Raw genomic sequence first — 57,671 nt, 5'->3', positions numbered from 1 at the left:
TTTTATTCTTGGCAGCCTGTACTTTGTCAGCATCACCATTCCAAGGGAAGTGCTTTGTACCGCCACCAAACTGGTCGCCACCTTCTGCGCAGAGAGTGTGCCACCATGCCATAGCAAACTTCAACCAGTCTTTCATTTTTTTACCCATGATAACTTTCTCTGCATCGTAGTAGCGGAATGCCATCGGGTTCATACTCTCTTTACCTTCGAATTTAATTTTTCCTATTCCGGGAAAATACTCTTTTGTTGCCATAATTCTAATTGTTTTAAAGGGTTAATATTACTATTTGATTATTTGTTATTTCATGTTTATATCCAGACAATGTTTCCAACGTGCGTATGCGTCGGCATATGCTTGGCGGTCAGCTTGTTTCGGTTCTATGATTTCCAGTTTTTCAAGTGTGGCGAAGGCTTCATTATTATCTTTGTAGATACCTGCACCTATACCTGCACCTTTGGCTGCACCTACCGAACCGTCAGTGTCGTAAAGTTCGATTACGGCTCCTGTCACACCTGCCAGCGTTTCGCGGAACAGCGGGCTGAGGAACATATTGGCTTTACCTGCGTGGATTTTTTGTACCGGAATACCCATTTGCTCCATAATGTCGATGCCATATTTAAAGGAAAATACAATACCTTCCTGTGCGGCACGAATAATGTGCTGTTTGCCATGTTGGTTGAAGTTCACGCCCTGGATGGAGCAACCTATTTCTTTATTCTCCAACATACGCTCCGCACCGTTGCCGAAGGGCAGAATGCTGATACCGGCACTTCCGATAGGAGCCTGAGCGGCAAGCACATTCATATCGCTGTAAGAAATGCCTTCGGGGGCAACGGTACGTTTTACCCATGAGTTAAGGATACCTGTACCATTGATGCACAAGAGCACTCCCAAACGGGTTTGTTCTGTTGTATGGTTAACGTGTGCAAAAGTGTTGACACGTGATTTCGGATCATAATTCACTTCACCGTTCACACCGTAAACCACTCCCGATGTACCTGCAGTAGATGCTATTTCACCCGGGTTGAATACATTCAGCGACAGTGCATTATTGGGTTGGTCGCCGGCGCGATATGTAATAGGCGTACCCTCTTTCAAGCCTAATTTTTGGGCAGCGGCGGCATTAACACGTCCCTGTTCGGAGAAAGTCGGTTTAATGTCAGCTATCAATGAATGGTCGAAACCATAATATTTCATCAAGAAGTCCGCCACCTGATTATTCTTGAAATCCCAGAACATACCTTCTGACAAGCCTGATACGGTAGTGCAGATTGTGCCGCTCAACTTCATGGCAATGTAATCGCCCGGCAACATAATCTTGTATATTTTCTCGTAGACAGACGGTTCATTTTCCTTAATCCAAGCAAGTTTGGACGCTGTGAAATTACCCGGAGAATTCAGCAAATGAGAAAGACACATTTCTTCTCCTAATGTTTCAAAAGCCTTTTGTCCGTAGGGTACGGCTCTGGAATCACACCAGATGATTGCCGGACGCAGTACATTTTGTTCTTTGTCCACACACACCAATCCATGCATTTGGTAAGATATACCAATAGCTTTGATGTCTGCTGCATCTACACGGGATTCAGTCAATACGGCTTGTGTCGCCAGTTTTAAGTTTTCCCACCAGTTTTCCGGATTTTGTTCTGCCCAACCCGGTTTTACGGCAATAATTTCTGCTTCTGTTTTCGGGAAAAATGCAGAAGATACACATTTGCCGCTTTCTGCGTTTACCAAACTCGCTTTTACGGACGAGCTACCGATGTCATAACCTAATAAATACATATTGAATTAAAAATTAAAGGTATTACTATTCCTATTCACCTGCCACTTTATCACCCTATCGCTGTTTCATCGCCTCACCTTATTATATATCTTTTTATCAAAGCGATAATACCGTGCTGCGCGATGGGCAACACCCTGTTGCTTTTCTTCCAAAGGAACCACATACTCCATAAGGGCTATCTTTTTGTGGAAATTGCGTACATCAATCTGTTTGCCGTACAGCAGTTCATATAAAGTCCGGAGTTGAGACGCGGTAAACTTACGCGGTAACAAATCAAACAACGACGATGGATTAAACTCTATATATTGGCGAATATAAGTTATTGCCTCTTTTATGATAAGGTTGTGGTCAAATGCCAACGCTTTAATATCCGGTAAAGCTACCCAGCTCGCCATATAGTCATCCAAGTTACGATTCAGAGTACGGTCTATCTTTACCAATGAAAGGTATGCAATGGTCACAATACGTTCCACTTTGGACTGCATGGCACGTTCCAGCCAATGTACGTCTTTGGGATCTTTTGTGCGGTTTTTGGAACCGAAAGCCTTGAATTGCATCAAATTTACATTTTTGAGTCCGGTCAATTCATTCAACACCCGTTGGGCGGCTTCATCCAAATCTTCATCCATATAAATCAAGCTGCCGGGAAGTTTCATATCGTGAAAGATTTCGCCTTCCTCCTCTCCTGCCCGTTTTACCAGCAGGACCTTCAGTTGTTCTCCGTCAAAACCGATCACTACACAATCTACGGAAATATGATTGTTTGCCAAAGGCATATTATGTTCCATGTTTTGCATAATATTTATGTTTAACGGCTGCAAATATAATGAGGTTTTTCTAATTCGCAATAGAGAAAAAGAATATTTTTACTATGTTATAAAGCATTATTTTACAGATGAATACATATCATACATTTTACAATATCATTTTATATTGTTATCATATAAGATACAATATGTAGATTTAGGTTATCATCGCCGGGTGTAATTGTAATATGTACAATAACCGTAAAGTGCTTAATTTATAAGGATTTTACTATATCTCAATCTGCCTTTCGGGAACACTACATATTGTATTGCAGGCTGTATGTAAAAAAAGTTCATTGCACAAAAAACGCCCATTTGTGCGGTGGTTATCAGAAAAACCTATACCTTTGCACCACTTTTTTAATTAAACACTAAAAATAAGTAAATATGAAAGCATTTGTATTTCCGGGTCAAGGTGCCCAGTTCGTAGGAATGGGAAAAGACTTGTACGAAAACTCGGCTTTAGCCAAGGAACTTTTTGAGAAAGCAAATGATATCCTCGGGTATCGTATTACAGATATTATGTTCAACGGTACGGACGAAGATTTGCGTCAAACCAAAGTAACACAACCTGCCGTATTTCTTCATTCCGTTATCTCCGCACTCTGCATGGGTGATGATTTCAAACCTGAAATGACTGCCGGTCACTCTCTCGGCGAGTTCTCCGCATTGGTTGCCGCCGGTGCATTGAGCTTTGAAGACGGTTTGAAATTGGTATATGCCCGTGCCATGGCTATGCAGAAGGCCTGCGAGGCACAGCCTTCCACTATGGCTGCCATCATTGCTTTGCCGGATGAAAAAGTTGAGGAAATCTGTGCACAGGTAAGCGCGGAAGGCGAAGTTTGTGTAGCTGCCAATTATAACTGCCCGGGACAGATTGTAATCTCCGGTTCTATAGAAGGCATCAACAAGGCTTGTGAGTTGATGAAAGCCGCCGGTGCAAAGCGCGCTTTGCCTTTGAAGGTAGGCGGTGCATTCCACTCTCCGCTGATGAATCCCGCTAAAGTCGAGTTGGAGGCAGCTATCAACGCTACTGAAATCCACACTCCGAAGTGTCCTGTCTATCAGAATGTAGATGCTCTGCCCCACACAGACCCGGCTGAAATCAAGAAGAACCTTGTTGCCCAGCTGACAGCTTCCGTACGCTGGACCCAAACCGTGAAGAACATGATTGCCGATGGCGCTACAGACTTTACCGAATGTGGTCCGGGCGCAGTTCTGCAAGGGCTTATCAAGAAGATTGATGCCGGTGCAACAGCCCATGGCATAGCATAATCCATAGAAGTTTTTTTCGGTTGAACCTGATTTAGTATATGACAAGCTTGTCTTTGTCTTATACTGAATCAGGTTCAATCATTATATATAATGTATTCGCCTTCCGATGTATTTTCTTTCCCTCTGCTTTAAGAAAAAAATCCCTCCTTTTGTTTTTTATATCTTATTTTCCTTTACCTTTGCCGCTGTAAAGACAAAGGGGTGCCCCGACGGGCTGAGATTATACCCTCGAACCTGATGCAGTTAGTACTGCCGTAGGAATTGGATATTTTTTCTTCACAGAACTTACCTTAACGGTACTTCTTTGTATTTACTTCCATTGTTTTACTTAACAGAAACAAAACATGAAAGTATTAATCAACAACAAAGAAGTGGAAACCGATGCCGCTACCCTTTCGCAATTGACAAACGACCTTTCCTTGCCGGCGCAAGGTATTGCCGTTGCCGTAAACAACCGCATGATTCCACGTGTGGAGTGGACGGATTATGTCCTGTCCGAAGGTATATCCATTGTTATAATAAAAGCTGCCTGCGGTGGATGAGACTATGAAATCAGTTCAGTTCATTACACACTACACCGAGAAGTATTCCTACCTCGATTCCGCCCGCATGGCTTTGGAGGGTGGCTGCCGGTGGATACAGCTGCGCATGAAAGATGCCGGGAAAGAAGACATACTGCCCGTAGCGGCGGAAATAAGGAAGCTATGCAATGATTGCGGCGCTATCTTCATCATTGACGACCACGTGGAACTGGTCAAGGAAATCGGTGCAGACGGCGTACACCTCGGCAAGAACGATATGCCCGTTGCCGAAGCACGGCGCATACTTGGCAGCGAATATATCATAGGCGGCACAGCCAACACATACGAAGACGTAAAGAAGCATTGGCTCGACGGAGTAAACTACATCGGTTGCGGACCGTTCAGATACACTGCAACCAAACAGAAGCTCAGCCCCATACTGGGTTTGGAAGGATATAAAGAGATTATCCGCCGGATGCGGGCGGAGAATATCAGCCTTCCTGTCGTCGCTATCGGCGGAATTACTTTCGCTGACATTCCGTCTGTCATGCAGACAGGAGTTACGGGCATTGCCCTTTCGGGTACTGTGCTGCGGGCGGAGCATCCGGCAGAAGAGATGCGAAGGATTCTTGCGGAAATCAATCAAACAGACGGAAATCAATCAAACAAACCAATATTGAAATAAGTAAGTGCTGAAATTTAATTTATATCAGGAACATCTGTCATTCAGAGCGCAGCGAAGAATCTATTCTCTGTGTATACATCAAGAGAATAGATTCTTCGCTGCGCTCTGAATGACAGATAGTATAGGTTAATTAAGCAAATTCACTTAACAAATAAAATGATATGGAGAAATTAATTATTGCGGGACGTAAATTCAGCTCCCGCCTGTTTTTGGGAACGGGAAAATTCAATTCCAATGAAATCATGGAGCAATCCATTCTGGCATCCGGCACGGAGATGGTAACGGTGGCCATGAAGCGTATAGAGCTGGAGAACAAGGAAGATGATATGCTGAAACATATCCGTCATCCACACATCCAGCTTCTACCCAACACTTCCGGCGTGCGCAATGCCGAGGAAGCCGTATTTGCCGCACAAATGGCGCGCGAAGCATTCGGAACCAACTGGCTGAAACTGGAAATTCACCCCGACCCGCGTTATCTTCTTCCCGACTCCATCGAGACCCTGAAAGCTACGGAAGAGTTGGTAAAACTGGGCTTCATAGTCCTTCCTTATTGTCAGGCAGACCCTACGCTTTGCAAACGTCTGGAAGAAGCCGGAGCCGCCACCGTCATGCCGCTGGGTGCGCCCATCGGTACAAACAAAGGGTTGCAGACACGCGATTTCCTGCGGATTATCATCGAACAAGCCACCATCCCCGTAGTGGTGGATGCGGGCATCGGTGCTCCCAGCCATGCCGCCGAAGCAATGGAGATGGGCGCTTCCGCTTGTCTGGTCAATACGGCCATTGCCGTAGCGGGCAATCCCGTGGCGATGGCAGAAGCCTTCAGACAAGCTGTAGAAGCCGGACGTATGGCTTACGAAGCCGGCTTGGGATTGCAGGCGGACAACTTTGTTGCCGAAGCCAGTTCACCATTGACTTCTTTTCTGAACGAATAAGAGCCGATTATTTGACAAATAAGCCTTTTTGGTTACTTTTTATGAACAGGAGTAAAAAACGCCTTCCCGACTGTTGCTGGCGGAGAAGGACAGAATTAGTAAAACATTCCCGAAGATTTAGTAAATCTCTCCCGAAGTTTTAGTAAATCTTCTCCGGAGTTTTAGTAAAAAGGAAAAAGGCATTTCGAGACGTCACAAAACAAGAAAAGAAAAATACATACTCAAATCGTATATGACATGAAACCAAGAATAAAATTTCCCCGTTCAGAGAAAGTGTACCTGCCGGGAACCATATATCCGGAACTCCGTGTGGCTATGCGCAAAGTAGAGCAAGTGCCCAGTACAACTTTTGCAGGAGAAGAAAAAGTCATTACTCCCAATCCGGACGTTTACATTTACGACACCAGCGGTCCGTTCAGCGACCCCAACATAGAGATTGACCTTAAGAAAGGATTGCCCCGCCTGCGCGAGCCGTGGATTTTGCGGCGCGACGATGTGGAGCAATTGCCGGAGATTACTTCGGAATACGGTCGTATGCGCCGTGACGACAAGTCGCTCGACCATCTGCGCTTCGAGCATATCTCACTGCCCTACCGCGCCAAACAAGGAAAATGCTGCACGCAGATGTATTACGCCAAGCAAGGCATCATCACTCCCGAAATGGAATATGTGGCAATTCGCGAAAACATGAATTGCGCCGAATTGGGAATAGAAACGCATATCACTCCCGAATTTGTCCGTCGGGAAATAGCGGAAGGGCGTGCTTTGCTGCCCGCCAACATCAACCATCCCGAAGCCGAACCGATGATTATCGGCCGCAACTTCCTTGTAAAAATCAATACGAACATCGGTAACTCCGCCACCACTTCAAGCATCGACGAAGAAGTGGAGAAAGCCCTGTGGAGCTGCAAATGGGGCGGTGACACTTTAATGGACCTGTCTACCGGAGAAAACATCCACGAGACGCGCGAATGGATTATCCGCAACTGCCCGGTTCCCGTAGGCACAGTGCCCATCTATCAGGCGTTGGAGAAGGTGAACGGCAAAGTGGAGGAACTTACTTGGGAACTTTATCGGGACACTTTGATTGAACAATGCGAGCAAGGCGTGGATTACTTCACCATACACGCAGGCATCCGCCGCCACAACGTGCACTTGGCGGATAAACGTTTGTGCGGCATCGTGAGCCGCGGCGGAAGCATCATGAGCAAATGGTGCCTGGTGCACGACCGCGAGAGTTTCCTGTACGAACATTTCGACGACATCTGCGACATATTGGCGCAATACGATGTAGCTGTTTCCTTGGGCGACGGCCTGCGTCCCGGTTCTACGTACGACGCCAATGACGAAGCGCAATTTGCCGAACTCGATACCATGGGCGAACTTGTACTCCGTGCCTGGGCCAAGAATGTGCAGGCTTTCATCGAAGGTCCCGGACACGTGCCTATGCACAAGATTAAGGAGAATATGGAACGCCAGATAGAGAAGTGCCACAATGCGCCGTTCTACACGCTCGGCCCGTTGGTTACGGATATTGCTCCGGGGTACGACCACATCACTTCTGCCATCGGTGCGGCGCAAATCGGTTGGCTGGGTACGGCAATGTTGTGCTACGTTACACCGAAAGAGCACCTTGCACTGCCCGACAAAGAAGATGTACGCGTGGGTGTCATTACTTATAAGATAGCCGCCCATGCCGCCGACCTTGCCAAAGGGCATCCCGGTGCGCAAGTACGCGACAATGCCTTGAGCAAGGCACGCTACGAGTTCCGCTGGAAAGACCAGTTCGACCTCTCGCTCGATCCGGAACGCACACAGACCTATTTCCGGGCAGGACACCACGTCGACGGAGAATACTGCACCATGTGCGGACCGAACTTCTGCGCAATGCGGTTGTCGAGAGAATTAAAGAAAAAAGAGTGATTCTTAAAATAGGATTATATGTTTTCAGACGAATTAGAAAAAATATCATGGGAAGAGACGACCGGCCGCATCAACTCCAAAACAGATGCGGACGTACGTCGTGCCCTTTCCAAAGAACATTGTGATGTAGAGGACTTTATGGCGCTCATCTCACCGGCAGCCGTCCCCTATTTGGAGACAATGGCACGTTTAAGCAAGAAATATACGGAAGAGCGTTTCGGAAAAACGATTTCCATGTTTGTGCCGTTGTATATTACGAACTCCTGCACCAACTCGTGCGTGTACTGCGGTTTCCACATCAGCAATCCCATGCCCCGCACCATCTTGACGGAAGAGGAAATAGTGAACGAATACAAGGCTATCAAAAAGCTCGCTCCTTTTGAGAACCTGTTGCTGGTTACGGGCGAAAATCCGGCTAAGGCGGGCGTTCCGTACATAGCCCGCGCACTCGACTTGGCAAAGCCTTATTTCAGTAACCTGAAGATTGAGGTAATGCCCCTGAAAGCCGAAGAGTATGCCGAGCTGAAAGAGCATGGCATGAACGGTGTCATTTGCTTTCAGGAAACCTACCATAAGGCAAACTACAACATCTATCACCCGCGCGGCATGAAGTCCAAGTTTGAATGGCGTGTCAACGGCTTTGACCGTATGGGACAGGCGGGCGTGCATTCCATCGGCATGGGAGTGCTTATCGGCTTGGAGAAAGAGTGGAGAACCGATATCTGCATGATGGCATACCACCTGCGCTATCTCCAGAAGCACTACTGGAAAACAAAGTATAGCGTCAACTTCCCGCGTATGCGCCCCTCGGAAAACGGCGGCTTCCAACCCAACGTAATTATGAGCGACCGCGAACTGGCGCAAGTTACATTTGCCATGCGGATATTCGACCATGATGTGGATATATCCTATTCTACCCGCGAACCGGCTTTCATACGCGACCACATGGCAACTCTGGGAGTTACCACCATGAGCGCGGAAAGCAAGACTGAACCGGGTGGATATTACAGCTATCCGCAGACTTTGGAGCAATTCCACGTTAGCGATGAACGCAAGGCCGTAGAAGTAGACAAAGCCTTGAAGAATTTGGGACGCGAGCCCGTATGGAAAGACTGGGATGCCAGTTTCGACCTGAAACGGGTATAGTCTCTCTTCATATATCTTATATATCTCTCATCATGACCCGATACAGCAGACAAATCTCCCTTCCCGAAATAGGAGAAGACGGACAGGAAAAACTGCATAAGGCAAGAGTTCTGATAGTAGGCGTAGGCGGACTGGGTTCCCCTATCGCCCTCTATCTTGCAGGTGCAGGAGTTGGTACAATAGGCTTGGTGGATGCTGACACAGTCAGTATCAGCAACCTGCAACGCCAGATATTGTATGCAGAGAACGAAGTGGGACAGCCTAAGGTACATTGCGCCGCCCGAAAGCTACAGGCTTTGAACAGTGACGTAAAGGTGCACACCTATCCTTTCCGCCTCAATCAGGAGAATGTCCGCCGCCTGATTACCGAATATGACATCATTGTGGACGGATGCGATAACTTCTCTACCCGCTATCTGATTAGTGATAGTTGCAGCGCACTGAACAAGCCTTATGTATACGGCGCTATTCAGGGATTTGAAGGCCAAGTCTCCGTATTCTGTTACGGCGAGCAACCCAAGACATACAGGGATTTGTTTCCCGACGAAACCGCGACACTGCAAATGCCCGCTCCCGACAACTCGGTCGTAGGTGTTACCCCCGCCATTGTGGGCAGCGTGGAAGCAAGTGAAACGCTGAAGCTCATCTGCGGCTACGGCGAGGTCTTGGCAGGGAAATTATGGACTGTGGATTTAAGAACCATGCAATCGTTCGTTCTTCTACTGTAAAAACGAACGATTTGCCCTTCATTTAGTAAATGTGCATAAAAACAACACCCTGAAAAGTATGAAACTGATAACGATTACCCTACCTGTATTCTTTGAAGAAGAAGCCGAAGCAATCACTTCCCTGTTCGATGCAGGGCTTGAGATTCTGCATCTTCGGAAACCCGGCGCTTCGTATGAAGATATGGAAAATTTATTGAACAGGCTCCCGACGGAATATCTGGAACGTATCGTCACTCACGAGCATTTCCAACTGGCGTCTTACCGAAATCTGAAAGGCATTCATCTGAATGGACGCAACCCGATAGCACCGGCAGGCTTTACCGGACACATCAGTCGTTCCTGTCATTCATTGGAAGAAGTCTCAAAACACAAAACAACCTGCGATTACGTATTCCTCAGCCCCATATACGACAGTATTTCCAAAGAGGGATATTCCTCTGCCTATACTTCCGACACCTTGCAAAAGGCGCGGCAAGCGGGCATTATAGATGCTAAAGTAATGGCATTGGGCGGCGTCACGGCAGAACGCTTTTCTGAAATCAGTTCATCAGGTTTCGGCGGTGCGGTTCTTTTGGGAGATATATGGAATCGGACAGGAGCGGATTTTATCAATCATTTCAAAGAGTTAACTCGTTCTGCATCTCTGTTTTAATCATTAATCATTTTATCATCGTGTCAACTATTCCAGTCATTCTCACCATTGCCGGTTCCGATTGCTCCGGCGGTGCAGGCATACAGGCAGATATCAAGACTATTTCTGCGTTGAAAGGCTATGCAGCCTCTGTCATTACCGCCGTTACGGCACAAAACACAGTGGGAGTTCAAGCCGTTTACTCTATCCCGTCAGATATTGTCCGTGCACAGATAACCTCCGTAATGGAAGATTTGCAGCCGGCAGCTGTCAAGATAGGAATGGTTCACAATGACGCTATTGTGCATACCATTGCGGAGTGTTTGCAGAGGTTTCAACCCCGTTTTGTGGTTTACGACCCCGTAATGGTATCTACCAGCGGACGAAAGCTAATGACAGAAGACACCATTCGCATCATCCAAGAAGAACTGTTTCCTCTCTGTTCCCTGATAACTCCCAATTTGAGTGAAGCGTCTTTACTCCTTTCGCACCCGGTCGCTGATATAGAGGACATGAAGCAAGCGGCTTGCGAATTGGCAAACCGCTATCATTGTGCCGTATTGGTGAAAGGCGGGCACTTGTCCGGCAGTGAAATGTGCGATGTGCTGTACAACAACGGTGGCTTCAGCCTGTTCGAGCAACAAAAGATAGAGAGCTGTAATCTTCATGGTACGGGCTGCACGCTTTCTTCCGCCATAGCTGCCTTTGTTGCCTGTGGCAAGGAACTCAAAGAAGCTGTCCGCCAAGCTAAAGCCTACATAAACAAAGCAATACTTTACGGTAAAGACCTGCATATAGGGCATGGAAACGGACCTTTATGCCATTTCTTTCCCGAGGAAAAATAAGCTTTCTTTTTTACCATTATTTAATTTTATCTATTACTTTTGCAAGAGCAATCACAATAAACAGGTATATATATATATGGAAAAAGCAAAAGTATATTTTTCGGATTTACGCACTTCTCCCACCTCTAATCTTTTAGACAAAATGGAACGTCTGCTTAAACGTGCAGGCATCGGACAGCTTCCTTTAAAAGACAGCTTTACCGCTATCAAGATACATTTTGGCGAACCGGGCAATTTGGCATATATCCGCCCTAATTATGCCGCACGCATGGCAAATCTGCTCCGCAGTTTCGGAGCCAAACCTTTCCTGACAGATTGCAATACGCTGTACTCCGGACGTCGCTCCAATGCGGTAGACCATCTGCAGAGTGCCATGGAGAACGGTTTTAATCCTATATCCGCCCAATGTCAGGTTATTATAGCCGACGGGCTGAAAGGCACGGATTACAGGGAGATACCAATAGGGGGAGAGTACTGCCCCACCCCTAAGATTGGTACTGCCATTGCCGATGCGGATATCATCATCAGCATGAATCATTTTAAAGGGCATGAGCAAGCCGGATTTGGCGGCGCTCTGAAGAATCTTGGAATGGGATGTGCCAGTGTAGGCGGCAAACTGGAATTGCACGCATCATCACAGCCCAAAGTGGATGCCGAAAATTGCATCGGATGCAATATATGCGTAAAGCATTGCGCCCATGACGCCATACATCTGAATGCCGAACGTAAAGCGGAAATTGACTATGCAAAATGTGTGGGATGCGGACAATGCGTGGCTCTGTGCCAGCATGATGCCGCCGTAGTAAGCGACTGGGACACGTCCGAACGCCTGAATTACAAGATTGCGGAATATTCCGTCGCCGTGCTGAAAGACAAGCCGCACTTCCATATCAGCTTCATCATGAACGTATCACCTGAATGTGACTGCTGGAATCATAATGACGCTGCCATCATTCCCGACCTCGGCATCTTGGCATCGGCAGACCCCGTAGCGTTGGATAAGGCTTGCGCGGATTTAGTGATTCAGGCTCCCGTACTGCACAGCGATAATGTGCTTGCCAAGAAGCATGAACATGAAGACCTGTGCGGCTGCGACAAATTCCATATGATACATCCTGACACGGACTGGCTTGCCGGACTGCGGCATGCGGAAAAGATGGGCTTGGGAACGATGGATTACGAGTTGATAAAAATATAAACCGCATTACTCTGTATGGCAAAAACAATGGAAGAAGTACTGGAGCGTTTCCGTACGATTGAGTTCCACGATGATTTCGATATGATTGTAGCCATTGCCAACGGCGGAATCGTTCCGGCAGGCATCATCAACCAGCGTTTGCAAAAAGAAGTGCATCTGCTGCGCATCAACTTGAGGGACGAATACCAGCACCCTAAGTACGATGCTCCGCAACTGCTGGCTCCCGTTGATTTTGATTTCAAGGGAAAAAGTATCTTGCTGGTGGACGACCGCATAAAAACGGGGTCTACCATAAAGTTGGCGCGTGAACTGCTGAAAGAGGCACGCAGCATCAAAACCTTTGCTGTAAACGGCACGGCCGACTATGCGTTGTTTGATGAAACGTGCTTTAAATTTCCGTGGATACTATAATAAATGAACATTTTTCTGCTATTTTCCTTTCTTACTACGATAAAATAACTAATTTCGTACCGAACAAAAATAGTAGATTTCAACAACATGGAAGTAGTAACGAACAACTGGTTCTCTAATAAATACTCTATCGGTTATGCCTTGAGCGGCGGTTTCATTAAAGGTTTTGCCCATTTAGGAGCCATGCAGGCATTATTGGAGCATGATATTAAGCCCAACATAATTTCCGGTGTCAGTGCAGGTGCGCTGGCCGGCGTCTTTTATGCAGACGGCAACGAACCCCATCAAGTCCTGGATTATTTTGCCGGGCATAAATTTCAGGATTTGACAAAACTGGTTATTCCCAAAGTGGGTTTGTTTGAACTCAGTGAATTCAAAGACTTCCTGAAAAGTAACCTGAAAGCGAAAAAACTGGAAGATTTACAGCTGCCGTTGATTATCACCGCTACGGATTTGGACCACGGACGCCTTGCGCATTTTCATAAAGGGGATATCGCCGAACGTGTGGCCGCATCTTGCTGTATGCCTGTATTGTTTGCACCCGTAAAGATAGACGAGACGTATTACGTGGACGGCGGATTGCTGATGAACTTGCCTGTAACTACTATCCGGCGGGTATGTGAAAAGGTTGTGGCAATCAATGTGAGTCCTTTAATGGCGCCTAAGTACAAAATGAATATCGTAAGTGTAGCCTTGCGTTCGTACAACTTCATGTTCCGTTCCAATTCGTTCCCCGAACGAGAGAAAGCCGACTTGCTGATAGAACCTTATAATCTGGACGGCTACAGCAACAGGGAGTTGGAAAAAGCGGAAGAAATATTTATGCAAGGGTATAATGCCACCAACGACATACTGGAACGCCTGCAAATAGAAAAAGGCACTATCTGGAAAGAATAACAATAACCATTCTCTAAATAAAAAGAAATGAGCGACGAAAATAAACTGATTATCTATCAAGTGTTTACCCGACTATTCGGTAATAATAATAACCACTGTATCAATAACGGCAGTATTGCCGAAAACGGATGTGGCAAGATGGCGGACTTCACCGCCAAAGCATTAGGGGAAATCAAGAAACTGGGCGCTACCCATATCTGGTATACCGGCATCATTGAACACGCAACGCAAACGGATTACCGTCGCTATAATATCCAGCCCGATCATCCGGCTATCGTAAAGGGCAAGGCCGGTTCGCCATACGCGATAAAGGACTATTATGATGTAGATCCGGACTTGGCAAAGGATGTTCCCGAACGGATGAAAGAGTTTGAGAATCTGGTACAACGCACACATCGTAGCGGACTGAAAGTTATTATCGATTTTGTACCCAATCATGTGGCACGCCAATATCATTCGGATATGCAGCCGGACGGTACTTCTCAGTTGGGGGCAAACGATGATACAAGCTATGCGTTCAGTCCCTATAACAATTTTTACTATATTCCGCAGTCGGAACTGCATGGGCAATTTGACATGAAAGGCGCTGCCGCCGAACCTTATAGGGAGTTTCCCGCCAAGGCTACCGGCAACAACCGCTTTGACGCATATCCTAACATTAACGACTGGTACGAAACAGTCAAACTGAATTATGGCGTGGATTACCAGAATGGCGGTACTTGCCATTTCAATCCCGTTCCCGATACATGGATCAAGATGCTGGACATTCTGATGTTCTGGGCGGATAAGAATATCGACGGTTTCCGTTGCGATATGGCGGAAATGGTTCCCGTTGAGTTTTGGGAATGGGCTATTCCGCAAGTAAAGGTCAAGTACCCTGCCCTGCTCTTTATTGCCGAGGTATATAATCCGAAGGAATACGGCAACTATCTGTTTCGCGGAAAATTTGATTACCTCTATGATAAAGTGGGATTGTATGACGCGCTTCGTGCGATAGTTTGCGGCAATGAATCCGCTACCGCCATTACACGGGCATGGCAAAGTCTGGGTGGAATAGAAAAGCGGATGCTGAATTTTCTGGAAAACCATGACGAACAACGTATCGCTTCCGATTTCTTTGCAAGTAATCCGCGTAAAGCTATTCCCGCCCTTATCGTATCGGCTTGTATGAATGTAAATCCCATGATGATTTATTTCGGACAGGAATTCGGCGAATTGGGTATGGACAGCGAAGGATTCAGTGGCAGAGACGGACGTACCACCATCTTTGATTATTGGAGTGTAGATACTATTCGCCGCTGGCGCAATGGCGGAAAATTTGACGGAAAGATGCTGACGGACAACCAAAAACATTTGTATGGCATCTACCAACGCATATTGACCTTATGCAACGAAGAAAAGGCAATTTCACAAGGAGACTTCTTCGACTTGATGTATGCCAATGTAAACGGCTGGCGCTTCAACGAGCATAAGCAATATACTTTTCTGCGTAAATTCGGACGGGATTTGTTGCTGTTTGTCGTAAACTTCGACCATATATCGGCAGACCTTGCAATCAATATTCCTTCCCATGCTTTCGATTTTCTGCAAATACCGCAGATGGATCAGTACCAAGCCGTAGACTTATTGACCGGTAAGGAAGAAAAAATAAGTTTATTGCCCTATAAAGCAACGGAAGTATCCGTAGAAGGATGCAACGGTAAGATTCTTAAAATTAAACTATAAGCCGAAAAAACAATGCAGGGTGAACCAATCACTCTGCATTATCTTTGCCTTCCATCTTATCCTTTAATCGATATAAATGAGTGATAGCCGGATTATAGAACTCATCCGGATAATGAGCGGCTATGTCATTCAGATTGGCCTGTACATACCTTTTTACATCAAAAATATTTTCGGCTTCGCTCAATATTACCTGTTCAGGGAATGACGCTGTTTTAGCCCACTCTATCAAGGCATTGACGCTTTCTTCATCGTATTTATACTCTTTCATATTTCACATATTTTCTTGCAAAGATATAACAATTGCTAAAGTAATCCTCACCCTTATGAACAAAATCTGAAAGTGCAATGTTATATAGATGTGTTTTTCATAGTATTAGATATAAGATTAATTAAAGGAGACGTACCCGCTTGTGATAAGTAAGTACATCAAAAAACAGAAGCGTCTGTTTGATTGATAAATGTGTAAGGAGCATCGGTTTACCAGAGCCGATGCTTTTTTTTATGCCTGTTTGTAGTATGTTAGAAATATTATCCGTAAATTTGGCAGAAATAAGGATTTATATGATATGAACGTCCCTGTTATATTTCAATTTCTGAAAGAACTATCCGCCAACAATAATCGTGAATGGTTCAACGCTCACCGGGATGAGTATGAAAATGCCCGGAACGAGTTTGAGAACTTGCTGACAGTTATTATCTCCCGTATCTCATTATTTGATGAAAGTATTCGCGGCATTGAAGCCAAAGACTGTACGTATCGTATCTATCGGGATACACGCTTTACGGAAGATAAAACACCTTATAAAAATCATTTTGGCGGCTACATCAATGCCAAGGGAAAGAAATCCGACCATTGCGGCTATTATGTCCATTTGCAACCGGGAAACTGCCTTTTGGCAGGTGGCAGCTACTGCCCGCCCTCTCCCCTGCTGAAGGCTTTAAGACAAGCTGTTTATGATAATATGGATGAATTCCGTGGAATTGTCGAAGATGCAGCTTTCAAACAATACTTCCCCGTCATCGGAGAGAATTTCCTAAAAACAGCTCCGAAAGGTTTCCCTAAAGATTATCCGTACTTGAAATATCTGCAATGTAAGGAATATACCGTTGCCTGCTATCAGCCGGACAGTTTTTTCCTTGCTCCGGACTTTCTGGACCGTACTGATGACATTTTCAAACAGATGAAACGCTTTTCGGACTTTGTAAATTATACAATAGACGACTTTGAATAATTACCTATTTATAACTAACTTAAAACATTTGAATTATGGTAGTAGACAGACTTGAAAACATAGAGAAATATGCTTCGCTGAATCCTTTATTCGCACAAGCCATTGAGTTTTTGAAATCACACGACTTGAACGCTTTGGAAGTGGGAAAGACAGAACTTAAAGGTAAGGACTTGCTTGTAAACGTGGCGCAAACCAAACCGAAAGCAAAGGAAGATGCAAAGCTGGAAACCCACAGAGATTTTATCGACATCCAAATTCCTCTATCAGGTACTGAACTAATGGGCTATACTGCCGCTAAAGACTGTGTTCCGGCAGACGCTCCCTATAATGCGGAAAAAGATATTACTTTCTTTGCCGGTCTGGCGGAAAGCTACATTGAAGTGAAACCGGGTATGTTTGCCATTTTCTTCCCGCAAGACGGACACGCTCCGGGCATCACTCCGGACGGCGTGAAAAAAGTAATTGTAAAAGTTAAAGCATAATATCATATACCCAAAATTAATCCTCTATGGAAACATTGAATTTGATTAAGAATGACCCTTGGCTGGAACCTTTTGCAGATGCCATAAACGGACGCCATAAACATGCTGCTGAAAAAGAGGCGGAGCTGACCAACAAGGGAAAACAAACATTATCGGATTTTGCATCCGGCTATCTTTATTTTGGTCTGCATCGCACCGCTGATGGCTGGATTTTCCGCGAATGGGCTCCCAACGCCACTCAGATTTTCCTGATAGGTACATTCAACGGTTGGAAAGAAGAAAAAAAATACAGTCTGAAACGCAAAGCAAACGGTAACTGGGAAATAAAATTGCCGGCTGATGCCATGCAACACGGTGATTTATATAAATTAATGGTGCATTGGGACGGCGGTTGCGGCGAACGTATTCCGGCATGGGCCAACAGGGTTGTTCAAGATGAGCAAACCAAGATATTCAGCGCCCAAGTATGGAATCCGGAGAAACCGTACAAGATGAAGAAAAAAGCTTTTAAAGCTGCCACTGACCCGTTGCTGATTTATGAATGCCACATCGGCATGGCGCAACAGGAAGAAAAAGTGGGTAGTTATAAGGAATTCCAAGAAAAGATTCTCCCCCGCATTGCCAAAGACGGATATAACTGTATTCAGATTATGGCAATTCAGGAGCATCCTTATTATGGAAGTTTCGGCTATCATGTATCCAGTTTCTTTGCGGCTTCTTCACGTTTCGGTACTCCGGACGAACTGAAAGAATTAATTGATACGGCCCACAGTATGGGCATTGCCGTTATCATGGATATTGTCCATTCTCATGCAGTGAAGAACGAGGTTGAAGGTTTGGGTAACTTTGCCGGTGATCCGAATCAATATTTCTATCCGGGCGCTCGCCGTGAACACCCGGCGTGGGATTCACTCTGCTTTGATTACGGAAAAAATGAAGTTATTCATTTCTTGCTGTCTAACTGCAAATATTGGATGGAAGAATATCGTTTTGACGGTTTCCGCTTTGACGGTGTAACCTCTATGTTATATTACAGTCATGGTTTGGGTGAGGCGTTCTGTAATTACGGAGATTACTTCAACGGTCATCAGGATGATAATGCCATTTGTTATCTGACACTTGCCAACCGATTGATTCATCAAGTTAATCCCAAGGCAATCACCATCGCAGAAGAAGTATCGGGGATGCCGGGCTTGGCTGCAAAATTTGAGGACGGAGGCTATGGATTTGATTATCGTATGGCGATGAATGTTCCCGATTATTGGATTAAGACTATCAAGGAAAAGATAGATGAAGACTGGAAACCGTCCAGTATGTTTTGGGAAGTAACCAATCGCCGTCAAGATGAAAAAACAATATCTTATGCGGAGAGTCATGACCAGGCATTGGTAGGTGACAAAACCATTGTTTTCCGTCTGATAGACGCTGATATGTACTGGCATATGCAGAAAGGCGATGAAAACTATACGGTACATCGTGGCATTGCTTTACACAAAATGATACGTTTGCTGACTGCAACGACTATTAATGGCGGTTATCTTAATTTCATGGGTAATGAATTCGGGCATCCTGAATGGATAGACTTTCCTCGTGAGGGTAATGGCTGGTCATGTAAGTATGCCCGTCGTCAATGGGATTTGGTAGACAACAAAAATTTGGCATACCATTATCTGGGCGATTTTGATTGCGCCATGTTGGGAGTTATCAAAAGCGTAAAGAATTTCCAAGCTACACCGGTGCAAGAAATATGGCATAATGACGGAGACCAGATTTTAGCATATATGCGCAAGGATTTGATATTTGTATTTAACTTCAATCCTAAACAGTCTTTCACTGATTACGGATTCTTGGTTCCTGCAGGTTCTTATGAAGTTATATTAAACACGGACAATCCTGACTATGGCGGTAATGGTCTTGCTGATGATACAGTGAAACATTTTACACTTTCAGATCCTCTGTATAAGAAGGAGAAAAAGGAGTGGTTGAAGCTCTATATTCCGGCACGTACCGCAGTGGTATTGAGAAAAACTAAATAAATATAGAAATAATCATAAAAAGAGAGGCAGGTACCGGAAGATCCCTGCCTCTCTTTTTACAATCGTTTTTTTATGGCTTACTGCAACTGAGAATTGATGAAAGTCAACATGGTATTTGCATTGTCTTTCATTTTCTTTTGAGCCGGTTTATCGGCAGATAACAGTGGGAGCAATTTGTCCAAGCATTCCTTGGCTTGCTTAAATTCTTCTTTTGCCTTATCAGCATCTGTCTTTAACAGAGCCGCACCTTGACTATAACTCAATGTTCCCAAGCTATTGAGCGCATTTATATTGTTAGGCTGAATAGTAAGCGCTTGTTTGAAGGCCTCTTCCGCATCACTGTTCTTTTTGGCTTTCTGTGCCATAATACCCTGATTTACATAGAAAGTGGCATACAGTTTAGTCAAAGTTTTATTACCGGGAACAGCTTCCAGGCCTTCTTTCAGGGTAGCGACATATTCATCGTTCTTCTTCAAGTCCTTCAATGCACCTGCTTTACCTATATAAGCATTGGCTAAGTTATACTTCTTCTGTACAGCTATATCAAAATATTTTAAGGCATCAGCCGGTTTCTTAATTTTGTCAGCGCAAACGCCACAATTAAATGCAATTACAGAATCTTGGTTGTTTGTTTGTGTAAGATAAGTGCTGAATTTTGTGAATGCTACTTGATAATTCTTAGCCTCAAGTGCGGCTTTACCTTCGTTGACTAATTGTGCAGGATCGGCATTCTGCGCAAAGAAATTAGTAGCTGCACAACAAAGTGCAAGAGATAAGATTAATTTTTTCATATGCTTTTATGATTTTAAATATTGATATTCCAAAGTTAGCTGCCTATGGCGTAGGAGCAAAACCTTTTTACCTTTTTTGGGTTTTTTACGAGAGTAATAACAAGTGTTATTTTACGTAAACAAACGGCATACGTTCTTTGCTCAAGTATACTCTTGCACTTCTGTTGTTGCAAAATAGAGCTTATTTCCGGCTGACAATTGTACCTGTAGCCTGATTAGTAGGCATTACTAACACCTCTGCCACCTGAATATGTTCGGGTACGGCAGCTGCAAAATACACAACTTCAGCAATGTCATCGCCTGTAAGCGGGCGGATGCCTTTGTACACATTATCGGCAGCGGATTTGTCACCACGAAAACGTACCACAGAGAAATTAGTCTCCACCAAACCGGGTTTAATGTTAGTCACTCGTATGGGGGTATCCACAAGGTCGATGCGCAAACCGTCAGATAACGCTTTTACGGCAGCTTTGCTGGCACAGTATACGCTGCCGCCCGGATAGGCATAATCGCCTGCGATGGAACCCATATTGATGATATGGCCGCATCCTCGCTCCACCATTCCGGGAACAATAAGACGTGTCATGGCAAGCAAGGATTTTATATTGGTATCGAGAACAATGTCCCACTCATCCAGATTACCTTCATGCTCCTTGTCCACACCGATTACCAGTCCGGCATTGTTGATGAGAATATCTATCGCCTTCCATGCTTCGGGAAGCGAGTCAAGAGCGGCTTTCGCAGCTTGGCGGTCACGTACGTCGAAAGGTAACAGGCAAATATCCGCATGGTATTCCGCTTCCAGTTTATGCTTTACAGCAATCAGCTTTTCTACATTCCGTCCGTTGAGAATCAGGCGGTAACCATTCATAGCAAATTTGCGTGCACAGCCCTCTCCTATACCTGAAGAAGCGCCGGTGATAAGTACGATTTTCTTTTCCATTTCTTATAAGGAATTTAATATTACGGACGGCAAAGTTATGACTTATTTGCAAGCATTGGCAAATAAGTCATAACTTATAATTCATAACCCTTAAAAATTACAAGAAAATATGTACCTTTGCGCCACTTTTTTATGACTGACTATATCAGGTAGAGATTTGTTTAATTAGTTTGGATAAAGTAAGAAACGCTTATGCAAAAGTCCGACTGCATCATCAGTGTAGAGCACGTATCAAAGTTCTTCGGAGATAAAGCCGTACTGAATGATGTAAATTTGTCTGTCCGTAAGGGCGAGTTTGTAACGATATTGGGACCGTCCGGTTGCGGAAAGACGACGTTGTTGCGTCTGATTGCAGGCTTCCAGACTGCTTCGGAAGGAGTGATTACCATTGCAGGGAAAGACATCACACAGACACCTCCCCACCGCCGTCCGGTAAATACTGTATTCCAAAAGTATGCCTTGTTCCCACATCTCAATGTATTTAATAACATAGCTTTCGGTCTCAAGCTGAAGAAGCTGCCCGCCACCACTATCGAAAAGAAAGTGAAACAGGCGCTCCGTATGGTAGGCATGACCGACTATGAGGATCGCGACGTGGATTCCCTCTCCGGCGGACAGCAACAGCGTGTTGCCATAGCCCGCGCCATCGTCAACGAGCCCGAAGTGCTGCTCCTTGATGAACCCCTTGCCGCCCTCGACCTGAAAATGCGCAAGGATATGCAAATGGAACTGAAAGAGATGCACCAAAAGCTGGGCATCACTTTCGTATATGTCACCCACGACCAGGAAGAAGCCCTTACGCTGAGCGACACCATTGTCGTAATGAGTGAAGGCAAAATACAGCAAATCGGTACTCCGATAGACATCTACAACGAACCAACCAACTCTTTTGTAGCCGACTTCATCGGCGAAAGTAACATTTTGAACGGTGTAATGGTGCACGACCAGCTCGTCGCATTCTGCGGGCACGAATTTGACTGTGTGGATGCAGGCTTCGGAGAACAGGCACAGGTGGATGTAGTTATCCGTCCGGAAGACATCTACATTTTCGACCCTTCTGATGCGGCACAGCTGATGGGAACCGTAACAAGTTCCATCTTCAAAGGCGTACACTACGAGATGCTGGTGCAGACCCGTGAAGGCTACGAATTGATGGTACAGGATTATCACTGCTTTGAAGCCGGCAGGGAGGTGGGCTTACTGGTAAAGCCCTTCGACATCCACGTAATGAAGAAAGAACGCACCTGCAATACCTTCGAAGGAAAACTTTTGGATGAAACACATGTGGAATTCTTGGGTTGCAGCTTCGAGTGCAGTCCGGTACGCGACATACAACCCGAAATACCCGTAAAGGTAGAAGTGGACTTCCAAAACGTTATCCTCGAAGACAACGAAGAAGACGGACGACTGACGGGCGAAGTGAAATTTATCCTCTACAAAGGGAATCATTACCACCTGACTGTGTTTACTGATTGGGACGAAGATATCTTCGTAGACACCAACGATGTATGGGATGACGGAGACAGAGTGGGAATACGGATTGCACCCGAGAATATACGGGTGAAAAAAGGTGATAAGATAATAGAGTGACAAGGCGATAAATTAATATGTGATGTTAAGTAAGTTATCTTCTTTTTTCATGCGGCGGCGCAATTGGACAGTTCCCTATGCACTGTTTCTGCTGATATTTGTGATAGTGCCGCTCCTGTTGATTGTACTATATGCCTTTACGGATGCCGAGGGAGCTTTTACCTTTGCCAACTTCCGCAAATTCATGATGCATCCGGAGGCAATGAATACATTTGTGTACTCTATCGGCATAGCCATCATCACGACACTGACATGCCTGTTGCTGGGCTATCCTGCGGCATATATCCTCAGTCAGAAACAGTTTAACACTTCGCAGACGATGGTGGTGCTTTTCATACTGCCCATGTGGGTGAACATACTGATACGTACACTTGCCACCGTAGCGCTGTTCGACTTTCTGAACCTGCCGCTGGGTGAAGGTGCGCTCGTGTTCGGCATGGTGTACAACTTCCTGCCCTTCATGATATATCCCATCTACAATACATTACAGAAGATGGATCACAACCTCATAGAAGCCGCTCAAGACCTCGGAGCCAACCCGTTGCAAGTATTCGGTAAAGTGATACTGCCTCTTTCCATGCCGGGCATCATGAGCGGTATAGTAATGGTATTTATGCCTACGGTGAGTACCTTTGCCATTGCCGAACTGCTGACGATGAACAATATCAAACTCTTTGGAACGACCGTGCAAGAGAATATTTACAACGGAATGTGGAACTACGGTGCAGCCTTGTCGCTCATCATGCTATTGCTGATAGGCGTCACCATCCTCTTTACTAACGAGGAGGACGGCGCATCCAATGAAAGCGGAGGTGTGATATGATGACACGTATTCTTGCCAAAGGCTACCTGTGGCTGCTGCTTGCGCTGCTCTACTCGCCTATACTTATTATAATGATATTCTCGTTCACTGAAGCCAAAGTGCTGGGTAACTGGACAGGATTCTCCACGAAGCTGTACAGTTCACTCTTTACAGGTGGTATGCACCATTCTCTGATGAACGCCATTTGGAACACTTTTGCCATCGCTATATTAGCTGCTACCGCCAGTACGGCGTTGGGCAGCATCGCAGCTATCGGCATCTTCAACCTGCGTACACGTACACGCCAAGTGATGAACTTCGCTAATGCCATTCCGATGATGAATGCGGACATCATTACGGGTGTGTCACTGTTCTTGTTGTTTGTCAGTTTCGGTATTTCTCAGGGATTCACCACAGTAGTACTGGCGCACATCACGTTCTGTACCCCTTACGTGGTGTTGAGCGTAATGCCCCGTCTGAAAAAGATGAACCAAAATGTATATGAAGCTGCCCTCGACCTTGGAGCCACTCCTTTTCAGGCATTGCGCAAAGTAATTCTGCCGGAGATATTTCCGGGAATGATAAGCGGATTTATACTTGCTTTTACGCTCTCTATCGATGATTTCGCGGTAACCATATTCACTATTGGAAACGAAGGGCTGGAAACGCTTTCTACCTATATCTACGCTGATGCGCGCAAAGGAGGACTGACACCGGAACTGCGTCCCCTGTCCACCATAATTTTCATTACAGTGTTGGTGTTGCTGATTGTCATCAACAAACGTGCGGAACGTGCGCAGAAAAATTAAAATATAGCCAAGATAAACTTGCCAAACGAAAACAATGAAACGATTTACAGACATATTTCTTCTTCTCTGCTTTATCCTCACAGCCGTTTCCTGTAAGGACTCGGGCGAGGAGCGCAGCCACGTACTGAAAGTCTACAACTGGGCGGACTACATCGACGAAGATGTGCTTGCCGAATTTCCTGCTTGGTATAAACAGCAAACGGGTGAGGATATCCGTCTCGTTTACCAAGTGTTCGACATTAACGAAATAATGCTCACCAAAATAGAGCGTGGTCATGAGGATTTTGACGTGGTGTGCCCTTCGGAGTACATCATCGAACGAATGCTGAAAAAGAACCTTCTCCTTCCTATCAACCGCAATTTCGGCAAAACTCCGGATTACCTGCCCAACATCTCCCCCTACATCCGTCGGGAGCTGAACAAGACCAGTCAACCGGGACGTATCACCACCGACTATGCAGTACCTTATATGTGGGGTACAGCCGGCATCCTCTACAACCGTAGTTTCATCACTCTTGACGAAGCCGGCAGCTGGCATTGCCTGTGGAACTCCAAGAACAAGGGCAAAATCCTGATGAAAGACAGCTACCGCGATGCCTACGGAACCGCCATTATCTACGCCCATGCCCGCCAGCTTGCTGACAGTATTGTAACCGTAGAGCAACTTATGAATGACAATTCCTCACAGACCATAGTCCTTGCCGAGAAATATCTGAAAGCTATGAAACCCAACATATCCGGTTGGGAAGCAGACTTTGGCAAAGAGATGATGACCAAGAACAAGACCTGGCTCAACCTCACTTGGAGCGGTGACGCCGTATGGGCCATTGAAGAAGCCGGAGCAGTAGGCGTGGACCTTGCCTATGAAGTGCCGCGTGAGGGCAGTAATATATGGTATGACGGTTGGGTAATCCCCAAATACGCACGCAATCCAAAGGCTGCCTCCTACTTCATTAACTATCTCTGTCAACCAGATATCGCCCTGCGCAACATGGATGCTATAGGCTACGTAAGTGCTGTTGCCACTCCCGAAATTATGGAAGCCAAGCGGGACACTTCCATTGAGACGCGCTCCGACCTCAGCTACTTTTTTGGTGAAGGTGTAGGTGCAGACAGTCTGCAAATAAACCCCGTACAATATCCCGACAGAAAAGTAGTGGAACGCTGTGCCATGATACGTGACTTCGGCGACCGTACTGAACTCGTACTCGAGATGTGGAGCCGCGTGAAAGGAGACAACCTCAACACCGGTATCGTATTGCTGATATTTTCTGTATTCGGAGTATTATTCATTTGGTTGGTGTACGGCAAGATACGCAAGTACAAGCACAAACAGCGCCACCACCGGAGACGGAAATCACAACGCTGAAATCATAATTTATAAATCTTAAATCATAAATCTGAAAATGCTTACTCAAATTATTAACGGACGCATATTCACCCCGCAAGGCTGGCTGAATGAAGGTTCCGTCCTGATGCGCGACGGAAAAATTCTCGAAGTGACTAACTGCGACCTCGCCCTTATCGGCGCACGGCTCATTGATGCCAAAGGTATGTACATCGTGCCCGGTTTTGTCTGTATGCACGCACATGGCGGTGGCGGACACGACTTCAATGAATGTACAGAAGAAGCGTTCCGCAACATCATCAATGCACACCTCAATCATGGTGCTACGAGCTTCTACCCTACTATTTCCTCTTCTCCGTTCAGCAAGCTGCACCAGGCTGCCCAAGTGTGCGAACAGCTTATGTCAGAGCCTGACAGCCCCGTATTGGGACTTCACATCGAAGGTCCCTACCTCAACAAAAAAATGGCTGGTGAACAGTTTGCCGACCAAGTAAAAGAGATTGACGAACAAGAATACCGGGAACTTGTAGAAAGTACCCGTTGTATCCGTCGATGGGATGCTTCCCCCGAATTGCCCGGTGCACTGGAGTTTGCAAGTTACCTGCGCGAAAAAGGCATATTGGCAGCCGTATCGCACACCGAAGCCGAATATGATGGCATCCGTGCCGCCTACGATGCCGGATTCACCCATGCCGCACACTTTTACAATGCCATGCCGGGCTTCCACAAACGCCGCGAATACAAGTACGAGGGCACTGTGGAGAGCGTCTACCTGACCGATGGCATGACCATTGAACTCATCGCCGACGGCATCCACCTGCCATCCACCATCCTAAGATTGGCATATAAGCTGAAAGGCGTGGAACATACCTGTCTCGTAACGGATGCCCTCTCCTGCGCTGCCACCGAAGGTAAGGAAATCAACGATCCCCGCTATATCATTGAGGACGGTGTATGCAAACTTGCCGACCGGTCTTCTCTGGCAGGCAGTATTGCTACTATGGATGTGTTGGTACGTACCATGACAAAAGCCGGTATCCCGTTGGGAGACGCCTTACGTATGGCTTCTGAAACTCCGGCACGTATTATGGGAGTGTACGACCGGAAAGGTTCTCTGCAGAAAGATAAGGATGCCGACATCCTGATATTGGATAAGGAACTGAACATACGTGCTGTATGGCAAGCGGGGAAACTGGTGCAAGAGAGTTTCTTGAATTATAAGTAAACTAATTCGCAATACCGTGCTTGGAGCAAAAAATCTGACTCAAGGACCTATCAATCGCCAGCTGTTCAGTCTGGCGATGCCTATTATGGCCACTTCCTTTATCCAAATGGCATACAGCCTGACGGACATGGCTTGGGTGGGCAGATTGGGCAGTGAGGCGGTTGCAGCAGTAGGTGCGGTAGGTATTCTCACATGGATGTCAGGTTCTATTGCCTTGCTGAACAAGGTAGGATCGGAAGTCAGCGTGGCACAGTCCATCGGAGCGAAAAACCAGGAAGACGCACGTGCGTTCGCCTCGCACAACATCAGCATTGCATTACTTATTTCCGTATGCTGGGGCGGACTGTTATTTGCTTTCGCCCAGCCCATCATGCGCCTTTTCGAGTTGGAAACATATATCACCGACAATGCCGTAACTTATTTGCGCATCGTGTCGACGGCATTACCCTTTGTCTTTCTGTCCGCCGCCTTTACGGGTATCTACAACGCATCAGGGCGCAGCAAGACACCGTTCTACATTAGCGGAACAGGACTTGTGATGAACATCTTGCTCGACCCTCTCTTTATCTTCGGCTTCGGTTGGGGAACGGTGGGAGCAGCACTTGCTACATGGCTGTCCGAAGCTGCCGTATGCTTCATCTTCATCTACAAGCTCCGACAAAAAGATGATTTGCTCGGAGGATTTCCATTTTTCATCCGATTGAAAAAGAAGTACAGCAAGCGTATATTTAAGTTAGGGCTGCCTGTTGCTACACTAAACACACTGTTTGCCTTTGTCAATATGTTCCTCTCACGTACGGCAGCTGAACAAGGCGGGCATATCGGACTTATGGCTTTCACCACAGGCGGACAAATAGAAGCTATCACTTGGAATACGTCACAAGGCTTCTCTACGGGACTCAGTGCCTTCATAGCACAAAATTATGCCGCCGGACAGAAAGCACGTGTATGGCAGGCATGGAAGACGACGCTTTGGATGACGGGGGTATTCGGCACACTCTGTTCGCTACTATTCATCTTCTATGGCAGCGAGGTATTCTCGGTTTTCGTACCCGAAGAAGCCGCTTACCGCACTGGAGGTAACTTTCTGCGCATCGACGGTTACTCACAATTGTTCATGATGCTGGAAATAACCATGCAAGGTGTATTTTACGGCATAGGGCGCACTGTACCGCCGGCTATCGTTAGTATAGGATGCAACTATATGCGTATTCCGGTAGCTTTGGTACTTGTGCAAATGGGGTTTGGAGTGGATGCAATTTGGTGGGCGGTAAGCAGCACTACCATTGCCAAAGGATTGATTCTGACGGGGTGGTTTATATTTATTAAAAGGAAAATTCTCTAAAAAAAGTACAACGGTAAACTTTTTGGTGTCAACGAATGTATTATATACATAAATTTGTATCAGTAAAACTTGAACCAATTAAAAAATAGAAGTATGAAGAAAATGAAATTTACAGCATTCTTGCTGAGCAGTGCTATATTACTGGGTAGTTGCAGCACCATGAATAATACAACAAAAGGTGGAATCATCGGTGGAGGTTCGGGTGCAGCGGCAGGAGCCATTATTGGCGGATTGTTCGGTAAGGGAAAAGGTGCGGCTATCGGTGCCGCAGTGGGTGCCGCAGTGGGTACGGGTGCAGGTGTGGCAATCGGTCATAAGATGGACAAGAAAGCTGCCGAAGCCGCCAAAATTGAAGGTGCACAGGTGGAAATGGTGAAAGATGCCAACAATCTGGATGCTGTAAAGGTAACATTCGATTCCGGTATTCTGTTTGCCTTTAACTCCTCTACACTGAGTAACGATGCCAAAGCTTCCCTGCGCGACCTTGCCAAGATTTTGAAGGAAGACACCACTACGGACATCGCAATAATAGGCCATACCGATAAGGTCGGTACATACGAAGCCAATATGAAAGTTTCCAAGAACCGCGCCTATACCGTAGAGAATTATTTGCAGGATTGTGGCGTGTCTCCTTCACAATTTAAACAAGTGGAAGGTGTGGGATATAATGAATACGATGAAAGTTTGTCTGCCAGCCAAAACCGTCGGGTGGTGATATTCATGTATGCCAGTGAACAGATGATTAGGAATGCGGAAGCAGGGAAATGACAATTAAGCGGCAAAGCCGCTTAATTAGTTTTCATTAACCGAATACATATGAAATTCTCCAAACCTCTGCGGATAATCCGCAACCTGTTGTTTTTTTTCTTTATATCCACTACCGTTATGGTAGTGGTTTATCGTTTTGTACCGGTATACATCACTCCATTAATGGTTATTCGAAGCGTACAGCAGATGTTTAAGGGAGAAAGTCCCGTATGGCATCACGAGTGGGTAGCGTTCGACAAAATCTCCTCTCATCTGCCTATGGCCGTTATCGCTTCGGAGGACAATCGCTTTGCCACCCATAACGGCTTCGATTTCATTGAGATACAGAAAGCTATGAAAGAAAACGAAAAACGCAAACGGAAACGCGGGGCAAGCACCATTAGTCAGCAGACGGCAAAGAATGTATTCCTATGGCCTCAGTCTTCATGGATTCGCAAAGGTTTTGAAGTCTACTTCACGTGGATGATAGAACTTTTCTGGTCGAAAGAACGGATTATGACGGTCTATCTCAATTCCATCGAAATGGGTAAAAACATTTATGGAGCACAAGCCACTGCCAAATACAAATTCCACACCACTGCAGCCAAACTCACAGCCGGACAGTGCGCACTGATTGCCGCAACTTTACCCAACCCTATACGTTTTGACTCTGCACACCCTTCAAGTTACATACTGAAAAGGCAAGGACAGATACTGCGATTGATGAAACTCATACCGAAATTTCCGGAAGAGAAAGTCTCTGCTTTTAAGAAAAAAAGAAATAAAAAAAAGTTTTTCTTGTGAAGAAATAAGAATTTTCTTATTTTTGTAATAGGCAAATAAAAAAGAACAAATAGAAAACAATAAATTTAGTTTATAATACATCAGAAAAACAATTACTAGTATATATTATTATACACATAATGATAAACATTGGCAAACTGATAGAAACTGAGTTACATCGTCAAGAACGTACCGCAAGTTGGTTCGCAAAGAAATTATATTGCGATCGTACCAATGTGTATTCCATCTTTAAAAGACAAAGTTTAGACACAGATTTATTAATGCGCATTTGTTATATATTAAATCATGACTTCTTCCAATATTACTCCGCCGAGCTAAAAGATTCTCCCCTCCTTCCTGTCGATAATAAAAATGATTCAGAATAATATACGTTTCTTGTAGAATATTACACAACACTTCTGTGTAAATAAAAACCACAAAAAGACAAAGTTTTTCAATCTAATAGAATTTATCTTTGTGCCGTTTTAATATTAATTTCAAAAAAAAACAATATGAAAAACTTTGAACTTAAATTTTGGATGTCATGCATAATGTTGGCATTATGTGTTGGTTTTACTTCTTGTGGTGATGACGACGAAGGTGGTATTGCCGGAGATGCCAACGAACTAATCATTGGTACTTGGGAATCTACTTGGATGAAAGGTTGGGAAAAGTATCTGGATGATGATGATAAGTGGAAAACCGATAGCTATGACGGAGCCTACACCGAAGATACCTATATTTTCAAAAAAGGTGGTACAGGAACTTACAAATATAGCTATGACGGATATTCCGATGAATACGAAATCACTTGGAAGATTAAAGACAACAACAAACTTATTATCACAGAGTATGGGTATGATGAGGAATACACTATTACAACCTTAAATACCAATACAGCTGTTATTGTATGGCATGATAAAGACGAAGATGGTGAGGAAGAATATACAGAAATTACTTTTAAAAAGAAATAATCATTTAAGAGTAACTGTTTCTCTTACTTCTCATACGCAAGGAGTATAAAACAAGAAGCCTCGCATTTGGAATCCAAATGCGAGGCTTTATCATTCAATATCTTTAGATTTTCATAAAGAAACTACAGGTTATCAATAAGCATGTCCCCCTTCTTCCTGCATCTCCTGCACATCAATCTTTTTCTTGTCGATGCTGCGCCATGCGTAGAATATATAAGCAAGCACAAAAGGAACCAAAATAGAAACATATGCCATTACTCTCAGTGTGAACTGGCTGGAACAGCTGTTTGCCAGTGTAAGCGAGCTTTGCAAATCGGCGGTAGAGGGATAATAGGCAGTATTGTTATAGCCCGCCACAAGCAACAAAGCCAATACCGTAAGCACCGTACCTATGCCGGCAAACCATATTCCTTTGTCGAAAGCGGGCTTCCACAGCGTACGGATAATTCCCCAAAGCACAGCAAGCACACCTGCAAGAAATACAATCAGCACTGCGGGCATCTCGATGAAATTCGTCAGGTACTTATAGGGTTCCATAAATACCTCTCCGCTTTCCGGATTTACCGCATAACCTTCGGCAAGCAACGTACGGATTACGAATGCCAAAAAGAATACTAAGAACAATCCCGTATTACCCCACAACGCACGACGGCAACGCTTCACCAAATCCGCGTCGCTGATATTATTAATGAAATAGAGAGAGCCGAGAATACGCGCCAGGAAGAATACCGCCAGTCCCAGTACCACATTCCAAGGGTTGAGCAACGCATCCAAACCATGTCCCGCATTGGCCCAACTACTGATAACAGGCATCACCGTATCAGCTATATTGCTCTTATTAATATAGAACTCCGATCCCGTAAAGAATGTTGCCACAGCGCCTCCCAACAACACTGGACCTACCACTCCGTTTATCACCAAAAAAGCACGGTACGTTGTTTTACCCAACAGGTTGCCCGCTTTTGACTGGAACTCATAGCTGACAGCTTGCAACACAAAAGTAAACAATATAATCATCCACAGCCAGTATGCTCCGCCGAAACTTGTGCTGTAAAACAACGGGAACGATGCAAAAAACGCACCACCGAACGTTACAAGCGTAGTAAATGTAAACTCCCACTTCCGCCCCGTAGAATTAATTATCATCTTGCGTTGCTCCTCCGTCTTGCCCAGACAGAATATCAACGAATTACCACCCTGCACAAACAGCAGGAAAACCAGTATAGCTCCCAACAGGGATACTACAAACCACCAATATTGTTGAAGAAATATATAAGTACTCATAATTTAAAATATGATAAAGTTATAATGTGATAGAGTGACAAGGTATCACCTTTTATCCTCTTCCTTCCGGTCCTTTCCGTATCGCCTTCAACATAATGCCCACTTCCGCAATCAGCATAATGGTGAACAACACGAGGAAGATAAAGAACGTTATCTGCACCGAGCCAACATCCAGTTTGGAGATAGCGGCACTGGTAGGCAGCATATCCTGAATGGCCCACGGCTGACGTCCGCATTCGGCTACTACCCAGCCTGCCTGTCCTGCAATATAGCCCAGCGGAATGGTCAGCATTGCCACCCAATGCATCCAGCGCATCTGTGACAAGTCTTTCTTATAGGCAAGAACCAAAATTACGATGAAGAATAGGATGAAGTATCCGCCCAATATCACCATGACACGGAACATATAGAATGTAAGCGGTACGTTGGGAACCAGTTCATTTACATCTTTAATATATCCATAACCGAAATACGCCACATTCTCTTTCAGTACTTTGGCTGCCACCTGCGCTTCGGCATCATTGCCCGCAGCTTTAGCCTTTCGATAGGCGGAGAAAGCTCCGATGGCCGTCTTTCCCTTTTCAATCTTTTCCTCGGCGGAGAGTGCAGTCGTTCCGTCTTTCAGAGGATATCCGCCCTTCAACAAATCATTGATGCCCGGTACAAAAGCCTTTGAATCACGTTCGGCAAGCAAAGAAAGGAATTTGGGAATCTCCATACGGAAAAGAAAAGCATCTTTTCCGTCATCAGCCGTTTCCTTTTCAGGATTAAGAATACCGAATGCCACCAACCCGGCACCTTCCCGTCCCTGATAGTAACCTTCCATGGCAGCCAGCTTCATAGGCTGTTTTTGCGCCACCTGATAACCGGAACCGTCACCTGTCCATGCGGAAAGTATGGCAGCACACAGTCCCACCCAGGCAGCTATCTTTATGCTTGACAAGGCAAACTTCTTCTCACGATTTTTCCACAAATACCAACAACTTACACCTACCACAAACACAGCAGCCAGCACCCAGCCGGACAATATACTGTGGAAAAACTTGTTGACAGCCATCGGTGAAGTAGCCACAGCCCAAAAGTCCACCATCTCATTGCGGGCAGTATCGGGATTGAACTCCATACCCACCGGATTCTGCATCCAAGCGTTTGCCACCAGAATCCACCAAGCGGAAATAGTGGCTCCCAGTCCTGTAAGCCAAGTAGAAGCAAGGTGGAAACGTTTGCTCACCTTGTCCCAGCCGAAGAACATCACCGCTATGAACGTGGCCTCCATAAAGAACGCCAAGATACCTTCGATAGCAAGCGGAGCACCGAAAATATCGCCCACAAACCAGCTGTAGTTACTCCAGTTCGTACCGAATTCAAACTCCAGAATCAATCCCGTAGCCACACCTATGGCGAAATTGATGCCGAAGAGCTTCATCCAGAACTTGGCAGTGTGTTTCCAAAACTCGTCACCCGTACGGTAATACGCCGTTTCCATGATGCCCATAATTACCGCCAGTCCTAAAGTAAGCGGCACAAAAATCCAATGATAGATAGCGGTCAAGGCAAATTGCGCTCTCGACCAGTCAATCAGAGAAGTGTCAATGTTTTCAAGCATGAGAATTAAATGTTAATTATTAAGTGTTACATATAAGAGAGGTATAAATAATCACTATTCCCCTCCTGCCCGCAGTATCAGTTCCCGACTGACATAATCTTCCTTATCAGCGCCTACCGCAGCTTTATTCAGATAGTTAGGAAAGAAGAAAAGACGGAGGATGAAAAACATGATAAATAGTTTGATTGCGATTATCAGCCACAAAGTACGCCCTAATGTCATACTTCGGAAGCCTTCAAGATAGAATCGCCAGATACCGGTTACGAGGTTTCTCATAGGAGCTTAATTTATAATCATTACAAATATAAAATACTTTTATATAAATAACAAATAAAAGCCTAAAAAGTTAATTATCGGCAGAAAAAAGTAATCAGCCGACACAAATCCGGTCAACATCTATTGTTTTTGCGGCTTTCAAGAGCGCCGCATACCTTTGTCAAAGTAAAAAACTATAGAACTTAGGTAATATGATAAACGTAAGAAGATTGACAATGGTGTCGCTGTGTGTGGCAAGTACTTGTACCTGCAATATAACGCTGCAGGCGCAAGATGCCGTCACCGGTGTACAGCAACAGGACAGCGTGCACGCACTTCCTGCACAATGGGATTTGCAGACTTGCATTGACTACGCTTTACAGCAGAACATCACCCTTCGCAAGAACCGTCTCAATGCTGAAAGTAGTGAAGTGGATGTAAAGACTGCCAAAGCAGCCCTCTTCCCCAGCCTTACGGCATCTGTAAGCCAACGTATTGTAAACCGTCCCAATAGCGAAGTCAGCACGATTATTGACGGTGACAACATCACCAGCAGCCAAAGCAAGACCAGCTATAACGGCAGCTACGGTATAGATGCCAATTGGACACTCTACAACGGCAGCAAGCGGCTGAACACCCTGAAACAACAACGCATGAACAACCGTATCGCCGAATTGAACGTAGCGGAAACAGAGAACAGTATCGAAGAAAGCATCACGCAGACCTATGTACAGATACTCTATGCCGCCGAAGCCGTCAAAGTGAACGAAGCAACCCTCGATGTCAGCCGGGCGGAATGCGAACGGGCACGTGCCTTGCTTGCAGCAGGAAGCATCGCCAAGAGCGACCTCGCCCAACTGGAAGCGCAAGTCAGTACAGACAAATATCAGTTGGTAACCGCACAAGCCACTCTGCAAGACTATAAGTTGCAACTGAAGCAGCTTCTCGAACTGGACGGCGAAGAAGAAATGAACCTCTACATCCCTACACTCGGCGATGAGAATGTATTGTCTCCGTTACCCTCAAAGACAGATGTATATCGTTCCGCCCTCACTTTACGTCCTGAAATCGAGGCAGGCAGACTGAACGTCAAGGCCTCGGAACTTGATATCAACATCGCCCGTTCCGGCTACATTCCCACCGTCAGTTTAAGTGCAGGCATAGGAAGCACCAACACCAACGGCAACGACTTCACCTTTGGTGAACAAATCAAACAGAATTGGAACAACTCACTGGGAGTAACTGTAAGCGTACCTATCTTCAACAACCGCCAAACCAAAAGCGCCGTACAGAAAGCCAAAATCCAGAAGCAATCCAGCGAACTGGACTTACTGGACAATCAGAAAGCCCTGTACAAGACCATTGAAGGATTGTGGCTGGATGCCAACAGTGCCCAGCAGCGTTATGTGGCTGCCATAGAGAAGCTGCGCAGCACACAAATCAGTTACGACCTCATTCAAGAGCAGTTCAACCTCGGCATGAAGAACACCGTGGAACTTCTGACAGAGAAGAGTAACCTACTCAGCGCACAGCAGGAAATGCTACAAGCCAAATACATGGCGATACTGAACACGCAACTGTTGATGTTTTATCAGGGAGAGAAGATTGCGCTCTAATAAATCTCCGAAAGTAAAAAGATATATCAAGTAAGATTAAACAAATCAATAAAGACATATAGAGTATGAACAAGAAGAAAATTATCCTCATCACTGCAATTGTCGTTGTAGTGGCCTGTGCAGGCTTCTGGCTCTTCGGCGGCTCCAAAGCCAAGCATAAGGTGACCTATGAGACAGCCACCGTAACCAAAGGTGAGATATCGGAATCGGTAACCGCCACCGGCACAATCGAACCGGTAACAGAAGTGGAAGTCGGCACGCAGGTCAGCGGCATCATCGACAAAATATATGCCGATTACAATTCCGTAGTCACCAAAGGCCAGCTAATAGCTGAAATGGACCGCGTGACACTGCAAAGCGAGGTGGCTTCACAACGTGCCGCATACAACGGTGCAAAAGCTGAATACGAGTATCAGAAAAAGAACTACGAACGCAACCGGGGATTGCACGAGAAACAACTCATCAGTGACACCGATTACGAGCAGTCTGTCTACAATTACGAGAAAGCCAAAAGCAACTACGAAAGCAGCCAGGCATCGCTGGCAAAGGCGGAGCGCAACCTGTCATACGCTACAATCACCTCGCCCATTGACGGGGTAGTCATCAACCGTGCGGTAGAAGAAGGACAGACGGTGGCATCCGGCTTTGAGACTCCTACCCTGTTTACCATTGCCGCCGACCTGACACAGATGCAGGTGGTGGCCGATGTGGATGAAGCCGATATAGGCGGTGTGGAAGAAGGGCAGCGCGTAACATTTACCGTAGATGCTTATCCTAACGATACGTTTGAAGGTACTGTAACGCAAATCCGTTTGGGAGAGGACAGTTCTACAAGCTCTACCGGCACATCCACAACAGTCGTTACCTACGAAGTGGTTATCTCCGCCCCCAACCCCGACCTGAAGCTGAAACCTCGTCTGACGGCGAATGTCACGATTTACACGCTCGACCGTAAAGATGTTCTTTCCGTTCCTGCGCGTGCTCTTCGCTTCACTCCCGAAAAGCCGCTTATCGGTGACGATGACATCGTGAAAGACTGTCATGGCGAGTACAAACTCTGGACTCGTGAAGGGAATACATTCACCGCGCATCCGGTAGTGGTGGGCATTTCCAACGGCATCAACACGGAAATTATCAGCGGCATCAATGAAGGCGCAGTGGTAGTGACTGAAGCCACCATAGGACGTATGCCGGGAGAAGGTGTAGCAGGTATGCCACAGGAAGCAAGCGGCGAGAAGAGCCCTTTCATGCCGGGTCCTCCGGGAGGAAACAAGAAGAAGAGTAAATGATAATTTTACAAACATATATCATTAATCATGAGCAAAGCCGTAATTGAACTTCAGAATATAAAGCGCAACTTCCATGTGGGAGACGAAACGGTACATGCACTGCGGGGCGTATCGTTTTCCATCAGTGAAGGAGAGTTCGTCACGATTATGGGTACATCCGGTTCGGGAAAGTCAACGTTGTTGAACATACTCGGCTGTCTGGACACACCTACGGTAGGCGAGTACCTGTTAGACGGTATCTCCGTCCGCACCATGAGCAAGTCCCAACGTGCCGTACTTCGCAACCGTAAAATCGGTTTCGTTTTCCAAAACTACAACTTGCTGCCCAAAACTACAGCCGTAGAGAACGTGGAATTGCCGTTGATGTACAACTCCTCCATATCGGCTTCCGAACGCCGCAAACGGGCTGTTGAAGCACTGAAAGCCGTAGGACTGGGCGACCGTCTGGAACACAAGTCCAATCAGATGTCCGGCGGTCAGATGCAACGTGTGGCCATTGCCCGCGCACTGGTGAACGATCCTGCCGTAATATTGGCAGACGAAGCCACCGGTAATCTGGACACACGAACCTCTTTCGAGATTCTGGTGCTTTTCCAAAAGCTGCATACCGAGGGACGTACCATCATCTTCGTAACGCACAATCCGGAGATAGCCCAATACAGCAGCCGCAACATCGTATTGCGCGACGGACAAGTGAAAGATGACAAAGTCAATCCCGATATTCTGAATGCCGCCGAGACATTGGCGGCATTGCCCAAGCAAGAGGATGATTAACACAGTTTCGTGTAAGACTAAAATAATTTCATAAAACAGTAAACTAATGAATGGAACCAACCTTTTCAAAATAGCTCTCCGGGCACTTGCCAACAATAAGCTGCGGGCATTCCTTACCATGTTGGGCATCATCATCGGTGTGGCATCCGTCATCACGATGCTCGCTATCGGGCAAGGTTCGAAGAAAAGTATTCAGGCGCAAATCTCCGAAATGGGCTCTAATATGATAATGATTCATCCGGGAGCGGATATGCGTGGCGGTGTCCGCCAAGACCCCAGTGCCATGCAGACACTAAAGCTTGCCGACTACGAGGCGCTACGCAACGAAACGAACTTCCTGTCTGCAGTCAGCCCCAACGTCTCCTCTTCGGGACAGCTTATCGCGGGCAACAACAACTACCCCTCTTCTGTAAGCGGCGTAGGTACGGACTATCTCGAAATCAGGCAGCTTACGGTGGACAACGGCACGATGTTTACCGAAACCGATATACAGACCTCCGCCAAAGTATGTGTCATCGGCAAGACGATACAGGATAATCTTTTCCCCAATGGAGAGGACCCCGTAGGACGCATTATCCGCTTCAACCAAGTGCCTTTCCGCGTGGTGGGTGTACTCAAGGCAAAAGGTTACAACAGTATGGGTATGGACCAAGACGACGTTGTACTTGCCCCTTACACCACCGTAATGAAGCGTTTGCTTGCTCAGACCTACCTGCAAGGCATCTTCGCCTCCGCACTCACCGAGGACATGACGGACAATGCCACCGATGAAATTACCAAAATTCTGCGTCGCAACCATAAGCTGAAAGACAATGACGACGATGATTTCACCATACGCAGCCAGCAGGAGCTCAGTTCGATGCTGAATACCACCACCGACCTGATGACCACGCTACTCGCCTGCATTGCAGGCATATCGCTGGTAGTAGGCGGCATCGGTATTATGAACATCATGTATGTGTCCGTAACGGAGCGCACCCGTGAAATCGGCTTGCGTATGAGTGTGGGTGCCAGAGGGGTGGATATTCTGTCGCAGTTCCTTATTGAAGCCATCCTTATCAGTATCACAGGCGGACTTATCGGTGTCATTATCGGCTGCGGTGCAAGCTGGATAGTGAAGAGTGTGGCTCATTGGCCCATTTACATACAAGCGTGGAGCGTGTTCCTCAGTTTCGCCGTTTGTACGGTGACGGGAGTGTTCTTCGGGTGGTATCCTGCCAAAAAAGCCGCAGACTTGGATCCGATAGAAGCTATACGGTATGAGTAATCGCTAAAAAAGACTATCTTTGCATTCATATGAAACAATTTCTCTACTCACGTTCACGCATCATTGAAGCCCTGATTCACATCATCGGCTGGGGAATTGTGTTTGCATTTCCTTTCGTGATGATGACACGCAGCGGATTCACCATTACGCTGATGGAATATCTGCGTCATGGCAGTGTCGTTCCGCTCTCGTTCCTCATTGTGTTCTACAGTAACTACTGTTTCCTCATTCCTCATTACCTGTTCGAGGGGCGCATCAGGAAATATCTGTTGCTGAACGTCTTGCTGATAGTCTGTGTTACCGCCGGAGTGCACTTCTGGCAGGAGTACGCATTCCATACTTATGTAAAAGACGCGAACGAGGGCAGACGACACATGGGACCGCCGAAGTGGATATTCATCATGCGCGATTTATTCTCCATGATACTTACCGTAGGGTTGAGTGCGGCTATCCGCCTTAGCGGGCGTTGGGTACAAGTAGAAGCCGCCCGTCGCGAAGCCGAGAAAAGTCGTACGGAAGCGGAATTGAAGAACCTGCGCAATCAGCTCAATCCTCATTTCTTGCTCAATACGCTGAACAACATCTATGCCCTCATAGCCTTTGATGCGGACAAGGCGCAAGTTGCCGTACAAGAACTGAGCCGCCTTCTGCGTCACGTACTCTACGATAATCAGCAAAACTTCGTAGCATTGGGCAAAGAAATGGATTTCATCAAGAATTACATCGCACTGATGCGCATCCGCCTCTCCTCCAATGTTACCGTCGAAACACGTTTCGACATTCGTCCGGACAGCCCTACGGAGATTGCTCCGCTGATATTTATTTCTCTTATAGAGAATGCGTTCAAGCATGGCATCTCTCCCACCGAGCCCAGTTATATCCGCATCTACTTCAGTGAAAGCGCCGATGAGGTACGGTGTGAAATCGCCAATAGCCACCACCCTAAAGACGAAGCCGACAAGAGTGGAAGCGGCATCGGTCTGGAACAGGTGCACAAGCGTTTGGAGCTGACCTACCCCGGTCAGTACCAATGGCTGCATGGCGTAAGTGAGGATGGAAAAGAATATAAATCAGTATTAGTAATCAATCACGGATAATATGAATTTGAAGTGCGCAATTGTAGATGACGAACCGTTGGCCCTGAATCTTTTGGAGAGTTACGCCAACAAAACCCCGTTTTTAGAACTCACAGGTAAATACTCCAGTGCGGTACAGGCTATGAACGACCTGTCGGACAAGGCTGTCGACCTTCTGTTCCTCGACATCCAAATGCCCGAACTCAACGGGCTGGAGTTCTCTAAAATGGTAGATACGCATACCCGCGTTGTTTTCACCACCGCCTTCGACCAATATGCCATAGATGGCTACAAGGTCAATGCGCTCGACTACTTGCTGAAACCCATCTCGTATGTAGATTTCCTGCAAGCCGCCAATAAGGCCGTACAATGGTTTGAACTCTTGCAACAACCCAAAGAGGAAATCGAAAGTATCTTCGTAAAAAGCGATTACAAGCTTGTACAAGTGGAGCTGAAAAACATCCTTTACATCGAAGGGCTGAAAGACTATATCAAAATCTACGAAGAGAACTCTCCCAAGCCCATCCTCTCACTCATGAGCATGAAATCCATGGAAGAACTTCTGCCCGCTTCGCGCTTCATGCGTGTACACCGTTCCTACATTGTCCAAAAGGATAAAATACGTATCATCGACCGCGGACGTATTGTCTTTGGCAAGAACTACATTCCTATCAGTGACAGCTATAAGCAAGTTTTTCAAGATTTTCTTAATAAAAGGAGTTAAAAAGACACCCATTCGTATATATTTTATTGAAAATGGTCGATTTCTAATAATATCCTATTGCATATTAAAAGATGTTTTTTTACCTTTGCGGCGAACAGATAGGAGTTGTGAAACTCCCCCAATAGAATAGTTTAGTTAAGTCTAGTTTAGTTTTTGTGTAAGCACTTCCTCCGTAAGCGAACGTTGGAAGTGCTTTTATTTATAGGCTTATACTAATAAAGCCTTTTTGTAAGTCATGGGGCAAAGATAATAGTTATAATGCAAAAGAATAGGGATATTCCTTATGTTCTAATTTTAAGGAATATCCCCAAATTCTGTCTTTCTATTGCTATATATAGCAAGGAAGTGATCCGTTAAAGAATGCTGTTACATCATTCGCTTATTATACGGCAGGTGTAACTTCCAAATCCAATGACTTTAAGTCTATATCCCGCGAGGAATTACCATACAATATTTGATATTTACCGGGGAAAATTTTCAATCCGTCCACATCTGCATTATAATAAGCAAACGATTCAGGTTCGAGTGTGATTTTCACCTTTTCACTTTTACCCGCTTTTATATCCTGACGTACGTAGCCTTTAAGTGATTTGATAGGTGCATTAGGATTGGTCAGACTTTTAACATATACTTGTACTATTTCAGCACCATCCATTTTACCGGCATTGGTTACAGGAATGGTAATTTCTACTTTCTCACCAGCCTTAATAGAATTGGAAGAGAGGGTTGCTGCACCAAATTTAAAATTTGTATAACTCAACCCATAACCAAATGCATATTGAGGTTCACCTTTAAAATAGCGATAAGTACGGTTATCCATGCTGTAATTGGTGAATTCGGGTAACTGTTCCGTTGACTTGTAGAATGTTACCGGAAGTTTTCCGGAAGGATTATAATCTCCAAACAGTACGTCGGCAACGGCTGTACCTCCTTCTTGACCCGGATACCAAGCTTGCAAAAGTGCATCGTATGCATAATCAATGTCAGCTAATGCTACGGCACTACCGGAACAGTTTACATAGATTACAGGTTTGCCGGTTTCGCGCATTGCTTTTAAGAAACGCTTTTGCACATCAGGCAACTCAATTCTCGCACGCTCATGTCCTTCACCTTCTTGTGTGGGAGTAATTCCACCTACATATATAATGACCTCAACATCCTTAATTTTCTCTTTCAATTCCTCAAATTCCGCCAGTTTGCGTTCATACATATCAACAGAGAGTTGTGAGACTCTTCCTTCTTTACCGGATTTATAGTCAAGGGCAATCTGATAGGTTTCGCCTTCTTTTACTTGAAGTGTATAAATGGAACCACGTCTGCCTTTCATAGATGCAGTAAACTCTCGGCGTTGAGCTTCTGTAAGTTCCATCCCCGGAGTATATTTAAACGACAACTCCTTGGGAGCATATTCGCCTATCTTTTTATTATTAACCTTTAGTACATAATTGTCACCCCTGACAGAGAAGCAAAGAGTACCGGTGAAATCAGGAACGTATGTTCCGGAATATTTGGCGCTAAAATCTGAAGAAGGTACATCTTTTCCAAAACCGTATCCGCCTTCTGTACGGAAGTTGATTGTTTCTGTATGGCTTGTATTGATTACTTCTCCTGAAAAGTCGGGTGTGGCATAGTATTGGGCCAAAAATCCTTTTTGTGTATCATGCTTTACCAGGTGTATTTGCGGTATTTGCAAATAATCAGAATCGATTTCACTGCCACGCTCGGAGATGATACGAGTATTGGGCAGCTTGTTTTGAAGACCTTGCAAAATGGTGATGCAATGAGTAGGCGAGCCGCTGTAGTTGCCACGCATCATAATGGAGTCGTTGATGTTAGGACCAACTACGGCAATAGATTTGATGTTTTTGTCCAATGGCAGTATGTTACCTTCATTTTTTAAGAGAACCTGTGATTCGTGAGCCATCTTCAAAGCATGGTCCCGATGTTCCTGACAATCAATCACACTGCCCGGTATTTTGGAATAAGGTACATATTTGGCAGGGTCCAGTAATCCTAAGCGAAAACGTTCGGTAAGGATACGGCGCAAAGAAACGTCTAAATCTTTTTCCTTGATGATGCCTTTCTCTACGGCTTCTATCAATGCATTGTAGCTTCGTCCGCATTCCAGGTCTGTACCGGTCAGTACTGCATCTGCACTGGCTGCGGCTGCATTCGGATGTGTCTCGTGGCGACCTTTCACATAAAAGTCATTGATGGCATCGCAGTCGCTTACCACCATTCCGTCAAATCCCCAGCGATTACGTAATATATCCACCAATAAACGATTGCTGGCACAGCATGGTTCACCTTCATAGGCACTGTATGCACACATTACTTCACGTACATTTCCTTTAACTACCAGTGTCTCGAAAGCAGGGAGATACGTTTCCCATAAGTCACGCATCGAAACCACGGCATTGAATTCATGGCGTAGTGGTTCTGGACCACTATGTACTCCATAATGTTTGGCACAGGCGTGTGTTTTATAATAATGTTCATCATCGCCTTGCATTCCCAATACGACATTTAAGCCCATTCTTGACATCAGGAAGGGATCCTCTCCATAAGTTTCTTGACCTCTTCCCCAACGGGGGTCTCGGAAGATGTTGATATTTGGAGCCCAAAAAGTAAGATTAGGGATGGCTGATACGTAGGGACCTATATCACCGTCAAGCGGCAAGGTGTTGTAGCGTGCACGCGCTTCGTCCGACACCATTGTATAGGTGGTCAGCTGTGAAGGGTCATCAAAAGTGGCGGCCAATGCGATGGATTGAGGAAATACGGTAACTCCGCCTGCTATCAGACCGTGGCAGGCTTCTCCCCACCAATTATAGGCAGGAATACCCAATCGCTCGATAGCCAATGAACGGTTAATCATCATGCTGACTTTCTCTTGGAGGGTGAGCAACGACATCAAATTGTCAACACGTTCTTCTACTTTTAGTTTAGGATTCTGAAACGGATACTGATACTTCTCTGTTTCCGAGCATGCTGTCCATAGAAGGAGAGCCAGCACACCACATAATAAGATACTCTTTTTTGTCATGTTGTTTTTAGTGTTTTAATAAAAAAAATGGATTGATTGTGATATACAAATAAAATAAAAAAAAATAATATTACGAAGTAATAAGAAGAAAAGTTAGAGTAATATTACATTGATTAAACTTTTTGCACTGATTATGATTTTTCAAAATCAGATAATAAATTCTATATTTGCATTTTTAATACAAAAAAGCATTTATCTCTAATATATTTACACTGATATCATGACACAAAAGTTAGAAAAACACACAAGGGTTGACGTAGCCGATGCGCTGCGCGGGCTTGCCGTTATGGGCATCATCGTTTTGCACTCTATCGAACATTTCAATTTCTATTCCTATCCGGACACCGCCACTCAGAGCGCGTGGCTCAATTTCTCCGATAAGGCCATTTGGGACGGGCTTTTCTTCATGTTCGGCGGGAAGGCATACGCTGTGTTCGCATTGCTATTCGGGTTCAGTTTCTTCGTCCAAGACAATAACCGGCGTGTACGCGGCAATGATTTCCGTTTACGTTTCTGTTGGCGGTTGGTACTACTGTTCATCATCGGCAATTTCAATGCCGCTTTTTTTACGGGCGAGGTGTTGGTGCTTTATTCACTGATGGGCTTCATCCTGCCGCTGACTTGCCGGATGAAAGACAAATGGGTCTTCCTCTTGGGCTGCGTACTGTTGATACAGCCGTTGCCGCTTTACTACGTGATACGCGCTTGCGCGGACTCCTCTTTCGTGACACCGTCCATTCCGTCGGATAGTTTCTGGCAGGCCACTTTCGAGATGCAGAGCCACGGAACGTTCCTCGAAACCCTGCGTGTCAATCTGTGGGAGGGGCAGCTCGCCAGTCTTGCTTGGGCTTGGGACAATGCCCGCGTGTTCCAGACGGCTGCGCTCTTCCTGTTCGGTATGCTGATAGGCCGTCGGGGGCTTTTCCTGCAAGAGAACATAAAGTTCTGGAATAAGGTGCTTTGCGGTGCCCTTGTCGCTTTCTTCCCGCTGTACGGGCTGGGCAATATGTTGCCGGACTTCATCGCTGACAAGTCTGTGCTTGCTCCGCTGAGCCTTATTATCACTTCCCTGTCCAAGTTCTCATTCATGCTGGTACTGGTTTCGGGCGTCATCTTCGCTTTCTACCGGACCAATCTGCGCGGGCTGATGATGAAGATTACCCCTTACGGGAAGATGAGCCTCACGAACTACATCACGCAGAGCATCATCGGTTCTTTCCTGTTCTATAACTGGGGGCTGGGCCTCCATACTCACTGGGGCATCACCGCCAGTTGTCTGGCAGGCATCGGGCTTTTTGTACTGCAACTCGCTTTCTGCCGTTGGTGGATGAAGCGCCATACGCACGGGCCGTTGGAGTATCTGTGGAAGCGTGCCACTTGGCTGAAGTAACAACCTTTTCGGTCCTTTATTGTTATAATTACAAATGAAGACAATATGGACACACCACTCTCGGACATACGAAAAGAATACAAGAAAGGTAAGCTGACACGGAATACGGTATCGGAAAACCCCTTCGGGCAGTTTGCCCGTTGGCTCGATGATGCCCTGCATTGCGGTGAAGACGAGCCTACCGCCATGATTGTAGCCACCGTCTCTCCGGACGGACATCCCTCCACCCGCACCGTATTGCTGAAAGGTGTGGAGAACGGCAGGTTCATTTTCTATACCAACTACGAAAGCCGCAAGGGGCAACAGCTTGCGGCGAATCCCCGCATATCCCTCTCTTTCGTCTGGCATAAGCTGGAGAGGCAGGTACACATCGAGGGGACAGCTGTAAAATGTTCCCCGCAGGAATCGGATGCCTACTTCTCCACCAGGCCCTACAAGAGTAAGATTGGCGCAAGGGTGTCTCCGCAGAGTCATGCCATCAACAGTCGCAGGGAGATTATCCGCGCCTTTGTAAAGGAAGCCGTTAAACTGGCGGGACAGACCGTACAGCGTCCCGGCAACTGGGGTGGTTTCGCCGTCACCCCTACCCGTTTCGAGTTCTGGCAGGGGAGAGAAAACCGGCTGCACGACCGTTTCCTCTACACTCTCCGGGAAGGAGAACGCTCCCACCCTGCCGCCTCTCCCCATCCGGAATCCGGAAGTTGGGAAATCGTACGTCTTGCGCCTTGATTTAACCTGCCAAGCATTATATCCTATAAATAAAACTTAAAAGGAGAAACAAAGTCAGAATGCTACTGTTAGAGGGAGAAAACTTAAAAGAAGATAGTTATGAATTATGGAATCAGTATTCTTTTTCGTGCCATACCTCTGTTGATGGCTTTGTTTTGTTTCGGCTACGGGGCTTTCGTGCTCGATATGGGGACGGACTCTGCCAAGTATGTAGCCGGCCCGGTGGTGATGTCGTTGGGAATGATTTGCATTGCTTTGTTTGCAACGGCGGCAACCATTATCCGGCAGATTATCCACACTTACAGCACGGTTGCCAAATACGCCCTGCCCGTTTTGGGTTATCTGGCTGCCTTGCTGACCTTCATCTACGGGTGGGAATATATCGGCGAGACTTCCACTGCCGCCCGTTTCGTTGCCGGACACGTCATTTGCGGCGTGGCTTTCATCACCGCTTGCGTGGCAACTACCGCCACCTCCTCCACCCGTTTTACCCTTATCCCCGCCAATTCCAATGCTACGGGACACAATACTCCCCCGCAGGCATTTACCGCCACGCAGGGCAACATCCTTATCGGTGTTGCGGCTCTACTGGCGCTTGCCGCTTGGATATGGACTTTCCGGTTACTTGCGCAGAGCGGTGTGCACAATGCCTACTACGTTGCCGGACACGTCATGGCGGGAATTTCCTGCATTTGCACCGCTCTCGTGGCACTGGTCGCCACCATCGTACGCCAGATACGCAACAGCTATTCGCACACCGAGCGCAAATGGTGGCCTGTGATGGTGCTTGCGGCGGGAACGCTGAGCATTTTTTGGGGCTTGCTGGTAATGGCCAATCCCAATCCTGCAAGGTCCTCCATAGGATATATAATGATAGGATTGGGATTGGTCTGTTACAGTATTTCGAGCAAAGTCATACTGTTGGCGGCAATCTGGCGCAACACCTTCAAGCTGGCAAGCCGAATCCCGCTGATACCTGTATTCACTGCGCTTCTCTGCCTGTTTCTGTCCGCCTTTCTTTTCGAAGCGGCGGGCATACACGATGTCTATTTCGTGCCTGCACGCGTACTGGCGGGCTTGGGCGGCATTTGTTTCACACTCTTCTCCATAGTAAGCATACTGGAGAGCGGTACCTCTAAAGGGTGACCGCTTACCGGGACTCTACCTCTATGTCCGTAAATACATCCACGTCTTCGGCGTGATGCGCCACATAGGCTGCGGGACCGATGTCGCCCGATTTCAGGATGTCATATACCACTTTTGCCTTGCTCTTGCCGGTAATCAGGAATACAATCTTCTTGGCGGCAAAGAGCAGGCAGCCTGTCATGGCAATACGCGGTTGGCCGTTATAAGGATTTATGCTTTCCGCGTACGGCAGGAAGGAAGAGAGCAGGTGTTCCTGTCCGGGGAAGATGGAAGACGTATGTCCGTCATCTCCTGCACCCAGCAGCACCATGTCAAAGGAGGGGAAGCCCCGACGCAGCGGTACGGTGCTGAACACCAAGTCCGAATAGCGTTTCGCTTCTTTCTCCGGGTGGCGGCAGACTCCGCAGATGGGAAATACGAACTCGTCCGGCATACCCACCTCCTGCAGCAGCAGGCGCAGCATATTGCCGTAGTTGCTGTCCGAGTCGTGCACGGGTACGCAACGCTCATCCACCCAGAAGATGCGCATTCGCATCCATGGGGTTTCCTCGCGGTACTCATGCGCCCAAATGTCAAACATCAGGCAGGGGGTCGTCCCTCCACTGAAAGCAATGTAAAAGATTCTCTCCGGCTCACGGTTCATCATATCTATAATGTAGCGTATAAGAGCACGTGCTGTAGTAGTTGCAGCTGGATATATATAACTTTTCATAATTCGCAGTATTCATCGGTATTGGTCAAATTCTTGCATGGGTTTGTCCATTCGGCTCCATGCTCATTCATCATAGCTTCACTCTCCAAAGGGCCCCATGTTCCCACAGGATAGCCGTATAGCGGGGCGTCAGGATGTTCCTGCCAATATCTCAGCACAGGGTTGAAGAAACGCCATGACGCATCCACGGCATCGCTGCGCGTAAAGAGCGTCTGGTCTCCCAGTATGCAGTCTTCTATCAGGCGGGCATACGCGTCTCCGGTGGGCAGGCCGCCCAAGTCGGAATAGCTGAAGTCCATCATCACTTGTTTCACATCGAACCCCGGGCCCGGCACTTTCATGCCGAACTTCAGCACGATGCCCTCATTGGGTTGCAGGCGCAGAATCAGTTTGTTGGCGCGCGGGCAGTTACCGCCTTCACAACGGAACATCTGGTGGGGTGTCTCGCGGAAGTGCACCACGATTTCGGTTACTTTGGTGGGCATCTGTTTTCCGGTGCGTATGTAGAAGGGGACGCCGCTCCAACGCCAGTTCTCGATGCCGATTTTCATGGCGATGTACGTTTCGGTGCGTGAGTCGGGGGCCACATTCTTCTCTTCGCGATAGCCGGGTTTGGTGGCTGACGCCGTGTATTGTCCTCTCACGATATGCTCGTTGAGGTCTTCCTCGGTCAGCGGCGAGAGAGATTCGTACACTTTCACCACTTCGTTGCGGAAGTTATCGGCGTTGAATACGGCGGGGGGCTCCATGGCTGTGAGCGCCACCAGTTGGATGAGGTGGTTCTGCACCATGTCACGCAACGCTCCGGTTCCTTCGTAGAAGCCGCCCCGCTGTTCGATGCCCAGATTCTCCACCGCTGTAATCTCCACATAGTCTATGTAGTTACGGTTCCAAAGCGGTTCGAAGATACCGTTGGCAAAGCGGAAAGCGAGGATATTCTGTGCCGTTTCCTTGCCCAGAAAGTGGTCTATGCGGTAAATCTGATGTTCCTCGAACGCCGAGGCATAGATACGGTTCAGTTCGCGCGCCGACTCAAGGTCGTAGCCGAAGGGCTTCTCCACGATGATGCGTGTATGGGGCCGGTTCAGCCGGGCGGCTTTGAGGTGGAGGGGAATCACGCCGTACAGGGACGGCGGCGTAGCCAGATAATACAGCATTCCGTCCGGTTCCCGTTCGCCCGTCAGTTCTTGCAGGCGGGTGTCCAGCTTGCCGTAATCGGCGGCTTCGGCGGGATTCAGCGAAAGATAGTGCAACCGGTTGCAGAACCCCGCCATATGTTCGGCAGTATGTTCCTTTGCCGAAACAAAACGTTCCAACTCTGTCCGGATGTAAGTACGGTAGGTATCGTCCTGATACTCGGTACGTCCGATACCCAAAATAGAGAAATCTTCCGGCAGGCGGTTATCCTTGTACAAGGTGTACAGCGCCGGCATCAATTTACGCTTCGTCAGGTCTCCGGAAGCGCCGAAAATTATCATCACAAATCTATTCATAGTTTTTATGTTTTTCCCCCACTCTATACATTATATGTCCCCGACTTCGTATCTCCTCCGTGTCCCGTCCAGTTCTCATGGAAGAATTGTCCTCTCAGCTCGTCCACACGTTCAAAGGTATGCGCTCCGAAGTAGTCGCGCTGCGCTTGAATCATATTTGCAGGCAGCTTGGCTGAAACGAGTGAATAGAAATAGTTCAATGCCGACGAGAAGGCGGGAACCGGAAGTTCCTCCTTCATGGCGTGCGCCACCAAGTGCTTCCAGCCGGAAAGCAGCTGTTTCATCTCATTGCTGAAGTAAGGGGCGAGCAGGAGATGCCGCGGTTTTTCGCTTTGTTCAAAGGCGGCGGCAATGTCGTTCAGGAAGATGCTGCGGATGATGCAGCCGCCCCGCCACATACGGGCGATGGAGGCGAGGTCGAGGTTCCACCCGAAAGCGTCCGAAGCGCGTTGCAGCACGGCAAAACCTTGTGCATAGGACACCAGCTTGGACGCATACAGCGCCGAGTAAATGTCCTTCACCATTTCGGGTTTGTTGTACACCACATCCGTGCGTTGGCACGCAAAATGCTTGGATGCCGCTTCGCGCAGGCCTTTTTGTGCCGACAGGCTTCGTTCAAAGACCGCTGTGGCAATCAGTCCCAACGGCATGCCCAGTTCCATCGCATTGATTACCGACCATTTGCCGGTTCCTTTTTGCCCGGCAGCGTCCAGAATCTTGTCTATCAGATAGCCGCCGGACTTATCCTTATGTTGCAGGATGCGGGCGGTAATCTCAACAAGATAGCTGCGCAGCTTGCCTTCGTTCCAATGGGAAAAGACGGAGGACATCTCCTCGTTATCCAGCTTCAGCAGGTTCTTCATCACCCAGTAGGCTTCGGAGATAAGCTGCATATCGCCGTATTCTATTCCGTTATGAATCATCTTGACAAAGTGACCGGAGCCCGCAGGTCCCACCCACTGGCAGCAGGGCGTGCCGTCGGATGCTTTGGCGGCGATGCTCTGCAAGACGGGTTTCACATCCTCCCATGCGCTCACCGAGCCGCCCGGCATGATGGAAGCGCCGTTCAGCGCACCCTCTTCACCGCCCGAAACGCCTGCGCCTACAAAGCGGAAACCTTTCTCCTCCGCCAGCGCCACGCGGCGGTTGGTATCTTCGTAGTTGGAGTTGCCGCCGTCTATCAGTATATCTCCCGGCGACAGCAGCGGAAAGAGTTGTTCCATCAGTTCGTCCACGGCACTGCCTGCACGAACCATCATCATTATTTTGCGTGGAGTGGCAACAGATTCCACAAAGCGTGCCATATCCGTATAGCCTCTAATATTTTTACCCCGTGCGCGCCCGTTTATGAAACGTTCCACCACGCCTTCTTCAATCCCCGGAACCGTACGGTTATAAACCGAAACTTGCCAGCCCTTGTCTGCCATATTCAGTGCGAGATTCTCTCCCATTACGGCAAGACCTATTAGTCCAATGTCAGTTTTATTTAAAGTCTCCATATACTTGTAAATTTTATCTTCATAGTTGAAACAAAAAGTAACGCCCGTTTGTTCATGTCAAGTTTGAAATTATTCCATATTACAAATTTACTATCCGAGCGGATTGTTCTTATCCCCCTCGTCGGGAATCCCGCCGCCATTGCCGCCGCCACCGGAGTTTTCACCGTCTATCGCTGCCTGCACATCGAGAAATTCAATCTTCTCCCCGGCACGCGTGGAAGTAAGGTTCGGTTTTACGATTCCATTGAATTTCAACCGATTATAATACGCTTTTTACTTCCGTAATCCATGATTTTTCCGTATATTTGAGCTACATTTAAGAGAGTAAAAACAGCTATTATCAACCACTTAAAACAAAAAAAGAAGATGGAAAACCATTGCATTGAAGAGCCGTTCATTATCCGTTCCTACCGGAAATCGGAGTTGGCACACCTGTACAATCCCGATATGCCGCTTGTGCCCGCCATGCGCAAGATGCGCTATTGGATAAAGAGAAACCCCGCACTGTACAACGCCATGTACAGTGCGGGAGAAGGGCCCGGAGACCACCGCTATACGAGGAGGCAGGTGAGGATGATTGTGGAGACGCTCGGAGAGCCGTAAAACTATCTGTCATTCAGAGGGTGTCTGTCATCCTGAGCGTATCCTGTCATTCAGAGCGAAGCGAAGAATCTACTTTCTCTTATAATACAGGGAAGAGATTCTTCGCTTCGCTCTGAATGACAGGACACCCTCTGAATGACAGACATCCCCAAAATCTGCATAAACTACAATTGCCTGTCTTGCAAATCCCATTTGATATACATCAAACGGACTTTGCACCACAGGCAAAACTTTTTTTGATGTACACCTATTGCCTGAAGTTCCGTTCCACCTCGTCCGATTGGTACTTCACCACCCCATACTCCGTACTGCCCTGATTGTTGGTGCGCGTCTCGAAGTCATACTTCTCGAGCGCCTGCACCAATTCCTGTTGCGTCTGCCGGTTCACCTGCACCTTGCCGTAAATGGTGAGGTGAGTGAGGATGGCGGAGGCAGGCATCCACTGCACCGACAAGTCCTCCGGAAGGGGGCGGCGGAAGAAGACGAACAGGTTCTCCTCCACCGGGTCCTTCATGCGGTGGCGTTCGTTATGCGTGTTCAGGCAGTCTATCTCGTCGCCCTCGTACCAATAGCGGAAGCCGCTGTCCAGCAGTGACATCGCCTGAGAGTAGACACCCTGATAGTTCACGGGACGCCCGTAGTCCACAGAAAGCACCTCCGAGGGGAGGAAACGGCGGTTGCCGTCAATGTCCTGCAGGCACTGGCGCTTGTTCGTGCTGGCTATGAACGAGGCATGGCGCGCAAAACAGAAGGCCTGCGTATCGTACACCTTGCGCAGCGTCACGCTCTCCTGCGTGATGATGCGCTTCAGCCCCGCGAGGTCCGAAGGCCTCACGCCCTGAAACTCCTCCATGTTGATGAGGTAGCGGGTGGAGAGCAGCAGCATGTCGTCCTTGCTGTCCGGAGAAATCATGCCCGTATGGTAGTACTCGCTCCATTCGGGCGGCAGCAGCCGGCTTATCCACGTGCTCTTGCCCTTGCCCTGGCCGCCGAAGAGTATCAGCACAAGCTGGTTCACCTTCTTCCCGTCCAGCGCACAAGCTACAGAGCCTACCAGCCAGCGGCGGAAACTCTCGCGCCAGAACTCCCTGTCCGCCGTCTGCACCGTATCCGCCAGTCCGCCGATGTAGTCCGTGGCGCCGTCCCATGCCGGGAGGTTCAGCAGGTAGTCCTCGAAGGGGTTGAACAAAGGCGCGTAGTCCGAGTCCACAATGGCCCTCAGCGTGTTCAGCGAGCAGCTGATGCCCTCAGTCAGCAGGCCCACATAGATGGAGTTCAGGTCTTTCAGGCGCAGGGGGCTGAAGGAGGGAGGCGCGGTGCGGGCATCCTCCTGCCCGGTGTCTCCCGTTTCGCAGAACTCCAGACGGTCCAGCACCGTATTGCGGCGGAAACGGTAGCGCAGCGCAAGGAAGTCCATGATGCGGCTCGCTGCGGGCACTTTCTCCTCCTTCGCTTTCTCGGCGGCGCAGGTCTTGCTCACATACAGGTAGGCGTTGCCGATGGCGGCATCCACGTCCAGACCGTCTTGCCGGAAGTCCCGCCGGGCAAGGGCGGCGGCAACCTCTTGGGGGATGTCCTTGCGGAAGCAGCGGTTGCCCAGTATGAAGAGGAAGTTGTCGCGGTTGCCCTTGCGGAAGTTCTCCGTGCGGCGGGTGGTGTTGAGTGCCTTTTTATATTCCATGAGATGCCAGGGAGCGATGTCGGGAGGCAGGGAGGGTTCGTCGCCCTCCTGCACCTTGTGCTCCTGCGTTCCGCCGTCCGCCGGGATCTTTGCCGCCGGCTCCGCTGCCGCCGCTTTCTTCCTCCTCTCTCCCGCCTTAGCGGCTTTCTCCGGCACCGTCACGCGTGTGGTCACCTCCTCAATCTCCGCCAGCAGGGAGGTGTTCAGGTACGCCTGTGCATCAAACGAGGCGAAGAACCCGCGGCTGATGTCCTTGCCGCTCACATCCACCGGCAGCCCGATGAGCCGCTCCACGTACAGGCGTGCCGACTCGTACATCAGCGCATGGTGGTTCTCCAGTTCGGCGTACGTGATGACGGGTACGGAGAAAGTCGTCTTGCGCAGGCGACGGGCATACTCCGTACGCAGGTACAGGAATATCTTGAAACCGTGGCGCTTGGGCGTGAGGAAGCACGCCACCACGTCCGCGTCAGCCTCGAGCAACCGGCGGACAGCATCCACCCGGTCGTCCGCCAGGCCGTCCACGTCTATGGTGATGACGGGGTTGTAGCGCAGCAGGCTGTGCGCCTGCCGCAGCGAGGAGTAATTTCCCGTGAGCGTGAAAAAAGGGAGCTGTTTCTTCACGGCGTTCGCTTTGGCAAGGTTGCCCAGGCGGAGGTACTGTTCCACCTTTTGGACGGTGTGGAAGTAGGCGCCGTTGCGGATATTGGTTATCACGGTGGTGAGGTTTGTTTCGCCGGAAACGGCGGAGAAACCGCGGTAAGCGGTAATCTTGATGTCATTCATTTAACGATTTGTTTTTAGTTTGTCTTCATTGACGGGGGCAAAGGTAAAGGTACGCTTCCGAATACGAAAATAGCTCTCTCCCCCCGTGGGGAGGGTCCGCCCCACTTATTTCGGATGCGTACCGGCGCGCCTACTCCTCCTTGGGGAAGAGCCGCGCAAGGGTGTTGTACAGCGCGGTCTCAACGGATTGCGCCTTCATCTCCGAACTACGGTCGCGGTCTTTCTCCACAAAGCAGAAAGCGTGCAGGAGATTAGCCCAGCAACGCACCTCCCTACTCATGCTGAAATCAGGACAATCCAAAGCCTGATGGCGGTGTATCTGGCAGGCAACCGCCTCAAAGAGAAGCTGTTTGCACGTGTCGATGTGCACCCGCCCGTCCAACATCACGTCAATACCCGCGGCAATGCGGGATACATCGTCATCACCGTCTTTCAAAACAAACACATAGCGGTCGCAATCTACCAGCTCCGCTTTTTTAAAATAGTACTTTTCATGCTTTTTTCTCTTTTTTCGTTTAACATTTGAAAACTTCAATTAATATTAACACGCAAAGTTAAACATAAATTATAAGCGGGCAAAAACGTGCCCAAAAACTTGTACGGAAATATAAAAAATCGCCGATAATACAGATAAAGAGAGGAGGGTATACCCCCCTCTATATACACCCGGCGATTTTTCGGAAAAAAAATAAAGAGAATACGCGCACACGTGCCTATACGCGTATGTACTATATATGCGGAAGTCGGACCACCGGAAAGAAAATACGGAAAACAGGGGAAAAAAGGGGAAATGTGTTGTAAGGAATATTTTGCAAAAACGGGAGTGTTTTTTAAACGTACGTTTAATAAACACAAAGGTAGGCATACTTTTCGGAGTGGCAAATATTTTTATACTTTTATTTTTATAAATTTATAAAATGTTTTTTATTACGCTACTACACAGCCGTTTACGTCCCGAATAAAAATAGCGGTATTATGCAAGAATCAGTATAAAAGCGGGTACGCAAAAAAGGCCCGAAAAAGGTGTTTTTTAGACGTACGTTTAAAAAACAGTTTGCCCCCAAAAAGGCAAGCATACAAGCAAACAAACAATCAACACATATGAACCTGAAACCTTTGATAATCATAGGGTTTATGCAGGCATTGTCTTTTCCGGTATATTCACAGGAAGCGAATGAAAAACACAAAGATGCTTTTTGTACCGTTTCCCAACGAAAAACAGAACTGATGCTGCATTTCCGCTTCGACCGTTCCATAGTAGACTATGGCTACCGGGACAACCAACAGGCATTGGCTGCCCTGCACAAACTGTTTGCGGACAGAAACGGGGCAGAGCGGATAGACTCCATACGCATCAGGGCATTCTCCTCGCCCGAAGGGAATGCAGCCTACAACCAACGCCTTGCACTGAAACGCGCCCGTGCCGTAAAAGGATATCTCGTATGGAAATACCCCGGAATACCGCAACACCGCATACGCACCTCCGCACAGGCAGAGAGCTGGGAAGCCCTGCGTGAAGCCATAGGCAACGACACGCTACTACCCTGCCGGGACGAGATATTGCAGATACTCGAACTGAACGCCACCGAATCCCGGAAAGAAGCCCTCTTGAAGAAACTGGATGCGGGGATTCCCTACGGGTACTTGAGACGGCAAGTATTGCCGCAAGTGCGGAACGCGTCCATATGTACCGTATATATGGGTGCAGAAGGAAAAGATACTCTGCCTATAAGCGCAGAGGGAAGAGATTCTCTGCCTATAAGCGCAGAGAGAAGAGATACCCTGTATATGAACGCAGAGGGAAGAGATTCTTCGCTTACGCTCAGAATGACAGGGAAAGACAAAGCGGAAGCAACCGGAACAAGCGGAGCGGATAATGCAGGTGTTACAGACACTTGTCATTCAGAGCGAAGCGAAGAATCCCCTCTCACAGGTATTACAGACAATACAGGCATTACAGGCATTACAAATAATACCAATGCTACAAATAATACCAATATCACAGACATTCGTCATTCAGAGCGAAGCGAAGAATCTCCTCTCACAGGTATTACAAACAATGCACGTATTGCAGATAATGCACGTATTACAAACAATGCAAGCATTGCAACCCATACCCGCCCCCTCTTCGCCCTAAAAACCAACCTCCTCTTCGATGCCGCCCTCATGCCCAACATCGAACTGGAACTCCCCATAGGAAAACGCTGGTCCCTCAACGCCGAATATATCTTCCCGTGGTGGCTGATAAACGACGACCGTTACTGCCTGCAACTCCTCATGGGAGGGCTCGAAGGGCGATACTGGTTCGGAAACAGAGAAAAGCGCCAAGCACTCACCGGACACTTCGCAGGACTATACGCAGGAGGAGGGAAATACGACCTCCAGTGGGACACGAAAGGCTATCAGGGGGAATTCTTCATCGCAGCCGGAATCAGCTACGGCTACGCACACCCCATAGCCCGGAACCTCAGGCTGGAGTACAACATAGGTATCGGAATGCTGCGTACCAACTACCGGCACTACCACACCCGAGACAACCACCGGACCCTGCTATGGCAGGAAAACGGGGAATACACATGGCTGGGCCCCACAAAACTCAAAGTATCACTCGTGTGGCTCATCAACCGGAAAACAAAAAAATGAAAGCATATGTTGTCCCCCCTGACCCAAAGAACGATAGCCCTGCTGCACCTCATAGCCCATGCCGAGCACTGCAACATACCCCACTGCGGAATGTCCTCCCACGAAGAGCTGCGCCACATATGCGCGCTTCTCGAACAGAAAGGGATGATACGCCCTGCAACCAATACCGATGCCGGCATAGCCGACACCGACACCCGCATAGCCGACCCCTGCATCGCCTACGCCCTCTGCCGGCCCCTGCACGACATATCCCTGCTCGACGTGCTGCAGGTCACAGACGGACACTTGGACTGCAACAAGCCAACCACCGAAGAGTTCTACTCCCGATACGGAAAGGTGGCGCAGAAACTGGGAGTGGTAAACTATATGACAAGGCTCTACCTGTCCGAAATACGGATAACGGACTTTTGTTAGGATAAAAAAACAAACAGAATCAAACAGAATAAATGAAGAATACAGTTTTGCTTTTATTGTTGCCCCTCGCCCTCGCATCGTGCCAGCGAAGGGAACTAACCTACTACACCGAGGCAGAAATCAGCGTGACCGCAGACTGGAGCCGTGCAGGACAGGAAGAGGAAAGCAGATACGGGGCCACCCTGATTTTATACCCGCAGGACGGAGGAGCGCCCCGCGTGGCGCTGATGGGAGACCGCACCCGCTCCACCGTGCAGCTGCCCGAAGGACGCTACGACGCACTGCTATTCAACCGCTCCTTCGACGACTTCGGAACCGTGGCATTCAGGGGGCAGGACAACCTGCACACCATCGAAGCCTACACCATGCAGACCGAGACACGGAACGAGACGCGAGTCATCACCTCCGCACCCGGCAAGCTGGCCTCCGCCGTAATGCGCGGCTTCGAGGTGAAGGACAGGACGGCGCAGCTGCACCTCGTACCCGCCCCACTCACCCGCACGGTGAGGATGGAGCTGCACATAGAGGGAATCCAAAACCTAAAGCAAGCCACCTGCCTGCTCAGCGGAGTGCCCCTGTCCATACTCCTGCACAACGGGAGCACAGAGCATGCCGAAAGGGGAATGCAGGAGTTCGAGGTGCAGGACATCACCCCCGACGGGGATTCCGGAACCGGGGGAACACTAAGCGGAACCTTCCAGCTCTTCGGGATGCCCGCACAGGACGAAGCCAAAATAAAGCTGAAAGCCTTGCTGAAAGACAACAAGACCGTTGTGGAAAGGCAGGTGGAGAACCTCGAAATCAGCGAAGATACGGACGGGAACGGCGTTATCACGCTGAAAATTGAAGCCGAAGTAAATCCCCCGCTGCCCGATGTAACCCCCTCAGAGGGATCAGGATTCGATGCCGACGTGGAGGAATGGGGGGAAGAAACCGATACGGAGATTCCAATATAGAAAAACAAGACATATACTATCTGTCATTCAGAGCGTAGCGAAGAATCTACTCTCTTGAT

General features: G+C 47.4%; 53 protein-coding genes, 1 pseudogene and 1 riboswitch (1 of these 55 running past the window's edge). Of the genes and pseudogenes, 38 read left to right on the top strand and 16 right to left on the bottom strand.

Features of this window, described 5'->3' with window-relative positions; translation table 11 throughout:
- The 3 genes from xylA to DW121_RS10540 form a co-directional block, all read right to left on the bottom strand.
- Positions 1-253, bottom strand: partial view of a xylose isomerase gene (xylA, locus tag DW121_RS10550; RefSeq protein ID WP_117710232.1) — the start only. Its footprint begins 1,064 nt before the window's first position; 253 of the gene's 1,317 nt are visible here — the first part of the coding sequence; the start codon lies at positions 251-253; its stop codon lies off the left edge, out of view.
- Between the two features lie 45 nt (positions 254-298).
- Entirely contained in the window at positions 299-1,786 is a 1,488-nt protein-coding gene (locus DW121_RS10545) for a xylulokinase (protein WP_118323730.1), read from the bottom strand.
- A gap of 66 nt (positions 1,787-1,852) precedes the next feature.
- Positions 1,853-2,584, bottom strand: coding sequence for an NUDIX hydrolase (locus tag DW121_RS10540; protein WP_117710234.1), 732 nt, complete (start codon positions 2,582-2,584; stop codon positions 1,853-1,855).
- 396 nt (positions 2,585-2,980) lie between these two features.
- On the opposite strand from DW121_RS10540, the gene fabD reads away from it, so the two are divergent.
- From fabD to DW121_RS10475, 13 genes are all read left to right on the top strand, one after another.
- On the top strand, positions 2,981-3,868 hold the full coding sequence (fabD, locus tag DW121_RS10535) for an ACP S-malonyltransferase (protein ID WP_117710235.1): 888 nt from the start codon (positions 2,981-2,983) through the stop codon (positions 3,866-3,868).
- Between the two features lie 187 nt (positions 3,869-4,055).
- A riboswitch (TPP riboswitch) is annotated at positions 4,056-4,146 on the top strand.
- Positions 4,147-4,212: 66 nt separating this feature from the next.
- Positions 4,213-4,410 (top strand): sulfur carrier protein ThiS, encoded by a 198-nt coding sequence (gene thiS / locus DW121_RS10530; protein ID WP_118323729.1) that lies wholly within the window; start codon positions 4,213-4,215, stop codon positions 4,408-4,410.
- Between the two features lie 4 nt (positions 4,411-4,414).
- The gene (locus tag DW121_RS10525; RefSeq protein WP_118323728.1) at positions 4,415-5,074 is read left to right on the top strand and encodes a thiamine phosphate synthase; all 660 of its coding nucleotides are present in this window, start codon (positions 4,415-4,417) and stop codon (positions 5,072-5,074) included.
- 161 nt (positions 5,075-5,235) lie between these two features.
- Complete coding sequence (locus DW121_RS10520) at positions 5,236-6,012, top strand: thiazole synthase (protein WP_118323727.1); 777 nt, start codon at positions 5,236-5,238, stop codon at positions 6,010-6,012.
- A 237-nt stretch (positions 6,013-6,249) separates the two neighbouring features.
- On the top strand, positions 6,250-7,935 hold the full coding sequence (gene thiC, locus DW121_RS10515) for a phosphomethylpyrimidine synthase ThiC (protein ID WP_118323726.1): 1,686 nt from the start codon (positions 6,250-6,252) through the stop codon (positions 7,933-7,935).
- An 18-nt stretch (positions 7,936-7,953) separates the two neighbouring features.
- The gene (gene thiH, locus DW121_RS10510; RefSeq protein ID WP_118323725.1) at positions 7,954-9,081 is read left to right on the top strand and encodes a 2-iminoacetate synthase ThiH; all 1,128 of its coding nucleotides are present in this window, start codon (positions 7,954-7,956) and stop codon (positions 9,079-9,081) included.
- 32 nt (positions 9,082-9,113) lie between these two features.
- A complete protein-coding gene (locus tag DW121_RS10505) occupies positions 9,114-9,809 on the top strand; it encodes a HesA/MoeB/ThiF family protein (RefSeq protein ID WP_118323724.1) in 696 nt (231 codons plus the stop codon).
- Between the two features lie 58 nt (positions 9,810-9,867).
- Positions 9,868-10,461 (top strand): thiamine phosphate synthase, encoded by a 594-nt coding sequence (locus DW121_RS10500; RefSeq protein WP_118323839.1) that lies wholly within the window; start codon positions 9,868-9,870, stop codon positions 10,459-10,461.
- Positions 10,462-10,481: 20 nt separating this feature from the next.
- Positions 10,482-11,285, top strand: coding sequence for a bifunctional hydroxymethylpyrimidine kinase/phosphomethylpyrimidine kinase (gene thiD, locus DW121_RS10495; protein WP_187120027.1), 804 nt, complete (start codon positions 10,482-10,484; stop codon positions 11,283-11,285).
- Between the two features lie 76 nt (positions 11,286-11,361).
- Positions 11,362-12,483, top strand: a complete 1,122-nt coding sequence (locus DW121_RS10490) for a DUF362 domain-containing protein (RefSeq protein WP_118323723.1) — start codon at positions 11,362-11,364, stop codon at positions 12,481-12,483.
- A 15-nt stretch (positions 12,484-12,498) separates the two neighbouring features.
- Complete coding sequence (locus DW121_RS10485) at positions 12,499-12,894, top strand: phosphoribosyltransferase (protein ID WP_117710243.1); 396 nt, start codon at positions 12,499-12,501, stop codon at positions 12,892-12,894.
- 87 nt (positions 12,895-12,981) lie between these two features.
- Positions 12,982-13,791: a patatin-like phospholipase family protein gene (locus DW121_RS10480; RefSeq protein ID WP_117710244.1), complete on the top strand. Its 810-nt coding sequence runs from the start codon at positions 12,982-12,984 to the stop codon at positions 13,789-13,791.
- A 27-nt stretch (positions 13,792-13,818) separates the two neighbouring features.
- Entirely contained in the window at positions 13,819-15,516 is a 1,698-nt protein-coding gene (locus DW121_RS10475) for an alpha-amylase family protein (RefSeq protein ID WP_118323722.1), read from the top strand.
- 28 nt (positions 15,517-15,544) lie between these two features.
- On the opposite strand, the gene DW121_RS10470 is transcribed toward DW121_RS10475, so the two are convergent.
- Positions 15,545-15,784, bottom strand: a complete 240-nt coding sequence (locus DW121_RS10470) for a DUF6965 family protein (protein WP_118323721.1) — start codon at positions 15,782-15,784, stop codon at positions 15,545-15,547.
- A gap of 298 nt (positions 15,785-16,082) precedes the next feature.
- On the opposite strand from DW121_RS10470, the gene DW121_RS10465 reads away from it, so the two are divergent.
- From DW121_RS10465 to DW121_RS10455, 3 genes are read left to right on the top strand one after another with little or no spacing between them, the layout of a single operon-like run.
- A complete protein-coding gene (locus tag DW121_RS10465; protein WP_118323720.1) occupies positions 16,083-16,748 on the top strand; it encodes a DUF2461 domain-containing protein in 666 nt (221 codons plus the stop codon).
- A gap of 35 nt (positions 16,749-16,783) precedes the next feature.
- Positions 16,784-17,230, top strand: a complete 447-nt coding sequence (locus DW121_RS10460) for a YhcH/YjgK/YiaL family protein (RefSeq protein ID WP_009120996.1) — start codon at positions 16,784-16,786, stop codon at positions 17,228-17,230.
- A gap of 26 nt (positions 17,231-17,256) precedes the next feature.
- Positions 17,257-19,266 carry an alpha amylase C-terminal domain-containing protein gene (locus tag DW121_RS10455; RefSeq protein ID WP_117710248.1) on the top strand — a complete coding sequence of 670 codons (2,010 nt, stop codon included), beginning with the start codon at positions 17,257-17,259 and terminating at the stop codon, positions 19,264-19,266.
- 77 nt (positions 19,267-19,343) lie between these two features.
- Here the strand turns inward: DW121_RS10455 and DW121_RS10450 are convergent, their stop codons facing one another.
- Both DW121_RS10450 and DW121_RS10445 read right to left on the bottom strand, forming a co-directional pair.
- Complete coding sequence (locus DW121_RS10450) at positions 19,344-20,057, bottom strand: hypothetical protein (protein ID WP_118323719.1); 714 nt, start codon at positions 20,055-20,057, stop codon at positions 19,344-19,346.
- A 181-nt stretch (positions 20,058-20,238) separates the two neighbouring features.
- Positions 20,239-21,000 (bottom strand): SDR family oxidoreductase, encoded by a 762-nt coding sequence (locus DW121_RS10445; RefSeq protein ID WP_117710250.1) that lies wholly within the window; start codon positions 20,998-21,000, stop codon positions 20,239-20,241.
- A 192-nt stretch (positions 21,001-21,192) separates the two neighbouring features.
- On the opposite strand from DW121_RS10445, the gene potA reads away from it, so the two are divergent.
- The 9 genes from potA to DW121_RS10395 all read left to right on the top strand — a co-directional run bounded on the left by potA (position 21,193) and on the right by DW121_RS10395 (position 30,623).
- Positions 21,193-22,590, top strand: a complete 1,398-nt coding sequence (gene potA / locus DW121_RS10440; protein WP_117710251.1) for a polyamine ABC transporter ATP-binding protein — start codon at positions 21,193-21,195, stop codon at positions 22,588-22,590.
- Between the two features lie 22 nt (positions 22,591-22,612).
- Positions 22,613-23,413, top strand: a complete 801-nt coding sequence (locus DW121_RS10435) for an ABC transporter permease (RefSeq protein ID WP_117710252.1) — start codon at positions 22,613-22,615, stop codon at positions 23,411-23,413.
- Entirely contained in the window at positions 23,410-24,201 is a 792-nt protein-coding gene (locus tag DW121_RS10430; protein WP_117710253.1) for an ABC transporter permease, read from the top strand. Before DW121_RS10435 ends, DW121_RS10430 begins: the two co-directional genes overlap by 4 nt.
- 34 nt (positions 24,202-24,235) lie before the next feature.
- Positions 24,236-25,570: an ABC transporter substrate-binding protein gene (locus tag DW121_RS10425; RefSeq protein WP_118323718.1), complete on the top strand. Its 1,335-nt coding sequence runs from the start codon at positions 24,236-24,238 to the stop codon at positions 25,568-25,570.
- A gap of 37 nt (positions 25,571-25,607) precedes the next feature.
- On the top strand, positions 25,608-26,774 hold the full coding sequence (gene nagA, locus DW121_RS10420) for an N-acetylglucosamine-6-phosphate deacetylase (RefSeq protein ID WP_118323717.1): 1,167 nt from the start codon (positions 25,608-25,610) through the stop codon (positions 26,772-26,774).
- 16 nt (positions 26,775-26,790) lie between these two features.
- Positions 26,791-28,119 carry an MATE family efflux transporter gene (locus tag DW121_RS10415; RefSeq protein WP_117710256.1) on the top strand — a complete coding sequence of 443 codons (1,329 nt, stop codon included), beginning with the start codon at positions 26,791-26,793 and terminating at the stop codon, positions 28,117-28,119.
- 93 nt (positions 28,120-28,212) lie between these two features.
- Entirely contained in the window at positions 28,213-28,887 is a 675-nt protein-coding gene (locus DW121_RS10410; RefSeq protein ID WP_118323716.1) for an OmpA family protein, read from the top strand.
- A gap of 48 nt (positions 28,888-28,935) precedes the next feature.
- On the top strand, positions 28,936-29,670 hold the full coding sequence (gene mtgA / locus DW121_RS10405) for a monofunctional biosynthetic peptidoglycan transglycosylase (RefSeq protein ID WP_118323715.1): 735 nt from the start codon (positions 28,936-28,938) through the stop codon (positions 29,668-29,670).
- Positions 29,671-30,200: 530 nt separating this feature from the next.
- Positions 30,201-30,623: a lipocalin family protein gene (locus tag DW121_RS10395; protein ID WP_233514836.1), complete on the top strand. Its 423-nt coding sequence runs from the start codon at positions 30,201-30,203 to the stop codon at positions 30,621-30,623.
- Between the two features lie 132 nt (positions 30,624-30,755).
- Here the strand turns inward: DW121_RS10395 and DW121_RS10390 are convergent, their stop codons facing one another.
- The 3 genes from DW121_RS10390 to DW121_RS10380 are packed head-to-tail and all read right to left on the bottom strand — an operon-like array spanning position 30,756 to position 33,789.
- The gene (locus DW121_RS10390; RefSeq protein WP_117710261.1) at positions 30,756-31,907 is read right to left on the bottom strand and encodes a cytochrome d ubiquinol oxidase subunit II; all 1,152 of its coding nucleotides are present in this window, start codon (positions 31,905-31,907) and stop codon (positions 30,756-30,758) included.
- 52 nt (positions 31,908-31,959) lie between these two features.
- Complete coding sequence (locus DW121_RS10385) at positions 31,960-33,513, bottom strand: cytochrome ubiquinol oxidase subunit I (RefSeq protein WP_117710262.1); 1,554 nt, start codon at positions 33,511-33,513, stop codon at positions 31,960-31,962.
- 54 nt (positions 33,514-33,567) lie between these two features.
- Positions 33,568-33,789, bottom strand: a complete 222-nt coding sequence (locus tag DW121_RS10380; protein ID WP_117710263.1) for a DUF4492 domain-containing protein — start codon at positions 33,787-33,789, stop codon at positions 33,568-33,570.
- A gap of 191 nt (positions 33,790-33,980) precedes the next feature.
- Between DW121_RS10380 and DW121_RS10375 the strand changes: the two genes are divergently transcribed.
- The 6 genes from DW121_RS10375 (at position 33,981) to DW121_RS10350 (ending at position 40,514) form a co-directional block, all read left to right on the top strand.
- Positions 33,981-35,384 (top strand): TolC family protein, encoded by a 1,404-nt coding sequence (locus DW121_RS10375; RefSeq protein WP_118323713.1) that lies wholly within the window; start codon positions 33,981-33,983, stop codon positions 35,382-35,384.
- A 65-nt stretch (positions 35,385-35,449) separates the two neighbouring features.
- Positions 35,450-36,673: an efflux RND transporter periplasmic adaptor subunit gene (locus DW121_RS10370; RefSeq protein WP_117710265.1), complete on the top strand. Its 1,224-nt coding sequence runs from the start codon at positions 35,450-35,452 to the stop codon at positions 36,671-36,673.
- 27 nt (positions 36,674-36,700) lie between these two features.
- Positions 36,701-37,447: an ABC transporter ATP-binding protein gene (locus DW121_RS10365; protein ID WP_118323712.1), complete on the top strand. Its 747-nt coding sequence runs from the start codon at positions 36,701-36,703 to the stop codon at positions 37,445-37,447.
- A 46-nt stretch (positions 37,448-37,493) separates the two neighbouring features.
- Entirely contained in the window at positions 37,494-38,714 is a 1,221-nt protein-coding gene (locus DW121_RS10360) for an ABC transporter permease (protein ID WP_117710267.1), read from the top strand.
- A gap of 29 nt (positions 38,715-38,743) precedes the next feature.
- Positions 38,744-39,811 (top strand): sensor histidine kinase, encoded by a 1,068-nt coding sequence (locus DW121_RS10355; RefSeq protein WP_117710268.1) that lies wholly within the window; start codon positions 38,744-38,746, stop codon positions 39,809-39,811.
- 1 nt (position 39,812) lies between these two features.
- Positions 39,813-40,514, top strand: a complete 702-nt coding sequence (locus tag DW121_RS10350) for a LytR/AlgR family response regulator transcription factor (protein ID WP_117710269.1) — start codon at positions 39,813-39,815, stop codon at positions 40,512-40,514.
- A 382-nt stretch (positions 40,515-40,896) separates the two neighbouring features.
- On the opposite strand, the gene DW121_RS10345 is transcribed toward DW121_RS10350, so the two are convergent.
- Positions 40,897-43,560, bottom strand: coding sequence for a glycoside hydrolase family 3 C-terminal domain-containing protein (locus tag DW121_RS10345; RefSeq protein ID WP_117710270.1), 2,664 nt, complete (start codon positions 43,558-43,560; stop codon positions 40,897-40,899).
- A 220-nt stretch (positions 43,561-43,780) separates the two neighbouring features.
- On the opposite strand from DW121_RS10345, the gene DW121_RS10340 reads away from it, so the two are divergent.
- From DW121_RS10340 to DW121_RS10330, 3 genes are all read left to right on the top strand, one after another.
- Positions 43,781-44,950: a DUF418 domain-containing protein gene (locus tag DW121_RS10340; RefSeq protein WP_118323711.1), complete on the top strand. Its 1,170-nt coding sequence runs from the start codon at positions 43,781-43,783 to the stop codon at positions 44,948-44,950.
- A gap of 45 nt (positions 44,951-44,995) precedes the next feature.
- Positions 44,996-45,679, top strand: coding sequence for a pyridoxamine 5'-phosphate oxidase (gene pdxH, locus DW121_RS10335; RefSeq protein ID WP_118323710.1), 684 nt, complete (start codon positions 44,996-44,998; stop codon positions 45,677-45,679).
- A 99-nt stretch (positions 45,680-45,778) separates the two neighbouring features.
- Entirely contained in the window at positions 45,779-46,825 is a 1,047-nt protein-coding gene (locus tag DW121_RS10330; RefSeq protein WP_117710273.1) for a DUF2776 family protein, read from the top strand.
- 4 nt (positions 46,826-46,829) lie between these two features.
- On the opposite strand, the gene pgl is transcribed toward DW121_RS10330, so the two are convergent.
- The 4 genes and pseudogenes from pgl to DW121_RS10310 form a co-directional block, all read right to left on the bottom strand.
- Entirely contained in the window at positions 46,830-47,537 is a 708-nt protein-coding gene (gene pgl, locus DW121_RS10325) for a 6-phosphogluconolactonase (protein ID WP_118323709.1), read from the bottom strand.
- Complete coding sequence (gene zwf / locus DW121_RS10320; RefSeq protein WP_117710275.1) at positions 47,534-49,030, bottom strand: glucose-6-phosphate dehydrogenase; 1,497 nt, start codon at positions 49,028-49,030, stop codon at positions 47,534-47,536. The genes pgl and zwf overlap by 4 nt, the downstream gene beginning before the upstream one ends.
- A 23-nt stretch (positions 49,031-49,053) precedes the next feature.
- Positions 49,054-50,529, bottom strand: a complete 1,476-nt coding sequence (gnd, locus tag DW121_RS10315; RefSeq protein WP_117710276.1) for a decarboxylating NADP(+)-dependent phosphogluconate dehydrogenase — start codon at positions 50,527-50,529, stop codon at positions 49,054-49,056.
- Positions 50,530-50,619: 90 nt separating this feature from the next.
- Positions 50,620-50,766: pseudogene (locus DW121_RS10310) on the bottom strand (DNA-binding protein); the annotation flags it as partial.
- A 129-nt stretch (positions 50,767-50,895) separates the two neighbouring features.
- Here DW121_RS10310 and DW121_RS10305 point away from each other — a divergent pair.
- Complete coding sequence (locus DW121_RS10305) at positions 50,896-51,132, top strand: DUF4248 domain-containing protein (protein ID WP_118322930.1); 237 nt, start codon at positions 50,896-50,898, stop codon at positions 51,130-51,132.
- Between the two features lie 247 nt (positions 51,133-51,379).
- Here DW121_RS10305 and DW121_RS10300 read toward each other — a convergent pair whose 3' ends face one another.
- Positions 51,380-53,599 (bottom strand): VapE domain-containing protein, encoded by a 2,220-nt coding sequence (locus DW121_RS10300; RefSeq protein ID WP_118323708.1) that lies wholly within the window; start codon positions 53,597-53,599, stop codon positions 51,380-51,382.
- 130 nt (positions 53,600-53,729) lie between these two features.
- Complete coding sequence (locus tag DW121_RS10295; protein WP_118323707.1) at positions 53,730-54,134, bottom strand: hypothetical protein; 405 nt, start codon at positions 54,132-54,134, stop codon at positions 53,730-53,732.
- A 566-nt stretch (positions 54,135-54,700) separates the two neighbouring features.
- On the opposite strand from DW121_RS10295, the gene DW121_RS10290 reads away from it, so the two are divergent.
- From DW121_RS10290 to DW121_RS10280, 3 genes are read left to right on the top strand one after another with little or no spacing between them, the layout of a single operon-like run.
- Positions 54,701-56,242, top strand: a complete 1,542-nt coding sequence (locus DW121_RS10290; protein ID WP_147399673.1) for a DUF3575 domain-containing protein — start codon at positions 54,701-54,703, stop codon at positions 56,240-56,242.
- Between the two features lie 6 nt (positions 56,243-56,248).
- On the top strand, positions 56,249-56,656 hold the full coding sequence (locus DW121_RS10285) for a hypothetical protein (protein WP_147399672.1): 408 nt from the start codon (positions 56,249-56,251) through the stop codon (positions 56,654-56,656).
- Positions 56,657-56,688: 32 nt separating this feature from the next.
- On the top strand, positions 56,689-57,612 hold the full coding sequence (locus DW121_RS10280; protein ID WP_118323704.1) for a DUF5119 domain-containing protein: 924 nt from the start codon (positions 56,689-56,691) through the stop codon (positions 57,610-57,612).
- Positions 57,613-57,671: the final 59 nt, after the last annotated feature.

The organism is Bacteroides sp. AM10-21B, assembly GCF_003472565.1.
GTDB lineage: Bacteria > Bacteroidota > Bacteroidia > Bacteroidales > Bacteroidaceae > Bacteroides > Bacteroides propionicigenes.
Note: the sequence above shows the minus strand (reverse complement) of the source record. Positions and strands in the feature narration are given on the sequence as shown.

What these genes read in the sequence shown, in the direction of transcription:
- DW121_RS10280 (WP_118323704.1), top strand. Translation starts at nt 56,689, where the DNA reads ATGAAGAATACAGTTTTGCTTTTATTGTTGCCCCTCGCCCTCGCATCG.
- DW121_RS10485 (WP_117710243.1), top strand. Translation starts at nt 12,499, where the DNA reads ATGGCAAAAACAATGGAAGAAGTACTGGAGCGTTTCCGTACGATTGAG.
- DW121_RS10430 (WP_117710253.1), top strand. Translation starts at nt 23,410, where the DNA reads ATGATGACACGTATTCTTGCCAAAGGCTACCTGTGGCTGCTGCTTGCG.
- DW121_RS10525 (WP_118323728.1), top strand. Translation starts at nt 4,415, where the DNA reads ATGAAATCAGTTCAGTTCATTACACACTACACCGAGAAGTATTCCTAC.
- DW121_RS10305 (WP_118322930.1), top strand. Translation starts at nt 50,896, where the DNA reads ATGGAAAACCATTGCATTGAAGAGCCGTTCATTATCCGTTCCTACCGG.
- DW121_RS10285 (WP_147399672.1), top strand. Translation starts at nt 56,249, where the DNA reads ATGTTGTCCCCCCTGACCCAAAGAACGATAGCCCTGCTGCACCTCATA.
- DW121_RS10425 (WP_118323718.1), top strand. Translation starts at nt 24,236, where the DNA reads ATGAAACGATTTACAGACATATTTCTTCTTCTCTGCTTTATCCTCACA.
- DW121_RS10455 (WP_117710248.1), top strand. Translation starts at nt 17,257, where the DNA reads ATGGAAACATTGAATTTGATTAAGAATGACCCTTGGCTGGAACCTTTT.
- pgl (WP_118323709.1), bottom strand. Translation starts at nt 47,537, where the DNA reads ATGAAAAGTTATATATATCCAGCTGCAACTACTACAGCACGTGCTCTT.
- DW121_RS10340 (WP_118323711.1), top strand. Translation starts at nt 43,781, where the DNA reads ATGACACAAAAGTTAGAAAAACACACAAGGGTTGACGTAGCCGATGCG.
- DW121_RS10465 (WP_118323720.1), top strand. Translation starts at nt 16,083, where the DNA reads ATGAACGTCCCTGTTATATTTCAATTTCTGAAAGAACTATCCGCCAAC.
- zwf (WP_117710275.1), bottom strand. Translation starts at nt 49,030, where the DNA reads ATGAATAGATTTGTGATGATAATTTTCGGCGCTTCCGGAGACCTGACG.
- DW121_RS10505 (WP_118323724.1), top strand. Translation starts at nt 9,114, where the DNA reads ATGACCCGATACAGCAGACAAATCTCCCTTCCCGAAATAGGAGAAGAC.
- DW121_RS10365 (WP_118323712.1), top strand. Translation starts at nt 36,701, where the DNA reads ATGAGCAAAGCCGTAATTGAACTTCAGAATATAAAGCGCAACTTCCAT.
- DW121_RS10330 (WP_117710273.1), top strand. Translation starts at nt 45,779, where the DNA reads ATGAATTATGGAATCAGTATTCTTTTTCGTGCCATACCTCTGTTGATG.
- DW121_RS10395 (WP_233514836.1), top strand. Translation starts at nt 30,201, where the DNA reads ATGTTGGCATTATGTGTTGGTTTTACTTCTTGTGGTGATGACGACGAA.
- DW121_RS10545 (WP_118323730.1), bottom strand. Translation starts at nt 1,786, where the DNA reads ATGTATTTATTAGGTTATGACATCGGTAGCTCGTCCGTAAAAGCGAGT.
- DW121_RS10370 (WP_117710265.1), top strand. Translation starts at nt 35,450, where the DNA reads ATGAACAAGAAGAAAATTATCCTCATCACTGCAATTGTCGTTGTAGTG.
- mtgA (WP_118323715.1), top strand. Translation starts at nt 28,936, where the DNA reads ATGAAATTCTCCAAACCTCTGCGGATAATCCGCAACCTGTTGTTTTTT.
- DW121_RS10410 (WP_118323716.1), top strand. Translation starts at nt 28,213, where the DNA reads ATGAAGAAAATGAAATTTACAGCATTCTTGCTGAGCAGTGCTATATTA.
- DW121_RS10475 (WP_118323722.1), top strand. Translation starts at nt 13,819, where the DNA reads ATGAGCGACGAAAATAAACTGATTATCTATCAAGTGTTTACCCGACTA.
- nagA (WP_118323717.1), top strand. Translation starts at nt 25,608, where the DNA reads ATGCTTACTCAAATTATTAACGGACGCATATTCACCCCGCAAGGCTGG.
- DW121_RS10385 (WP_117710262.1), bottom strand. Translation starts at nt 33,513, where the DNA reads ATGCTTGAAAACATTGACACTTCTCTGATTGACTGGTCGAGAGCGCAA.
- DW121_RS10375 (WP_118323713.1), top strand. Translation starts at nt 33,981, where the DNA reads ATGATAAACGTAAGAAGATTGACAATGGTGTCGCTGTGTGTGGCAAGT.
- DW121_RS10540 (WP_117710234.1), bottom strand. Translation starts at nt 2,584, where the DNA reads ATGCAAAACATGGAACATAATATGCCTTTGGCAAACAATCATATTTCC.
- DW121_RS10290 (WP_147399673.1), top strand. Translation starts at nt 54,701, where the DNA reads ATGAACCTGAAACCTTTGATAATCATAGGGTTTATGCAGGCATTGTCT.
- DW121_RS10355 (WP_117710268.1), top strand. Translation starts at nt 38,744, where the DNA reads ATGAAACAATTTCTCTACTCACGTTCACGCATCATTGAAGCCCTGATT.
- DW121_RS10350 (WP_117710269.1), top strand. Translation starts at nt 39,813, where the DNA reads ATGAATTTGAAGTGCGCAATTGTAGATGACGAACCGTTGGCCCTGAAT.
- DW121_RS10450 (WP_118323719.1), bottom strand. Translation starts at nt 20,057, where the DNA reads ATGAAAAAATTAATCTTATCTCTTGCACTTTGTTGTGCAGCTACTAAT.
- DW121_RS10360 (WP_117710267.1), top strand. Translation starts at nt 37,494, where the DNA reads ATGAATGGAACCAACCTTTTCAAAATAGCTCTCCGGGCACTTGCCAAC.
- DW121_RS10345 (WP_117710270.1), bottom strand. Translation starts at nt 43,560, where the DNA reads ATGACAAAAAAGAGTATCTTATTATGTGGTGTGCTGGCTCTCCTTCTA.
- thiH (WP_118323725.1), top strand. Translation starts at nt 7,954, where the DNA reads ATGTTTTCAGACGAATTAGAAAAAATATCATGGGAAGAGACGACCGGC.
- DW121_RS10460 (WP_009120996.1), top strand. Translation starts at nt 16,784, where the DNA reads ATGGTAGTAGACAGACTTGAAAACATAGAGAAATATGCTTCGCTGAAT.
- fabD (WP_117710235.1), top strand. Translation starts at nt 2,981, where the DNA reads ATGAAAGCATTTGTATTTCCGGGTCAAGGTGCCCAGTTCGTAGGAATG.
- DW121_RS10390 (WP_117710261.1), bottom strand. Translation starts at nt 31,907, where the DNA reads ATGAGTACTTATATATTTCTTCAACAATATTGGTGGTTTGTAGTATCC.
- pdxH (WP_118323710.1), top strand. Translation starts at nt 44,996, where the DNA reads ATGGACACACCACTCTCGGACATACGAAAAGAATACAAGAAAGGTAAG.
- DW121_RS10520 (WP_118323727.1), top strand. Translation starts at nt 5,236, where the DNA reads ATGGAGAAATTAATTATTGCGGGACGTAAATTCAGCTCCCGCCTGTTT.
- DW121_RS10445 (WP_117710250.1), bottom strand. Translation starts at nt 21,000, where the DNA reads ATGGAAAAGAAAATCGTACTTATCACCGGCGCTTCTTCAGGTATAGGA.
- DW121_RS10500 (WP_118323839.1), top strand. Translation starts at nt 9,868, where the DNA reads ATGAAACTGATAACGATTACCCTACCTGTATTCTTTGAAGAAGAAGCC.
- DW121_RS10470 (WP_118323721.1), bottom strand. Translation starts at nt 15,784, where the DNA reads ATGAAAGAGTATAAATACGATGAAGAAAGCGTCAATGCCTTGATAGAG.
- DW121_RS10435 (WP_117710252.1), top strand. Translation starts at nt 22,613, where the DNA reads ATGTTAAGTAAGTTATCTTCTTTTTTCATGCGGCGGCGCAATTGGACA.
- potA (WP_117710251.1), top strand. Translation starts at nt 21,193, where the DNA reads ATGCAAAAGTCCGACTGCATCATCAGTGTAGAGCACGTATCAAAGTTC.
- DW121_RS10480 (WP_117710244.1), top strand. Translation starts at nt 12,982, where the DNA reads ATGGAAGTAGTAACGAACAACTGGTTCTCTAATAAATACTCTATCGGT.
- DW121_RS10490 (WP_118323723.1), top strand. Translation starts at nt 11,362, where the DNA reads ATGGAAAAAGCAAAAGTATATTTTTCGGATTTACGCACTTCTCCCACC.
- DW121_RS10380 (WP_117710263.1), bottom strand. Translation starts at nt 33,789, where the DNA reads ATGAGAAACCTCGTAACCGGTATCTGGCGATTCTATCTTGAAGGCTTC.
- DW121_RS10300 (WP_118323708.1), bottom strand. Translation starts at nt 53,599, where the DNA reads ATGAATGACATCAAGATTACCGCTTACCGCGGTTTCTCCGCCGTTTCC.
- thiS (WP_118323729.1), top strand. Translation starts at nt 4,213, where the DNA reads ATGAAAGTATTAATCAACAACAAAGAAGTGGAAACCGATGCCGCTACC.
- gnd (WP_117710276.1), bottom strand. Translation starts at nt 50,529, where the DNA reads ATGGAGACTTTAAATAAAACTGACATTGGACTAATAGGTCTTGCCGTA.
- thiC (WP_118323726.1), top strand. Translation starts at nt 6,250, where the DNA reads ATGAAACCAAGAATAAAATTTCCCCGTTCAGAGAAAGTGTACCTGCCG.